Source organism: Streptomyces sp. BK239 (assembly GCF_004217285.1).
Lineage (GTDB): Bacteria > Actinomycetota > Actinomycetes > Streptomycetales > Streptomycetaceae > Streptomyces.
Map to the genome: position 1 here is coordinate 343,142 of NZ_SHKS01000002.1, position 55,649 is coordinate 398,790.

48 protein-coding genes and 6 pseudogenes (1 of these 54 cut by a window edge) are annotated in these 55,649 nt (G+C 72.1%); 17 read left to right on the forward strand and 37 right to left on the reverse strand.

Annotated features, from left to right (window positions below):
• From pflB to EV567_RS07395, 5 genes and pseudogenes are all read right to left on the reverse strand, one after another.
• Positions 1 to 762 carry the start of a formate C-acetyltransferase gene (pflB, locus tag EV567_RS07375; protein ID WP_130437842.1) on the reverse strand. The gene continues 1,500 nt to the left of window position 1, outside the view, so only the first 762 of its 2,262 coding nucleotides appear in the window; the start codon lies at positions 760 to 762; the stop codon falls past the left edge of the window.
• A 230-nt stretch (positions 763 to 992) separates the two neighbouring features.
• On the reverse strand, positions 993 to 1,616 hold the full coding sequence (locus tag EV567_RS07380) for a DoxX family membrane protein (protein WP_130437843.1): 624 nt from the start codon (positions 1,614 to 1,616) through the stop codon (positions 993 to 995).
• Positions 1,617 to 1,768: 152 nt separating this feature from the next.
• Positions 1,769 to 2,413: pseudogene (locus EV567_RS07385) on the reverse strand (phosphoketolase); the annotation flags it as partial.
• Positions 2,414 to 2,528: 115 nt separating this feature from the next.
• Complete coding sequence (locus EV567_RS07390; RefSeq protein ID WP_207228703.1) at positions 2,529 to 3,362, reverse strand: universal stress protein; 834 nt, start codon at positions 3,360 to 3,362, stop codon at positions 2,529 to 2,531.
• Between the two features lie 256 nt (positions 3,363 to 3,618).
• Entirely contained in the window at positions 3,619 to 4,059 is a 441-nt protein-coding gene (locus EV567_RS07395; protein WP_130437844.1) for a pyridoxamine 5'-phosphate oxidase family protein, read from the reverse strand.
• A gap of 284 nt (positions 4,060 to 4,343) precedes the next feature.
• Here EV567_RS07395 and EV567_RS07400 point away from each other — a divergent pair, with 284 nt between their 5' ends.
• A complete protein-coding gene (locus EV567_RS07400) occupies positions 4,344 to 4,724 on the forward strand; it encodes an STAS domain-containing protein (protein ID WP_207228704.1) in 381 nt (126 codons plus the stop codon).
• Positions 4,725 to 4,739: 15 nt separating this feature from the next.
• Here the strand turns inward: EV567_RS07400 and EV567_RS07405 are convergent, their stop codons facing one another.
• The 3 genes from EV567_RS07405 to EV567_RS07415 form a co-directional block, all read right to left on the reverse strand.
• Positions 4,740 to 5,738: an Acg family FMN-binding oxidoreductase gene (locus EV567_RS07405; RefSeq protein ID WP_130437845.1), complete on the reverse strand. Its 999-nt coding sequence runs from the start codon at positions 5,736 to 5,738 to the stop codon at positions 4,740 to 4,742.
• 322 nt (positions 5,739 to 6,060) lie between these two features.
• Positions 6,061 to 6,984, reverse strand: a complete 924-nt coding sequence (locus tag EV567_RS07410) for a carbamate kinase (RefSeq protein WP_130437846.1) — start codon at positions 6,982 to 6,984, stop codon at positions 6,061 to 6,063.
• A gap of 88 nt (positions 6,985 to 7,072) precedes the next feature.
• Positions 7,073 to 7,273, reverse strand: coding sequence for a hypothetical protein (locus EV567_RS07415; protein ID WP_130437847.1), 201 nt, complete (start codon positions 7,271 to 7,273; stop codon positions 7,073 to 7,075).
• 193 nt (positions 7,274 to 7,466) lie between these two features.
• Here EV567_RS07415 and EV567_RS07420 point away from each other — a divergent pair.
• Together EV567_RS07420 and EV567_RS07425 are read left to right on the forward strand one after the other, a co-directional pair.
• Positions 7,467 to 7,927: pseudogene (locus tag EV567_RS07420) on the forward strand (cyclic nucleotide-binding domain-containing protein).
• A gap of 41 nt (positions 7,928 to 7,968) precedes the next feature.
• Positions 7,969 to 8,673 carry a CBS domain-containing protein gene (locus EV567_RS07425; RefSeq protein ID WP_130438308.1) on the forward strand — a complete coding sequence of 235 codons (705 nt, stop codon included), beginning with the start codon at positions 7,969 to 7,971 and terminating at the stop codon, positions 8,671 to 8,673.
• Between the two features lie 756 nt (positions 8,674 to 9,429).
• Here EV567_RS07425 and EV567_RS07430 read toward each other — a convergent pair.
• Genes EV567_RS07430 through EV567_RS07440 form a run of 3 tightly spaced genes read right to left on the reverse strand, consistent with a single transcriptional unit; the run spans position 9,430 to position 13,397 of the window.
• Positions 9,430 to 9,933 carry a flavodoxin domain-containing protein gene (locus tag EV567_RS07430; protein WP_130437848.1) on the reverse strand — a complete coding sequence of 168 codons (504 nt, stop codon included), beginning with the start codon at positions 9,931 to 9,933 and terminating at the stop codon, positions 9,430 to 9,432.
• Between the two features lie 16 nt (positions 9,934 to 9,949).
• Entirely contained in the window at positions 9,950 to 10,681 is a 732-nt protein-coding gene (locus tag EV567_RS07435) for a CBS domain-containing protein (RefSeq protein ID WP_130437849.1), read from the reverse strand.
• Positions 10,682 to 10,703: 22 nt separating this feature from the next.
• Positions 10,704 to 13,397: a bifunctional GNAT family N-acetyltransferase/acetate--CoA ligase family protein gene (locus EV567_RS07440; RefSeq protein ID WP_130437850.1), complete on the reverse strand. Its 2,694-nt coding sequence runs from the start codon at positions 13,395 to 13,397 to the stop codon at positions 10,704 to 10,706.
• Between the two features lie 220 nt (positions 13,398 to 13,617).
• On the opposite strand from EV567_RS07440, the pseudogene EV567_RS07445 reads away from it, so the two are divergent.
• A pseudogene (locus tag EV567_RS07445) lies at positions 13,618 to 14,239 on the forward strand (polyphosphate kinase 2); the annotation flags it as partial.
• 11 nt (positions 14,240 to 14,250) lie between these two features.
• Here the strand turns inward: EV567_RS07445 and EV567_RS07450 are convergent.
• On the reverse strand, positions 14,251 to 15,156 hold the full coding sequence (locus EV567_RS07450; protein WP_130437851.1) for a universal stress protein: 906 nt from the start codon (positions 15,154 to 15,156) through the stop codon (positions 14,251 to 14,253).
• Positions 15,157 to 15,181: 25 nt separating this feature from the next.
• Complete coding sequence (locus tag EV567_RS07455) at positions 15,182 to 16,087, reverse strand: universal stress protein (RefSeq protein WP_130437852.1); 906 nt, start codon at positions 16,085 to 16,087, stop codon at positions 15,182 to 15,184.
• 365 nt (positions 16,088 to 16,452) lie between these two features.
• Here EV567_RS07455 and EV567_RS07460 point away from each other — a divergent pair, with 365 nt between their 5' ends.
• The 4 genes from EV567_RS07460 (at position 16,453) to EV567_RS07475 (ending at position 21,973) form a co-directional block, all read left to right on the forward strand.
• On the forward strand, positions 16,453 to 18,165 hold the full coding sequence (locus EV567_RS07460; protein ID WP_130437853.1) for a SulP family inorganic anion transporter: 1,713 nt from the start codon (positions 16,453 to 16,455) through the stop codon (positions 18,163 to 18,165).
• Between the two features lie 299 nt (positions 18,166 to 18,464).
• Positions 18,465 to 19,676 (forward strand): globin domain-containing protein, encoded by a 1,212-nt coding sequence (locus tag EV567_RS07465; protein WP_130437854.1) that lies wholly within the window; start codon positions 18,465 to 18,467, stop codon positions 19,674 to 19,676.
• Positions 19,677 to 19,716: 40 nt separating this feature from the next.
• Positions 19,717 to 20,139 (forward strand): hypothetical protein, encoded by a 423-nt coding sequence (locus EV567_RS07470; RefSeq protein ID WP_130437855.1) that lies wholly within the window; start codon positions 19,717 to 19,719, stop codon positions 20,137 to 20,139.
• A 265-nt stretch (positions 20,140 to 20,404) separates the two neighbouring features.
• Entirely contained in the window at positions 20,405 to 21,973 is a 1,569-nt protein-coding gene (locus tag EV567_RS07475) for an oleate hydratase (RefSeq protein WP_130437856.1), read from the forward strand.
• A 570-nt stretch (positions 21,974 to 22,543) separates the two neighbouring features.
• Here EV567_RS07475 and EV567_RS07480 read toward each other — a convergent pair.
• Positions 22,544 to 23,452 (reverse strand): universal stress protein, encoded by a 909-nt coding sequence (locus EV567_RS07480; protein ID WP_130437857.1) that lies wholly within the window; start codon positions 23,450 to 23,452, stop codon positions 22,544 to 22,546.
• Positions 23,453 to 23,984: 532 nt separating this feature from the next.
• On the opposite strand from EV567_RS07480, the gene EV567_RS07485 reads away from it, so the two are divergent.
• Complete coding sequence (locus tag EV567_RS07485) at positions 23,985 to 24,710, forward strand: CBS domain-containing protein (protein WP_130437858.1); 726 nt, start codon at positions 23,985 to 23,987, stop codon at positions 24,708 to 24,710.
• Between the two features lie 224 nt (positions 24,711 to 24,934).
• On the opposite strand, the pseudogene EV567_RS28575 reads toward EV567_RS07485, so the two are convergent.
• The 4 genes and pseudogenes from EV567_RS28575 to EV567_RS07505 form a co-directional block, all read right to left on the reverse strand.
• Positions 24,935 to 25,039: pseudogene (locus tag EV567_RS28575) on the reverse strand (glycosyltransferase family 2 protein); the annotation flags it as partial.
• 87 nt (positions 25,040 to 25,126) lie between these two features.
• Positions 25,127 to 26,080, reverse strand: a complete 954-nt coding sequence (locus tag EV567_RS07495; RefSeq protein ID WP_130437859.1) for a glycosyltransferase family 9 protein — start codon at positions 26,078 to 26,080, stop codon at positions 25,127 to 25,129.
• A gap of 26 nt (positions 26,081 to 26,106) precedes the next feature.
• Positions 26,107 to 26,220, reverse strand: a pseudogene (locus tag EV567_RS07500) (carbamoyltransferase N-terminal domain-containing protein); the annotation flags it as partial.
• Between the two features lie 240 nt (positions 26,221 to 26,460).
• Positions 26,461 to 26,652, reverse strand: a complete 192-nt coding sequence (locus EV567_RS07505; RefSeq protein WP_130437860.1) for a hypothetical protein — start codon at positions 26,650 to 26,652, stop codon at positions 26,461 to 26,463.
• A 301-nt stretch (positions 26,653 to 26,953) separates the two neighbouring features.
• Here EV567_RS07505 and EV567_RS07510 point away from each other — a divergent pair, with 301 nt between their 5' ends.
• The gene (locus EV567_RS07510) at positions 26,954 to 28,639 is read left to right on the forward strand and encodes a ribonuclease J (RefSeq protein ID WP_130437861.1); all 1,686 of its coding nucleotides are present in this window, start codon (positions 26,954 to 26,956) and stop codon (positions 28,637 to 28,639) included.
• A gap of 144 nt (positions 28,640 to 28,783) precedes the next feature.
• Here the strand turns inward: EV567_RS07510 and EV567_RS07515 are convergent, their stop codons facing one another.
• From EV567_RS07515 to EV567_RS07550, 9 genes are all read right to left on the reverse strand, one after another.
• Positions 28,784 to 28,987, reverse strand: coding sequence for a cold-shock protein (locus EV567_RS07515; RefSeq protein ID WP_030052720.1), 204 nt, complete (start codon positions 28,985 to 28,987; stop codon positions 28,784 to 28,786).
• A 244-nt stretch (positions 28,988 to 29,231) separates the two neighbouring features.
• Entirely contained in the window at positions 29,232 to 29,570 is a 339-nt protein-coding gene (locus tag EV567_RS07520; RefSeq protein ID WP_130437862.1) for a helix-turn-helix domain-containing protein, read from the reverse strand.
• A gap of 685 nt (positions 29,571 to 30,255) precedes the next feature.
• Positions 30,256 to 30,564 carry an SCO5918 family protein gene (locus EV567_RS07525; protein WP_130437863.1) on the reverse strand — a complete coding sequence of 103 codons (309 nt, stop codon included), beginning with the start codon at positions 30,562 to 30,564 and terminating at the stop codon, positions 30,256 to 30,258.
• A 47-nt stretch (positions 30,565 to 30,611) separates the two neighbouring features.
• Entirely contained in the window at positions 30,612 to 30,890 is a 279-nt protein-coding gene (locus EV567_RS07530; RefSeq protein ID WP_130437864.1) for a CBS domain-containing protein, read from the reverse strand.
• Positions 30,891 to 30,936: 46 nt separating this feature from the next.
• Complete coding sequence (locus EV567_RS07535) at positions 30,937 to 32,412, reverse strand: DEAD/DEAH box helicase (RefSeq protein WP_130437865.1); 1,476 nt, start codon at positions 32,410 to 32,412, stop codon at positions 30,937 to 30,939.
• Positions 32,413 to 32,575: 163 nt separating this feature from the next.
• Positions 32,576 to 32,779 (reverse strand): cold-shock protein, encoded by a 204-nt coding sequence (locus EV567_RS07540; protein WP_037861485.1) that lies wholly within the window; start codon positions 32,777 to 32,779, stop codon positions 32,576 to 32,578.
• Positions 32,780 to 33,122: 343 nt separating this feature from the next.
• Positions 33,123 to 33,608: a GNAT family N-acetyltransferase gene (locus EV567_RS07545; RefSeq protein ID WP_130437866.1), complete on the reverse strand. Its 486-nt coding sequence runs from the start codon at positions 33,606 to 33,608 to the stop codon at positions 33,123 to 33,125.
• 125 nt (positions 33,609 to 33,733) lie between these two features.
• On the reverse strand, positions 33,734 to 33,865 hold the full coding sequence (locus EV567_RS28380; protein WP_278044739.1) for a hypothetical protein: 132 nt from the start codon (positions 33,863 to 33,865) through the stop codon (positions 33,734 to 33,736).
• A 31-nt stretch (positions 33,866 to 33,896) separates the two neighbouring features.
• The gene (locus EV567_RS07550; RefSeq protein ID WP_242620713.1) at positions 33,897 to 34,493 is read right to left on the reverse strand and encodes a serine hydrolase; all 597 of its coding nucleotides are present in this window, start codon (positions 34,491 to 34,493) and stop codon (positions 33,897 to 33,899) included.
• A 279-nt stretch (positions 34,494 to 34,772) separates the two neighbouring features.
• Between EV567_RS07550 and EV567_RS07555 the strand changes: the two genes are divergently transcribed.
• Genes EV567_RS07555 through EV567_RS07565 form a run of 3 tightly spaced genes read left to right on the forward strand, consistent with a single transcriptional unit; the run spans position 34,773 to position 38,334 of the window.
• Positions 34,773 to 35,297, forward strand: coding sequence for a PadR family transcriptional regulator (locus tag EV567_RS07555; RefSeq protein ID WP_130437867.1), 525 nt, complete (start codon positions 34,773 to 34,775; stop codon positions 35,295 to 35,297).
• A complete protein-coding gene (locus EV567_RS07560; protein WP_130437868.1) occupies positions 35,294 to 35,986 on the forward strand; it encodes an ABC transporter ATP-binding protein in 693 nt (230 codons plus the stop codon). The genes EV567_RS07555 and EV567_RS07560 overlap by 4 nt, the downstream gene beginning before the upstream one ends.
• Complete coding sequence (locus EV567_RS07565; RefSeq protein WP_130437869.1) at positions 35,983 to 38,334, forward strand: ABC transporter permease; 2,352 nt, start codon at positions 35,983 to 35,985, stop codon at positions 38,332 to 38,334. Before EV567_RS07560 ends, EV567_RS07565 begins: the two co-directional genes overlap by 4 nt.
• A 74-nt stretch (positions 38,335 to 38,408) precedes the next feature.
• Here the strand turns inward: EV567_RS07565 and EV567_RS07570 are convergent, their stop codons facing one another.
• The 5 genes from EV567_RS07570 to EV567_RS07590 form a co-directional block, all read right to left on the reverse strand.
• Positions 38,409 to 40,682: an SWIM zinc finger family protein gene (locus tag EV567_RS07570; RefSeq protein WP_407071576.1), complete on the reverse strand. Its 2,274-nt coding sequence runs from the start codon at positions 40,680 to 40,682 to the stop codon at positions 38,409 to 38,411.
• A 299-nt stretch (positions 40,683 to 40,981) separates the two neighbouring features.
• A complete protein-coding gene (locus EV567_RS07575; RefSeq protein WP_242620714.1) occupies positions 40,982 to 43,810 on the reverse strand; it encodes a DEAD/DEAH box helicase in 2,829 nt (942 codons plus the stop codon).
• A gap of 271 nt (positions 43,811 to 44,081) precedes the next feature.
• The gene (locus EV567_RS07580; RefSeq protein ID WP_130437870.1) at positions 44,082 to 44,684 is read right to left on the reverse strand and encodes a sugar kinase; all 603 of its coding nucleotides are present in this window, start codon (positions 44,682 to 44,684) and stop codon (positions 44,082 to 44,084) included.
• Positions 44,681 to 45,832, reverse strand: coding sequence for an ROK family glucokinase (locus EV567_RS07585; protein WP_130437871.1), 1,152 nt, complete (start codon positions 45,830 to 45,832; stop codon positions 44,681 to 44,683). Before EV567_RS07585 ends, EV567_RS07580 begins: the two co-directional genes overlap by 4 nt.
• Before the next feature lie 254 nt (positions 45,833 to 46,086).
• Complete coding sequence (locus tag EV567_RS07590) at positions 46,087 to 46,824, reverse strand: GntR family transcriptional regulator (RefSeq protein ID WP_207228723.1); 738 nt, start codon at positions 46,822 to 46,824, stop codon at positions 46,087 to 46,089.
• 129 nt (positions 46,825 to 46,953) lie between these two features.
• Here EV567_RS07590 and EV567_RS07595 point away from each other — a divergent pair.
• Positions 46,954 to 47,952: pseudogene (locus EV567_RS07595) on the forward strand (Gfo/Idh/MocA family oxidoreductase); the annotation flags it as partial.
• A gap of 265 nt (positions 47,953 to 48,217) precedes the next feature.
• Here EV567_RS07595 and EV567_RS07600 read toward each other — a convergent pair.
• Entirely contained in the window at positions 48,218 to 48,880 is a 663-nt protein-coding gene (locus EV567_RS07600) for a response regulator transcription factor (RefSeq protein ID WP_130437872.1), read from the reverse strand.
• A 13-nt stretch (positions 48,881 to 48,893) separates the two neighbouring features.
• Positions 48,894 to 50,279 (reverse strand): sensor histidine kinase, encoded by a 1,386-nt coding sequence (locus tag EV567_RS07605; RefSeq protein ID WP_130437873.1) that lies wholly within the window; start codon positions 50,277 to 50,279, stop codon positions 48,894 to 48,896.
• Positions 50,280 to 50,502: 223 nt separating this feature from the next.
• On the opposite strand from EV567_RS07605, the gene EV567_RS07610 reads away from it, so the two are divergent.
• Entirely contained in the window at positions 50,503 to 50,703 is a 201-nt protein-coding gene (locus EV567_RS07610) for a hypothetical protein (protein ID WP_130437874.1), read from the forward strand.
• A 116-nt stretch (positions 50,704 to 50,819) separates the two neighbouring features.
• Here EV567_RS07610 and alc read toward each other — a convergent pair whose 3' ends face one another.
• Both alc and allB read right to left on the reverse strand, forming a co-directional pair.
• A complete protein-coding gene (gene alc, locus EV567_RS07615; RefSeq protein ID WP_130437875.1) occupies positions 50,820 to 51,935 on the reverse strand; it encodes an allantoicase in 1,116 nt (371 codons plus the stop codon).
• Between the two features lie 65 nt (positions 51,936 to 52,000).
• Entirely contained in the window at positions 52,001 to 53,383 is a 1,383-nt protein-coding gene (gene allB / locus EV567_RS07620; RefSeq protein ID WP_130438312.1) for an allantoinase AllB, read from the reverse strand.
• A 286-nt stretch (positions 53,384 to 53,669) separates the two neighbouring features.
• On the opposite strand from allB, the gene EV567_RS07625 reads away from it, so the two are divergent.
• Positions 53,670 to 54,464, forward strand: coding sequence for an IclR family transcriptional regulator (locus tag EV567_RS07625; RefSeq protein ID WP_130437876.1), 795 nt, complete (start codon positions 53,670 to 53,672; stop codon positions 54,462 to 54,464).
• A 92-nt stretch (positions 54,465 to 54,556) separates the two neighbouring features.
• Here EV567_RS07625 and EV567_RS07630 read toward each other — a convergent pair whose 3' ends face one another.
• Complete coding sequence (locus tag EV567_RS07630; RefSeq protein WP_130437877.1) at positions 54,557 to 54,877, reverse strand: DUF5955 family protein; 321 nt, start codon at positions 54,875 to 54,877, stop codon at positions 54,557 to 54,559.
• Positions 54,878 to 55,048: 171 nt separating this feature from the next.
• Here EV567_RS07630 and EV567_RS07635 point away from each other — a divergent pair, with 171 nt between their 5' ends.
• Positions 55,049 to 55,648: an NTP transferase domain-containing protein gene (locus EV567_RS07635; protein ID WP_130437878.1), complete on the forward strand. Its 600-nt coding sequence runs from the start codon at positions 55,049 to 55,051 to the stop codon at positions 55,646 to 55,648.
• The last annotated feature ends 1 nt before the right edge of the window (position 55,649 follow it).

Consider the following 55,649-nt stretch of genomic DNA (forward strand, 5'->3'; position numbering starts at 1 on the left):
GGCCTCGTGCGCGGTCGTGGCCGGCTGGGTGACGTCGCAGCCGTACGTGGCCGCCATCTCCGCCAGTTCGCCCAGTGCCTTGATCTGCTCGGCGAGCTCTTCCCGGTCGCGAATGACGTCCGGGCTGGAGGGCTGAGCGTCCAGCCCGGCCCGCTCGGCGCGCTTGGCCTCGATCAGCCGGGTCGTGCCGTACAGGGCGACCCGACGGTAGTCGCCGATGATCCGGCCGCGCCCGTAGGCGTCCGGCAGGCCGGTGATGATCCCGGCCTTGCGGGCGGCGCGCATCTCGGGGGTGTAGGCGTCGAAGACACCGTCGTTGTGGGTCTTGCGGTAGCTGCCGAAGACCGTTGAGACGAAGGGGTCAGTCTCATAGCCGTATGCCTTCAGGCCGTTCTCCACCATCCGCAGGCCGCCGTTGGGCATGATCGCGCGCTTCAGCGGGGCGTCGGTCTGGAGGCCGACGATCAGCTCTCGGTCCGGGTCGATGTAGCCGGGGGCGTGGGAGGTGATCGTCGATGGGGTGGCGGCGTCCACGTCGAGGATGCCGCGCCGTCGCTCCTCAGGGAACAATGCGCTGACCTTGCCCCAGACCAAGCGGGTGCGCTCGGTCGGCCCGGTCAGGAAGGCGGCGTCGCCTTCGTACGGCGTGTAGTTGGCCTGGATGAAGTCGCGCACATCGACCTGGTCCCGCCAGTGCGTACCGGAGAAGCCCCGCCATGCCTCGGTTGTCGCCCGGGGTCCAGCTGTCACCGTTGCCGTCATCGCCGGTCTCTCCCTCGTTGTGCACGTGAATGTCTGCACTGTCGATGCTCGTCGCCCGCGATGCCTGCGGGGAGGGCCTGTCGGCGTAGCCGGGGCACGCCATCCGTCCCTCGCGTGTCGGGCCGTTGGGCCCGGCCAGGGGACGAACTCGCCCCAGCAAGTCGGCGGTGACGAGCGACCGGGGCACCCCGCGATGAGCGGGGTGCCCCGGTCTGATGAGCATGCGTCCCTCAGAGCAGCCAGCGGTTGCGGCTTACGAAGGGCAGCCGTGCCCAGGCCCTGCCCAGACCCCAGGTGGCACCGGCGCCCGCAGCCGCGAGGGCGATCAGGACGACAGCGTAGACGAGGTGGTAGTCGGCGAACGGGTTGGTCGACATGCTCGGTGAGCCGTCGGACAGGTGCTTGGCCGGCGGCCACTCCGCGATCCACATCAGTGCCATCATGGCGGTGCCGGCGACCGCGGCGAGCCGCAGGCCGATGCCCGCGATCAGCGCGAGGCCGACGCCGAGCAGCCCGAGCATGAACAGCCAGTTGGCCCAGGTGGCCCCGGCCCAGTCGTGGAAGGTGGACTCCATCGGGCCGACCGCCACGCCGCTGAGGAAGCCCTTGGTCGGTGACCCGCCGTCGATCCAGCCCTTGCCGGACGGCGTGGCGTAGCCGAAGCCGAAGGTCTTGTCGAGGAACGCCCACAGGAAGACGAAGCCGGTCAGCAGGCGGAGCCCGGCGAACACGTACGCACGGGTCGCCGTCGCGGCGGCGGTCGTCTCGGCGGCGGAGGCGGGAGCCGTCCCCGCACTGCGCAGGGACGGGAAGCGGAGTCCTGGTTGCCGGTGCGGGTGGTCGTGCACTGCCATGATGCTCATCCCTTTCGAGGGGTGCGACGCGCAGAATGTGGACGACTCTCGTTGCGTCTTCAATGTCCCGCGTCGTCAACGCCCCGGCGGAGGGGCTGCAGGGCCCGGCAGGCGGGCCGAACGGCCCTCTCTCCGGGCCCTGTTGGCATCGGTCAGCCGTCCCAGGCCCAGTCGGCGATCTCTGGCAGGTCGGTGCCGTGGGCGCGGATCCAGTCGTGGTGGCGCAGCCGGGCGTCCTCCATCCGCCGGCGTACGGCGGCGGCGCGCACCGCGAGGCCGGGGACGCGGTCGATGACGTCCATGACCAGGCGGTAGCGGTCCACGTCATTGCGGACCACCATGTCGAACGGGGTGGTCGTGGTGCCGATCTCCTTGTAGCCGCGCACGTGCAGGTTCTTGTGGCCGGTGCGGCGGTAGGCGAGTCGGTGGATCAGCCATGGGTAGCCGTGGTAGGCGAAGATCCCCGGCTTCTCCGGCGTGAAGAGCCCGTCGTACTCGAAGTCGGTCATGCCGTGCGGGTGTTCTTCGCTCGGCATGGGCCGGGCGATGTCGACGACGTTGACGACGCGTACGGCGAGCTCGGGCAGGTGCCGGCGCGGCAACTGGGCGGCGGCCAGTACCTCCTGGGTGGGCACGTCGCCGGCGCAGGCCAGCACCACGTCAGGCTCACGGCCGTTCTCGGCGCCCGCCCAGTCCCAGATCCCGGCGCCGCGCGCAGTGGGCGCGGGCTGTTCCAGCGTCAGTCAGTCGAGGCAGGGCTACTTGCCGGCCACGATCACGTTGACGCAGCCGCGCGTCCCTTCCGGATCGGGGTCGGTCGAAGGTGCATGCGGGTCCGTACCTCCCCACCCTCCCCCGGTCCGCCGGGTACCCGACAGGGCCGACCGGGCCATCCCGGGACGGCTATGTCCGTCATCCGGTCGCCGGCACGAGCACGACAGGGCAGTGGGAGTGCTGCAACAGGACATGCGCGACCGGGCCGACCGGCGGACCGACCCGCCCCGCACGCCGACGCGCGCCGATGACCACGACGCCGGCCTCACGAGTACCCGCCAGCAGGGCGTGGGCCGGGCCGGTACGGACCGTGCGGCTGTCGACCTCGACCTGGGGATACGCCTCTCGCAGCCGGGCGATGCTGAACCTCGGGACGGCTTCTTCCGCCCGGTCGTTCCGGGCCTGGCGGGCCTGGCCGGGGCTCGTCGCGGCTACCAGCAAGGGCAGTTCGGGCGTGGTGTGCCGGTGCGTGGCAGAGTGCACAACACGCAGCCGGACCCCGCGCCGCGCCGCTTCCTGGAAGGCATAGGCGGCCGCGGCCTCGTCGGCGTCACTCTCCAGACCGAGCAGCACCTCACGCCCCTCGTCGCAGGGATGGTCCCCGCGGGCAACCAGCAGCGGACTGTGCACGTGGGCGGCCAGGCGCCAGCTCACCGATCCGGCCAGCAGGCCCGAAACACTACCGAACCCCCGTGTACCCACGACGGTGAGGGCCGCATGCTCGCTCTCCAGTGCCAGCGCCCGCACGGCGCCTTCCTCCACGGCCCTGGTCTCCACCCACAGACCCGGGTGGCGCTCGTGGACCCGTGCGGCGGCCGACGCCAGAACCGGCCCGGCCTCCTCGCGGTCGGCCACGGCGTAGACGATGTGCAACGCGGTGCCGCGGCGTACCGCTTCCTCGGCGGCCCAATCCAGGGCCCGTACGGCGACCAGTGAACCGTCCACTCCGACGGCCACATGACGATCAGTCATTGTCCTGTTCCCTTCTCTGCCGTGCGCGGGGCGTTCACCCTCGGGGGCGGGACGCCGAGGGAGGTGGCGAACTCGCGCCGTCGACTGGGCGTCGATCCCACGGAGGGTCTACGAAGGATGCTCATCGTCCGTGGGCGCCAGGGGCAGGGGCCGATGGAACCCCTCGGCACGCCTTACGGCCCGTCCCCTCCGGCCGTACGGCCCGGGCAGGCCCCGGCCGGCGGGGCGAGAACCCCGGGGAGGAGGAATGAGACGTTCAAGCGGTGAGGGCCACGCCATACAAGGTGCGTCCGCCGATGAGCTCACGCCCAGTGACCAGTTCCGGCTCGATGCGAACGAAGACCTGCTGCGGCGCGGGCACCCAGGAGACCGGGCCGGTGCGGGCCAGTCGTTCGTGCTCGGCGGGGTCGATCACCACTGCGGCCGATCCTGTGACGACAACGCTCCAGCCGGAGTGCCGGGATGCGTCGACGTCGTCGGCTTCGAAGGCAACCACTGCGCCGTCGATCGCGCGGACCAGCTCCGAAGCCGCGGAGGTGCGCAGCAGGACCGCGCCGTCGTCGTCGAGGCTGAAGTTGACCGGCAGCACGGCGGGCAGGGCCCGGCGCGTATAGACGATGCGACCGACGGGCACCTTGGCCATCAGCCGCAGGCATTCCTGCCGCCCGAGTTCGCGGAAACCGTCGTTGGGATACATCTGCCAACCTGTCTTTCGCCTGGTACAGGGGTACTGCGTCTTGTCCAGCCTGAACCGTGTGAGGCTCGCAATGAGGGGGCCATCGGTCCCGGCCATGGCGGAGAACGACCCGTGTCACGCTGCGATCGATCCCCCAGTGGGCCCGGCCTTGCGGGGGGTGCTGGTCCTGCTTGGGCCGGTGGGCTGCTTCACGCCCGCGCGGCGGGCACGGCAGCTCCACCCGAACCGGGCAGTAGGGCCGACCGGCCCTACCGTCACTTCGCTTTGCCCTGTTGTCTCAGGCCATGTCCGGAATTGACCCCAGGTCCACGCCTCACCACAGGGAACACACCGTCGGTGAAACCACCGTCGTGGAGCTGCGTGGCGAGATCGACATCTTTACTGCGCCGCCCCTCGCGGCCCGCCTGGACGCCCTGACCGCCGACCCGCGCCCCGATCTGGTGCTGGACCTGCGCTCCACGGCCTTCATCGACTGCACCGGCCTGGGAGTCCTGTGTCGGGCACGGAACCGAGCCGAGGCACGGTACGGCCGGTTGCGGCTGGTCACCGACAGCGCCGGCTTGCGGCGGATCCTTCGCGCCGTGGGCCTGGCGGGTGTCTTCGAGCTGCACTCCAGCATGAACGAAGCCCTGGCCCGTACGTCCGCGGTCGTCGCCACGGGCTGATGACCGGCCCGGGGCCTACCGGCTCGGCAGCGCCTCATCGAGCACCTCGCCCGGGGCGCACCGCGGGCTCGCAGCGCCTTCGGGGCCGTATCCGAGGCGGATGAGCATCTGCGCATGCCCGGTCCGCCCGGGCGTCGGGCTCAGGGAACGGCGCAGGTCCGGCCACTCCAGTGCCTGGTGCAGCAGGGAGGCGCGCAGACCGTGAGCGGTGGCGAGGAGCCACACGTGCTGGAGTGCCTGTCCGGCTCGCAGCCAGTCGGCGCGGCGGTCGTGCTCGGTGATCAGCGCGGCAAGGACGGGTGCCGCCTCAAAGGGTCGGGCGAGCAGCCGCTCGGTGTGCCGCTGCGCGGTGAAGTCCCGCAGGGGAAGGTGTTCGCGGGCGTCCTGGGGACCGAGCACCGCCTGCGGCAGTCCCACATCGGCAGTCGGCTGCAGGTCGCGGTGCACCCAGCGGTTGCTCTCCGCGGCGCGGTCGGAGTCGATGCGGTTGCGGCGCTCGGCCTCCGCGGTCAGGCGGAGCAGGCGCGCCGTCTCGACGAGGTCGGGGAACCATAGCCGTGCGCCCTCCACACGGGCGGCTTCACCGAGTTCGCTGCGCAGATACGGTGCCAGCGGCCGGCCCGAGAACGGCAGACGGCTGCTGTGCCTGCGCCAGATCGCCTCATAAAGGTCGGCGCGGTGCCCTGTGGGGCGGGCAGCGGGCCCGGCCAAGCGCACGATGGCGAGCAGGCTGGGGTCCTCTGGAGAGGGCAACAGGCGGCTGACCGGCGACCATCCGGCGTGCGCGATCGCGACCCGGAGGTTCAACAGGCATGCCCCCACCGAAAGATGCAGGGCGCGGCCTGCCGGGTCCGTGTGCCGCAGGCAGCGTTCAGGGGCGGCGCGCACCTGGAACGTGGCCGACCCGGCGTCCAGGCGGAAGCGCCAGGGCTGGGTGTTGTGGATCGAGGGCGCGGCGACCGCGGCCGTCACGCAGGTCTCCGGAATCACGGCGTCCAGGGTTGTGCTGTGCATGATGCCCTCCTCACGCGTCGGCGTGGGACAGGGGGGGCTGGTCCTACGAGCGTGGGTGCCCGGCCACGGCCCTGTGAGAGGCCGATGGTCCCGCCGCCAGGCCCGGTCGGGCCACACCTCACCGAGTGAGCGGCATACGGGAACACCCTCGCGATTTCCCGCCTTCGGCTCCCGTCCGGGCCTGGGCTGAACGTCCCTCTACCGGCTGCGAGTTGGCCACTGCCGGCGCGCAGCCGCCACCAGGCGGAGGTGGCGGACCACGGGTCGAGCACGCCCGCCCGTGCTGCCTGGTCAGCCCATGTCCATGCCCGTTGGCGGCACCTCAGCCGACGATCAGGTCAGGACGCACAAGCGTCCCCGACCTCCCGTGAACGATCTCGTACGCCGCGTCGAGGGCGCCGATGGCCGCCAGTCCTCCGGTACGTTCGACGAACTGGGCGGCGGCCTCCGTCTTGGGGCCCATGGAGCCGGCGGGGTAGCCTCCGCGGCGCAGGTCGTCGGGGGTTGCGTCGAGGACGGGCTGCGCGTCATGGGTGCCGTAGTCGGCGTAGACGCACGGGACGTCGGTGAGGATGAGAAGGAAGTCGGCCTTGAGGTCCTCGGCGAGCAGAGCCGCCGTGAGATCCTTGTCGACGACCGCCTCCACTCCGTGCAGCGCGCCGGTGTCGTTGTCTGCGGTGACGGGGACGCCTCCCCCGCCGGCGCACAGGACCAGTGCGCGGCTGCCCAGTAGTTCGTGGATCGTCTCGATCTCCAGGATCCGTTCGGGCGACGGTGAGGGGACCACGCGGCGCCAGCCCCTGCCGTCCTTGGCGATGTGCCAGCCGTGCCTGCGGGCGAGGGACTCGGCGATCTTGCGGGAGTACACCTGGCCCACGAACTTCGTGGGCCGGCCGAAGGCGGGATCGTCGGCCCGTACCAGGGTGTGCGTGACCAGCGCGGCGATCCGGTGCCCCGGCAGCGCGTCGTGCAGTGCGCGGACCAGCAGCGAGCCGATCATCCCCTGTGTCTGGGCGCCGAGCAGGTCCAGCGGATAGGGAGCCTTCAGCGCCGGATCGGCGGCGCTCTCCTCGGCGAGCAGACCGATCTGTGGACCGTTGCCATGGGTGACGACGATCTCGTGTTCCAGGGCGAGGGCGGCGATCGCCGTGGTCACCCGGTCGATGTTCGCCTCTTGAATATCGGCGTCGGGGCGTTCGCCACGGTGCAACAGTGCGTTGCCGCCGAGGGCGATGACGATACGCATGGCTTTGGTCCTCCAGGGTGGCCACGAATACAGCGCCGATGGTGTGCAGGCGGTTCTCCGCCTGGTCGAAGGGCGATAGCTTCCCGGCTCACTGAAGGACCGGGATCCGATCAGGTCGGCGGGGCGCCTCGGCCGCCTCCACGCCGGCCGGTCGATAGCCGGCACGACGCCGCTGCGTCCGCAGTGCCAGTGCGTCGAGTACCGCACTGAGCACGAAGGTGACTGCCGTGGAGACCGCCAGAAGATCCGCGAACAGCTTCCAGAACTCGGAGGTCAGTGACGTAGCCACTCTGCACACCCCCTTCCACCGAGTCGTCTCTCGTCTTCATCGAACATCCAGAGCTGTTCCGGCGCAGGGTGCCGATGGACCCGGACGCGGGGCCGGGCGGCCCGGCCATGGGGCCGGGTGGCCCATCGCCGGGCGCAGGGCACGGGCGCACGCTGCAACTGGCAGGCTCGTACGCCCTGGTTGGAGGCCCGTCATGAACGCTCCCGCCACGGCCGCATGTTGCAGGCGCTCCCCGCCGAACACCGGCAGCGGCTGATGCGCTTTGCACGGGAGGTGTCGTTCCCCCAGGGCACCCGTCTCTTCGAGGAGGGCGGCCGCGCCGACCGGTTCTGGATAATCCGTACCGGCAGCGTCGACCTCGACATGCGTGTACCCGGTCGCCGGGCCGCCGTCATCGAGACCCTCAGGCACGACGAACTCATCGGCTGGTCCTGGCTGTTCGCCCCGCACACCTGGCACGTGCGCCGAGGCGACCAGCCCGGTTCGCGCCTACGAGTTCGACGCCACCGCGATCCGCTCGATGTGCAAGGACGACTCCGCTCTCGGCGCGAGCGTCACCCAGTGGGTGGCAGCGTTCTCGCCCACCGCCTGCGCTCGACCCGCATCCGGCTGCTCGACCTGTACGCCCCGTACGGCAGCGGCAGCCTCCTGTGACCACACCGACGACTCGAAGCGACAGCGCCCCCGGAGGCATGATGCACGGCAGCCCGCACATCGTCAGCGACGTGATGACGCACACCGTTGCCGCCATCTGCCGTGGCGCCTCCTTTAAGGAGATCGTGCGGATCATGCACGACTGGAAGGTCAGTGCCCTCCCCGTCCTGGAGGGCGAGGGCCGCGTCGTCGGGATCGTGTCCGAGGCGGACCTGCTGCCCAAGGAGGAGTTCCGCGACAGCGACCCTGACCGGCACACCCAGCTGAGGCGCCTGTCCGACCTGGCCAAGGCCGGCGCGGTGACCGCCGGGGAGCTGATGACCTCGCCGGCCCTCACCGTCCACGCGGACGCGACCCTCGCGCAGGCCGCGCGGACCATGGCGCACGCGAAGGTGAAACGGCTCCCCGTAGTCGACGAGTTGGGCATGCTGCAGGGCATCGTGAGCCGCGCCGACCTGCTGAAGGTGTTCCTGCGCGATGACGAGGGCATCGCGCAGGAGGTCCGCCGGGAGGTGGTCTCGTACCTCTTCCCCGCGCCGACGTCCGCCGCACGTGTGGCCGTGCTGGACGGGGTCGTGACGCTGAGCGGCCGCATCCGGGACACGTCGCTGGTCCCCGTGGCCGCACGTCTGATCCGGGCCGTTGAAGGAGTCGTGGACGTGGAGTTCGACGTCTCCGGGCACGGCCGTTCCCCGGAGCCGGCCCCTGCTCCGTCGAGCCACACCGAGGACGCCTCAACCTCGTGAGTTACCCGAGCGAACAATGAAGGTTCGCAGCCACAAAGCCGGCCGCCTGCGCAGCCGCGGCGGCCATCGCTCGGCCGAAGCGCTGCTGCCACAGCAGAAAGTGCAACTCCTTCCAGAGCAGAGCGAGTTCGATCTACGTCGGGATCAGGCCAGACCACGCCGCACTCCTCCCGCACGCGGTGACTCTGCCGAGGCCGCCGCCGTCGCCGCTCTCGCCGCCGCGTTCCGGACGCCTCCGGCTCGCCGTGCTCCCCCGGCGCCGAGTCATCGCGGTGCGGCGGCGAGGCCCGATCGCACCGGCCGAGCCGACGGCCGCCCGACAATCGTCGCCGCCACGTCGCCCACCCCTTGCGGTCGTCAGGTCACGGCAGTGGAGGACGGCACAGCGGCGCTGCGGGCGGCGCGCGCAGACAAAAACCCGCGGGCCACGTCTCTGGCCTGCCCCGCCATCCGGAGACTGCCGTCGTCGTCGAGGGGCCCGCGGATCCGTTTGGGGGATGCGCCGTCACGGTCTCCGCGGCTCGGTCCTTGAGATTCCTTCCGTCTTCCCCGACAGACGGATCATCCATGAAGCACGAAGCCGTCACTCATTCGGGGGCGTTCGCGGAACGGTCACACAGCAGGTGCCGAGGCGGCCGCAGCATCGCGGGGCCGCCTCCGCAGCCGCTGAGCAGGGAGAGCTTCGAATTGCTGTACATCAGCGAACCCAAAGTCAGCGTCTTCTCCACCTCGTGGCTGTCACGATCCCCGACAGCGTCACGCATTCATGTGCGTCAGCTCGTCGGCGACGTGTGCCGCCCATGTCTCGATCGCGGTGAAGTCGCGGAAGTCCCCACCCTTGCCGTTGCGGAGGATCATCCGTGCGACCCATCCCTTCGCGCCCTCCTCCAGGCAACCGCCGAAGGTGACGTGTTCCCTGGCGTCGAGCTCGGCCATGGCCTTCTTCACGCCGGGCACGGGTGGGATGTCCCGTTCCGAGGCCGAGGCGTCGAGCGGGCCGCTGCTGAACAGCCACAGGGGGCGTTCGGCCAGGGCGCTGCGGTGCCGCCGGAGGAAGCGGCGGGCGTGCTTGTGCCAGCGTCCGGCGTACAGTCCGCCACCGGCCACCACGGCGTCGTACGACGCCACACTCGCGACGGACTGGGCTGGAAGGGCCTCCACCGTCAGCCCTTCCTTGCGCAGGACGTCGGCAATGGTTTCGGCGATCTGCGCCGTCGATCCGTTCGTGGTTCCGTAGGTGACCAACACGGTGCCGGTCATGGGGATACGCCTCCTCTCACAATCGGCGCAGCCAGTCGTCGGCCACGCCGTGCAGCGCCTGTTCCGGCGTGGGCAGGTGCGCGTCGTCCAGTCGGTAGGTGAGCTTGTCGACCACGCCGACCACGCCATCGATCCGGCGGGTCATCGACAGGGCGATCTCCGTCTCGCTCTTGCGTTCCATGTGACCGGTGAGCGTGACAACGCCCTGCACCACGGACACGTCGATGCCGCGGGGCGCCAGCCACAGGGTGCTCACCAGCACGTCCTCGATCACCTCCTCGCGGATCTCCTGGTCGGGGCGCAGGAAGACCTGGAGCAGGTCGCGGCGGGTGACGATGCCGACCAGCCGGTCCTCCTCGTCGAGCACCGGCAGCCGCTCCACCTGGTGCTGGGCCATGGTGCGGGCGGCCTCGACGACGGTGTCGTCGGCGTGGGCGGTGACCGGCGGCTCGGTCATGAGCCGGCCGGCGGTGCGGGCGTTCGCCTTCGCCGCCTGCCGTCGGGCCCCGCGCGTCAGACCGGGGAACGTGAAGCGGCGCCGCGGTTCGTACGGTTCTGGGGTGGCCGCCTGGCGTGCGATCAGGTCCGTTTCGGAGATGACGCCGATGACCTTGTCGTCCTCGTCGACCACCGGCAGTCCGCTGATCCGGTGGGCCGCGAGCAGCCTCGCGACCTCCTTGAACGGGGTGCCGTACTCGGCGCGGACGACATCCGTGGTCATCACGGAGCCGACCTTGTTGTGCTTCATGTCTGTTTTCTCCTCTGTGGACTCAGCGGAGCCGGCGCAGATAGGGGTCCTGGGGCCTGCACGGCACGAGGCGGATCCGCGCATCGAGCACGGTGACGCCGGCCGGTGTCGCGAGGACCGGGTTGAAGTCGGCTTCGGCGAGCTGTGGCAGGTCCGCCGCCATGCGGGACAGCCGCAGCAGCAGTTGCTCCAGCCCCTCGAGGTCGACGGGTCCGTTGCCGTGCGCGCCGAACAGGAGCGGGGCACATCTCGGGGCGGTGATCAGGTCGTGCACGTCGTGGTCGGTGAGTGGGGCGAGCCGGGCCGCGTGGTCGGCGAGGACCTCCGTGGCCGTACCGCCGAGGCCGAACAGGACGAGCGGGCCGAAGACCTGGTCCTGGACGACGCCGGCGAACAGCTCGGTGCCTCGGGCGGCGAGCGGCTGCAGCACGACGCCGGTCATCAGCCCGGCGAAGCGGGTCTCCAGGTCACGGAAGGCGGCCCGGATCTCGGAATCGCCGCGCAGGTCGAGATGGACGGCGTGCTGCTGACTCTTGTGCACCAGCCCGGGCCAGTGGGCCTTCATGACCACGCGGCCGTCGACGCCGCGCAGCCGGTCGGCGGCCAGGACGGCCTCGTCCTCGGTCTCGGCCCACGCCCACGGGATCTGCGGGATGCCGTAGCAGGCCAGCAGGTCGGCGCAGGTGCCTGGTTCGAGCCAGCCGCCGTCAGGGTGTGCGGCGAGGTAGTCCGCGACGACCGCGCGGGCACGCTCCCTCTCGACGCCGTCGAGGTCGGGTACGGTCCCGGCGGGCCGCGCGAGCCAGGCCGCGCGGTGGGCGGCGTGGGCCAACGCCCGTGCCGCCGCCTGGGGTTCGGCGTACGCCGGGACGGTGCCGCTGTCAGCGGCGGGCAGCAGCTCGACGGGCAGGCCCTGTTCGAGCCGTACCGCGACGAGCGGCTTCGGCCGTCGGCCAGAGGCTCGGGTGAGGGCCCGGACGAGGTCGTCGCCGGTCGCCGCGGCGACTGCGGTGGGCACGAGGGCCACGAGGACGGCATCGACGCCGCCGTAGCGCATGAACCGCTCCACACACTGCGTGAGCTGTTCCTCCGTGACGGCGGCGGTGGCGTCGACCGGGTTGCCCACCGCGGCCCCGTCCGGCAGGACGGCGAGCAGGTCGTCGATCAGCTCGGGGGTGGGCGCAGGCAGCGACAGCCCGGCCTCGGCGCAGGCGTCGGCCGCGAGGACGCCGGCCCCGCCCGCATTGGTGACGATCACCACCCGGCTGCCCGCGGGCAGCGGCTGCGAGTGCAACAGCGCGGCGGTCTCGAGAAGTTCGCCGACCGAGCGGGTGGCAGTGATGCCGGCCTGAGTGAACAGCGCGCCGCGCGTCATGGTGCGGGTGGCGGCGGCCGCGGTGTGCGAGGCGGCGGCGCGGCGGCCCGCGTCGGTACGTCCGGCGTCGACGGTCAGCACCGGCATGCGGCGGGTGACGCGCCGGGCGGTGCGGGAGAACGCGCGCGGGCTGCCGAACGATTCCAGGTGCATCAGGGCGAGGTCGGTGCGGCCGTCGCTCTCCCACCACTGGAGCATGTCGTTGCCGCTGACGTCGTACTTGTCGCCGAGGGAGGCGAAGGAGGACACCCCGATGTTGAGCCGGGACAGCCCGTCGAGCAGCGCGATGCCGATACCGCCGGACTGAACAGCGACTCCGGCGGTGCCGGGGCGCGGGTGGCCGGCGGCGAAGGTGGCGTCGAGGCAGAGTTCGGGGGCGGGGTTGGAGATGCCGAGGCAGTTGGGTCCGACGAGGCGCATGCCGTACGAGCGGCAGGCCGCGAGCAGGGCGTGCGCCTGGTCGGCGTCCAGTCCCGCGGTGACGACGAGGAGGGCACGTACGCCTGCTTTGCCGCACTCCTCGGCGGTCACCGGGACCGCGGCGGCGGGTACGGCGACGACGGCGAGGTCGGGTGTTTTGGGCAGGGCGCTGACGGACGGGTAGGTCGGCACGCCGAGGATCGAGTGCGCGGCGGGGTTCACCGCGAACAGCCGCCCTGTGAAGCCGCCCGCGTGCAGCTGGTGCAGGACCGCCCGGCCCACCGAGCCCGGCTTGCGGCCGGCGCCGACGACGGCCACCACGTCCGGCTGCAGCAGCGGCCGAAGGCTTGCGACGTCGGCGGCCCGGCCGCGTTCCTCGACGGCCGTCAGGTAGGTGTCGCTCTGGTCGAGGGCGATGGCGCAGCGCACCTCCGGGCCCTCGAAGCGGCGGGCGGTACGCAGGCCGAGGTCGGCGAAGAGCCTCAGCACCTCGTGGTTCTCGCTGAGCGCGTCGGCGGTGAGGGTTGTGATGCCCTCCGCGCGGGCGGCCGAGACGAGGTGCTCCACGAGGAGAGTGCCGACGCCCCGGTGGTGCAGTCCGTCGGCGACGGCGATGGAGATCTCCGCCGTGTCCTTCTCGTCCCCGGTGTCGTACTCGGCGAGGCCGATCACCCGGCCCTGCGTCTCGGCCAGCAGCGCCCGGTAGCCGGGGTGCGCCCGGGCGCAGGCCCGGTCGGCGGCCAGACGGGCCGACCGGTGGCTCGCGGCGAAGAACCGCAGGCGCAGGTTCTCCGGGGACATCTCCTCGTAGAACCCCTCCAGCTGATCGTGGTCGCCGGGCATCGCGGGACGGATGCACACAGTGGTGCCGTCCGCGAGCAAGGCGTGGACGGGTGGTCGGTCGGTCACGTCGTGCGTCATGGCGGGACTCCTCCAAACCTCTTGACACTTCGAGCATCCGGCGGATCGGGCGGGTGGCCCATGGGCTGTCCGGGGGCGATGTGAGGACCGGTCGGCCCCAACATTTCGCCGGTCGGCTCGGCAGGCTCGACCCGAGACCCACCAAACCGCCGCTCGGCTGCCGTACACGGATAGGGGTGCGCCACTTCCTGCCGGTCGCTACGGTGCTGTCCCGGTCTTCGACGACCTCAACCCTCGCGTCGCCCGGATCGCGGCACAGCCCAAGCCGACCTTGCGCGAGCGCACCCAGTGGTACTTCCACCGCTACGTCGAACATCTGCCGGCCGCCGGAGAGATCGTGCTGTTCGGCCGCTCCTGGTACAACCAGACCGGCGTGGAGCACGAGATGGGCTTCTGCACGAAGGAGGAGAACCAGCTGTTCCTGCGCCAGTGCCCGATCTTCGAGCGGATGCTGGTGGAGGACGGGATCCTGCTGCGCAAGTACTGGTTCTCGGTGAGCGACATCGAGCAGCAGGAGCGGTTCCGGCGGCGGCTGCAGGATCCGGTGCGGCGCTGGAAGCTGTCGACGATGGACCTGGAGTCGATCGCCCGCTGGGAGGCGTACTCCCGGGCGAAGGACGAGATGATGGTGCACACCGACTTGCCGAGGCACCGTGGTACGTGGTCGAGAGCGATGACAAGCGGCGGGCCCGGCCGAGCATGATCGCACATCTGCTCGATTCTGTGCCGTATCGCGAGGCGCAGCCGCCGGTGTTGGAGCTGCCGGAACGGCCGCCGTCGACGGGCTATGAGCGCCCGCCGCGTGATCGCAGACCTCTGTCCCCGATCACGCGGCGAGCCTCTGGGGCGCCCGTCAGGCGTCGTGCGCCTGGTGCGGAACGACGGCGACCGGGCAGGCGGAGTGGTGCAGCACGGCGTGGGCGATCCGCCCGAGCTGGAGCCCCAAGTGCCCTTCGTGGCGCGTGGCGCCGACGACCAGGAGGTCGGCACGGTGCGAGGCGTCCACCAGCACCCGGCGGGCGTGGCCTTCGACGGTGCGCCGGTGCACCTCGACGTTCTCCGGGACGTCCTGCAGCGCCGCTTCCAGCTCCTCCGCGGCCCCCTCCTCGTGCAGCCGGGCGGGGTCCCCTGCGAGCAGGGGATGGCCGGTGGTCTCATGCGCGGGACACCGCCAGGCCCGGACGGCCTCCAGCGGCACCCCGCGTCGCCGGGCCTCCTCGGCGGCGAAGCGCACCGCCGCCGACTCCTTCGCGTCCTCGCCGACGCCCACGACGACCCGTCCGTGGACGGGCGGCGTCGCCTGGTTGTCGTGGCTGCCGCGCAGCACGATCACCGGGCAGTCTGCGTGGGCGGCGACGGCCAGACTGACGGAGCCGAGCAGCATCTCGGCGATGCCGCTGCGACCGCGGGTGCCCACGACCAGCGCGGAGGCGTGCCGGGCCTCGCGGACCAGGGCGTACTCCGGCTCCTCGAACACCACGTCGGCGCTCACCTGCAGGTCGGGGTGCCGGTCGCGGGCCCGCTGAGCGGCGGCGCCAACGACGTCCTGGGCCAAGGGCAGCGCGGTCGGTTTGCCGATGTCCCGGGCGAGGGCGGCCCCCTCGTACCGCTCCCACAGGCAGGCGTACACCACCCGCAGCGGCACTGCGCGCAGCGCGGCCTCGTCGGCCGCCCAGTCGACGGCGCGCAGGCTCGGCTCGGAGCCGTCCACGCCCACGACCAGGGGCCCAGCAAGGGCTTGTTCGGCCGGTGCGTTCATGATCTGCACTCCCTCAGTTGGTAGTTCAGTCGTGCGCGACGACGGCGACAGGGGCGGTGGCGTGGTGCAGTACGGCGTGGGTGACGGGTCCGATGTGGGCGCCGATCGGGCTGCGGCGGATACGGCGGCCGACGACGACCAGCGATGCCTCGCGGGAGGCGTCGATGACGTGGTTGGCGGGGCTGCCGAGGCGGGACTCCTCAAGGACCTCGACGGCCGGGTACTTCTGCCGCCAGGGGCTCAGGACCTTGGTCAGGGCGGCGGCGTCCTGCCGGCCTAGTTCCGCGCCTATCTCGGGGGCGGCGGGCAGGCTGGAGACGTAGTAGGGCGGCAGGATCCAGCTGTGCACGACCCGCAGGGACGTCTGCCGTCGGGCGGCCTCATCGAACGCGAAGGCGATCACCGTGTCGTCGGGGTGGTCGGTGTCGAGGCCGAGCACCACGGGGCGGTACGCGGTGGCGGCGGACGGGATGCCCACAGGGTCCTTCTCATGCTCGTCGGCGGCCTGCTCGCCGGATCGCACGAGGACGACGGGAGTCTCGGTGCGAGCGATCACGGCCGCTCCAACAGACCCGACGAGGAATCCCCCGATCCCGCTCAGCCCGCGGGAGCCGAGGACCAGCAACTCAGCATCCTTCGCAGCCTCCGCCAGAGCGTCCGTCGGCCTGCCGGAAATCTGCTCCATGACCACGTCCACACCCGGGTGACGCAGGCGGAGTCCCTCAGCCGCCTCACGCGGAATCCGCTCGCTCCAGTGCTGCTGCGTCTCAGCACCCAGGAGCGGGGCCTGCGCGATGGGCTCCGGGACGGGCTCCCAGACGTGCACGAGCTTCACCGGCAGGCCGCGCAGCTTCGCTTCACGGGCCGCCCACTCGGCAGCAGCACGACTCTCGAGCGAGCCGTCGAGGCCCACGGTGACGGTGCGGGACATTGATGTCCACCTCCTGAATCGGGGTTCCGATCCCAGGGTGGTGGTGGGGGAACGGCACGGTGCAGAGACCGCAGGTCCCCTTTCGGGGGCCGATAGGCCCCATGAGCCGACCGCTGTTCTCAATATCGCAGCGTCCGGCGACGCCGACCGACGACACAGCGGTGCGTGCGAGCGGTGGCGTCCAGGCGCACCCAGCCTCGGTCAGAGTGCTCGTCGCGATCTGTTCCCCAAGGAAGTGTTGGCGGCCCCTGCCCGCCATGTCGACCAGCAGCGCTGTGCTGGCAGAAGATGCCTCGCGGCCGTTCGGCACCTCGCGGCCGGCCAGGAGTCCGGAGGATCCTGAGTCCTTCGCCCCAAGGAGGATCATGTTCCAGAGCTCGGTCGACCGTGCTTCACAATGGCGACGTCTGGTGCCCGGACTCGGCACGCTGCTCGGCTATCGGCGCTCGTGGCTGAGAGGCGACGTCCTGGCCGGAGTGACAGTGGCCGCGTATCTCGTGCCCCAGGTGATGGCGTACGCGGGCGTGGCCGGCCTGCCGCCGGTCGCCGGGCTGTGGGCGATCCTGCCCGCGCTCGCCCTGTACGCCCTGCTCGGCTCCTCCCGCCTGCTCTCGGTCGGCCCGGAGTCGACGACCGCGCTGATGACGGCGACGGTGGTCGGGCCGCTCGCCGCCGGAGATCCGGCCCGTTACGCGACGCTGGCGGCGACCCTCGCGATCGCGGTCGGTCTGCTGTGCGTGCTGGCATGGGCGGCGCGGCTCGGCTTCGTCGCGGATCTGCTGTCCCGGCCGGTGCTGATCGGGTATCTGGCGGGCGTCGCGCTGATCATGATCGTGGACCAGCTTCCCAAACTCATCGGTGTCCCGACGACGGGCTCGGCCTTCTTCGCAACCCTGTGGTCCTGCGTACGGAACCTGTCACACGTCCACGTGGCCACGGCCCTGTTCGCCATGGTGGCGCTCGGCGTCCTCTTCACGGTGGCCCGCTTCCACCGCGCCGTTCCCGGCCCCCTCCTCGTCGTGGTCCTCGCCACGGCGGCCGTATCCCTGTTCGACCTCGACGACCACTTCGGCATCAAGGTGATCGGCGACGTCCCGTCGGGCCTGCCCGCCGTGGCCCTGCCGGACCTGACCGAACTGCCGCACCTGATCCTGGCCGCCCTGGGCCTCCTCCTGGTGGGCTACACCGACTTCATCCTCACCGCACGGGCCTTCACCACGCGCGACGACAAGGGTTCCGGGCTCGACGCCAACCAGGAGTTCCTCGCTATGGGCGCGGCCAACCTCGGCGCGGGCACACTGCACGGATTCCCGGTCAGCAGCAGCGCCAGCCGAACCGCGCTCGCCTCATCAGCAGGCGGGCACAGCCAGGCGTACGCACTGGTCGCCGGCGCGGCCGTCCTCGCGGTCCTGCTCTTCCTGAGCCCGCTGCTCTCCCGCACCCCCACGGCGATCCTCGGGGCGCTCGTCGTCTACGCGGCCGTCCGCATGATCGACCTGACAGGGTTCCGGCGGCTGGCATCCTTTCGCCGTCGGGAACTCCTGCTGGCGCTCGGCTGCCTGGCCGGGGTTCTCGCCCTGGACATCCTGTACGGCGTGCTGGTCGCCGTCGGCCTGTCCGTGGCCGAACTGCTCACCCGGGTGGCCCGCCCGCACGACGCCGTCCAGGGCATCGTCCCCGGTGTGGCCGGCATGCACGACATCGACGACTACCCCCAGGCCCGCACCATCCCCGGCCTGCTCGTCTACCGCTACGACTCCCCGCTGTTCTTCGCCAACGCCGAGAACTTCCGCCGCCGGGCCCTGGCCGCTGTGGACGAACAGACCGAACCGGTCCGCTGGTTCGTTCTCAACACCGAGGCGAATGTGGAGGTCGACATCACCGCCCTGGACTCGGTCGACGCACTCCGCCGCGAACTTGCGCACCGCGGCATCGTCTTCGCCCTCGCCCGCGTCAAGCAGGACCTGCTGGACGACCTGACGGCGTACGGCTTGGCGGAGTCCGTCGGCCGCGAACGGATCTTTCCCACTCTGCCGACGGCGGTGGCCGCATACCGGCAGTGGCACCGCGAACAGTAGACCGCCCGGAGGTCCATCTCCCTCAACGTGCGGCTTGCGCAGCGCCTGGCGATCGCCGCCGGCGCTCACCCGGAACGGCTGCCACAGACAGAGCCGACAGTCGGTCATCCCGGTGCCGTGCGGCCCTGCGACGGTGCGGGTCGTGGGACCGATGTGCCTGAATCCATGGGGCCGTTCGGCCCCTGTTCGCCCAGCGCCGCTCGACAGCGCCGAAACCCGGTCACGTGCCTGCTACACAGGAGATGCCGCCGGATGCGATGCGGCGTCCTTCCACCCCACCCCCCTGTCTGGGAGGCTTCATGCTGTCCGCAGAATCCGCCGCCGTCATCCGTGCCACCTTGCCCGCCGTGGCCGGCGCGCTCGACGAGATCACCACCCGCTTCTACGGCGCGATGTTCCGCGACCGGCCGGAACTGCTCGACGGGATGTTCAACCGCGGCAACCAGGCCAGCGGAGCCCAGCGACGCGCGCTGGCAGGCTCGATCGCCGGGTTCGCGACCGCGCTGCTCGACGCCCCGGACACGCGCCCGGACGTCCTGCTGGACCGGATCGCGCACAAGCACGCCGCTGTCGGCGTCACCGAAGACCAGTACACGATCGTGCACAAGTACCTGTTCGGGGCGATAGCCGAGGTGCTCGGCGACGCGGTGACCCCGGAGGTGGCGGCCGCCTGGGACGAGGTCTACTGGCTGATGGCCGGTGCCCTGATCGGCCGGGAGGCCCGCCTGTACCAGGACGCGGGCGTGGAGCCCGGCCAGATCTGGCGGCGGTGGACGGTCGTCGAGCGCCGCACCGAGACCCCAGAAGTGGTCTCCTTCCTGCTCCAACCGGCCGACGGCCGGCCGGCCCCGCGTGCGCGGGCGGGCCAGTACGTCAGCGTGCGGGTCCTGATGGCCGACGGCGTCCACCAGCTGCGCCAGTACAGCCTCTCCTCCGACCCGGGCGGGGGCCTGCGGCGCATCACCGTCAAGCGAGTCGCCGGCACGGCCGACACGCCGGACGGCGAGGTCTCCAACCTGCTGCACGACCAGATCCACGAGGGCGACGAACTGACGCTGTCCCCGCCCTTCGGCGACGTCTTCCTCGACGCAGCCGACGCCAGCACGCCGGTCGTCCTGGTCTCCGCAGGCATCGGCGGCACCCCCATGACCAGCATCCTGGCCCAGCTCACCGCCCTCGGCTCGACCCGCCCGGTGCTGGTCCTGCACGCCGACCGCTCCCCCTCCGACCACGCCCTGCGCACCGAGACAACCGAGCTGGTCGGGCAACTGCCGGGCGCCCGCGCCATCTTCTGGTACGAGCACCCGAGCCCGGAGGAACCCGACGCCCGCGAGGGCCTGATGAACCTCGACGGCATCGAACTGTCCGAGAACGCCACCGTGTTCCTGTGCGGCCCGCTGCCGTTCATGCGCGACATCCGCGCACAGCTGCTGAGCGCCGGAGTTCCCCCGCAGCGCATCCGCTACGAGGTTTTCGGCCCCGACCTGTGGCTGCCCGGCCCGACGGCCTGAACGCCGGACGTCCCACCGAACTCCAGGAGAGGAAATTGGCATGACCAGCAATGACACCCAGGCCGCCGCCCCCACCGTGCTGCTGCGTTCGGAAGGCGAGGTGGACGAGGAGACCCTCTCGTACGCCCGCACGAAGATCGACGCTGTCGTGGGTCGGCCGGGACTGCCCGCCGCCTCCGGCAAGGTGCGGATCACGCGAGCAGCCGCTCACCACGCGGACCGTCCTTGGACGGCGACAGCCGCCCTGCACGTCGGAAGGCGAGAAGTCGTCGTGCTCGCCGAAGAGGCCACCGGCCGGGAAGTCGTCGACCAGCTCCAGGACCGTCTGCGCCGCCAGATCGACAAGGCGGCCCGCGCCGGACACGACGACCACCGGACGGCGGCCCCGCCATGGCGCGGCGGCCCCGGTATCCCGCGTCCTGCCGAAGGAAGCGGTCCGACGGCGGACTCTCACCCGGCGTGAGTACGCGATGAATGCGGGCCCGGTCGGCGGCGGTCCACCGACCGGGCCTCTGCGATTCCCGCTGGCCCGCGGCGTCGGTGAGCGTGAAGCGCCCCGCACGGGGAGCCCACGGTCGGTGAGCGTGAAGCGCCCTCGCACGGGGAGCCCACCTGCCGGGCCATGCGGCACCCTCGGGTGACCAACGGCCCACTGACGGCGCTCACTGCCACCGGAAACGCTGATGGTGTGCGGTTCCCGATCAACAGGCAGAACGAGGAGTTTTGTGATGGCGAAGGCTTATCTGGTGGGCAGCGGTATCGCGGCGCTCGCCGCCGCCACGTTCCTGATCCGCGACGGCGGATTCGACGGCGGCGACATCCACCTCTTCGAACAGCAGGAACGCACAGGCGGCAGCCTGGACGCCGGCGGAACGCCCGAGGCCGGCTACACCATGCGCGGCGGGCGGATGTTCGAAGCCGAATTCCGCTGCACCTACGACCTGCTGTCCACCATCCCCACCCTCGATGATCCGTCGGTGTCGGTGACCGAGGACCTCCTCGCCGCATACGAGGAGTTCGGCTGGGACGACGCCGCACGCCTCGTCGACGCGGACGGGAAGATCACCGACGTCCGGTCCATGGGGTTCTCCGAGCGCGACCGGCTGGAGCTGGTGAAGTGCCTGGCGACCCCGGAGGGAATGCTGGACGGCAAGAAGATCAACGACTGCTTCGGCGAACACTTCTTCACCACGAACTTCTGGTACATGTGGTGCACCACGTTCGCCTTCCAGCCCTGGCACAGCGCGATCGAGTTCCGCCGCTACCTCAAGCGGTTCATCCACCTCTTCCCGTCGTTCGCCTCGATGACGGGCATCCAACGCACCCGCTACAACCAGTACGACTCGATCGTCCGCCCATTGCAGGCGTGGCTGGCCGAGCAGGGCGTCACCATCCACACCGGCTGCTCGGTGACGGACCTGGACCTCGCACCGGGCCCCGGAACCCGGGTCGAAGTCATCCGGCTGGACCGCAGCGGCCGCCATGAGCGCATCCACGTGGCGCCCCAGGACCTCGTCCTGATCACCAACGGCTCCATGACCGACTCCTCCAGCCTCGGCTCGCACACCACCGCTCCCCCACCGCACCCGCGGCGATCGGACGCCTGGTTGCTGTGGCACCGGCTGGCAAGGGCGCACCACGGCTTCGGCAACCCGGACACCTTCGACAAGAACATCCCCGCCTCCCGATGGGAGTCGTTCACCGTCACCGCCACCGACCCCTCCTTCCTCGACGCCCTGGAGAAGTTCAGCGGCCGGGAGACGGGCAAGGGCGGCCTGATGACCTTCACCGCCTCCAACTGGCTGCTCACCATCGTCGCCAACCACCAGCCCGTCTACCGCGACCAGCCCGACGGCGTGACGGTCTGGTGGGGCTACGGCCTGTCCCCCGACCGGCCAGGCAATCGCACCGGCAAGGCGATGACCGCATGCACCGGCCGGGAGATCCTCCAGGAGGTCCTGCACCACCTGCACTTCGACCAGGACCTCACCGACCGCGTCCTTGCGACTTCCACCGTCGTGCCCTGCCTGATGCCGTACATCACCAGCCAGTTCCTGGCCCGCCGGCGCGACGACCGACCGCACGTGGTGCCCGAGGGCTCGGTGAACCTCGCCTTCATCGGCCAGTTCGCCGAAGTACCCGACGACGTCGTCTTCACCGTCGAGTACTCCGTGCGCACCGCCTGGACCGCCGTCGCCGAACTCCTCGGCCTCGACCGGCGCCCGCCCGAGGTCTACAAGGGACACCACGACCCGCACGTCCTGGTGGAGGCGCTGGAGACCATGCACCGGCGGTGACCGCCCGGCCGGGGTACGGCGTGCTCCGGCTCCTCAACGCACATAGTGCGGGCCCGCATTTCCCCCAGAGCGCCCAGCTGCGAAGAGCAGGCGCGCTCCGGGTCCCTGGACGCGGCTGCGGTGAACCACCCAGAGCGTGCCTCAGGCCGGAGCCGACCGCGAGGGCATCGCGCTAGGCGCCCGGCTCGGACCAAGGGGCCGGTCAAGGCCGCTCGACAGCCGAACCCCGCAACACAACCCCGAAGTTGACCATGGTGCGCCGGCGGGCCGTGGCCGTCTCTGCCGACGGCTGACGGTATCGCTGGTGGTCCTCAGTCGCGGAGACTGTCGCTCATGGACAGCGGGAGGAGGCGTTGCCGGAACATAACCGAACCGCACTTTCGGGCAGGCCCGGGAGTCGTTGGCGGCCGAGCAGGACGAGTGGGGGGCCATCGCGGAGGCCGAGGAGCGGGACCCGACCCCGGCGGCGAGCCCAGCGGGAAGGCAACGGATCGTAACCGTCCGAATCGGCGCCGACTACCGACCTCGATGAATGGGAGAAGCCGATGACCTCCCGGCGCTGATGCTGGTTCAGACGTGGGGCACAACGGCGACGGGGCAGCCGACGTGGTGCAGCACCGCGTGAGTGACCGGACCGGTGTGGGTACCGAGACGGCTGTCCCGTATCCGGCGCCCCACCACCACCAGGGCCGCCCCGGCAGCGGCACGGACCAGTTCGGTGGCCGCCCGGCCCTCGGCGACCGTCTCGGTGACGGCGACCTCGGGGAACTTCTCGCACCACGGGCGCAGCGCCGCGACCACGGCATGTTCGTGCTCCGCGAGCAACTCCGGGCCGGGCGGCGGGACGACCCGGTCGGCGGTGGCGTATCCCGGCGGGACGGTGAAGGTGTGGACCACGCGCAGCCCGGTGCTGCGGCGCAGGGCCGCCGCGAAGGCGAACTCGACGAGGTCGTCGCAGGGTTGGCCGGTGTCGAGGCCGAGGACGATGTCGCGGTACGGGAGCTCGGGGATCTCCTCCGGGGAGACACCGTCGGGGGCCGGGAGGTGTTCGGCGGCGGAGCTCTCACCTGCCCGGACCAGGACGACGGGGCGCGAAGACCTGGCGAGGACCCGCTGGGAGACCGAGCCGAGCAGGAAGCCCGTGACACCGCCGAGACCGCGGGAGCCGAGCACCAGGAGGTCGGCGCGTTCGGCCGCTTCGAGCAGGACGGCCACCGGTGCTTCCTTCACCTGCCGGTCGACGATGCTCAGCGCGGGGTGCGCGGCACGGACACTGTTCGACGCCTCTGCCAGGATCTGCTTGGCCCAGCCGCGCTCGGTCATGCCCATGGGCACATAGGCCGGAGGACGCGCGTGCACCTGCCAGGCGTGCACCATCTGCAGCTCCGCGCCGCGGCGCAGCGCCTCCCGGGCCGCCCAGTGCGCGGCGGCGAGGCTCTCGGCAGAACCGTCGATCCCTACGGCAACGTGTCGGTCCATGACCTGTGCCTCCTCGGCGTCCGCGTGTCCGCGTGTCCGCTCTGAAGCCTGCTACGAACACCGAGCCGTGCGCAGGGACCAGAGGTCCCTTTCCTCGGGCTTCACGGCCCCCGTGCTTCTCGCCGTGAGTGGCAGGGAGGTTATCCCGCAGTGCCGGACAGGACTGCCTCCGTCACCGCCCCTCGCGCGCCACGGTGGGGCGGCCTCCTGCTCTTCGATCCCTCGAAACGGCGTGACCCGTCGGTCCTTCCGCGGCCGGCTGAGAAGGGGACGGGTCGGCCCGGGCGGTCCGGGACGACCGGCCCTGCCCCTTCAAGTCGTTGCACGGGAGGCTGAAGTGGCATCACAGGGCCGGTCACCCGGGACAGTCCAACGGGACAACAATGGCCGGACCGGCCGCTCGAACCCGCGAGTTCCGGCCCTTGATGCACATCGCGGGGCCACGACCCGCGGTGTCCGTCAGGCCCGTACGCGCCGTACGCGCCACAGACCACGTCACGCTGCATGGCGCCGTGAAGGAGGGAGGACAGCCATGAAGACCTGCACGGTCGGCGAGGTCATGACCAGGGAGGTCGTCGGCGCCCGCCAGGAGACGCCGTTCAAGGAGGTGGCGCGCCTGCTGGGCCGGCACCGGATCAGTGGCCTGCCGGTGCTGGACGCCGACGACAAGGTCGTGGGCGTGATATCCGAGACCGACCTGATCCTCCGGCAGGCGGCGCAAGCCGAACGGGACCGGGGACGCGGCTTCCGGCTCCCGGCACTGCGCCGCAGGACGCGGCGCACGACCGCCAAGGCGCGTGCCACCACCGCCGGGCAGTTGATGTCGACGCCTGCGATCACAGTGCACCCGGAACAAGGTGTCGCGGACGCGGCCCGGGTTATGGAGCGTCATCACGTCGAACGGCTGCCCGTGGTCGACGAGGAGGACCGCCTCATCGGCATCGCCACCCGCCGTGACCTGCTACGGGTCTTCCTGCGGACCGACGAGGAGATCCGCCAGGAGATCATTGACGAGGTCCTGACCCGCACCATGTCCCTGCCGCCCCACACGGTCGTCGTCTCCGTCCACGACGGCGTGGCCATGCTGGAAGGTTGCCTGGAACAGCGCAGCGACATCCCGCTGGTGCTCCGGCTGACCTGGAAGGTGGACGGCGTCGTGGGCGTGATGAACAGCCTCACCTTCCGCTTCGACGACACCCACCCACCCGAGAAGCACCCCTCACGCAGGATCGACCACTACTGGCTTCCGCAGCGGTGACCCCGACGCCGCTTCGGCGGCGTGCCGCCGGGCCATCCACGGCCCTCCCCGCCCCCGCGCCCGGCGATGCCCGCACCACCGCCGACTCCCCGACCGCTCCGCACCACCCCGCTCGACTCACCGGGCACTGCGGACGTCCTCGTCGATCGCGTACCGGCTCCAGCCCTGGGACGTGGTCCGCGGCCGCCCCGGCTGGTTCCGTCACGCTGATTGTCCGTACGACGGCGGGAAAAGATCAGGCAGAGTCGCGGGTGGGCGTCGAGCAGGCCGGCCGCGCGGCTCAGGGCGCCCGGCGCCCACCAGGAGTCGTCGTCGCTGAACGCCACGTACGTCGGTGGAGGCGAGACGCCGGAGGGTGCGGGCGAGGGTGGGCGCGCGGTCGTGGGTGGCGATGACGACGCCGACGGAGGCTTGTCTCATGACGCCTCGGGGAGTCGGTCGAGGGCGTCCAGGAGGTCCTCGGGGCGGATGCGGAGGAGGACCGGGTCGGTGCGGCGCCCGTGCGGGTCGCCGGCCGGCCCCCGGCGCCACAGGACCTGGTGGCGCGGATGTGCGGGCGGGCCCCAGCGGCTGGGCGGCACGGGGCCGAACATGGTGACGGAAGGGGTGGCGTGGGCGACGGCGAGGTGGGCGATGCCGGTGTCGCCGCTGACGACGGCGCGGGCGTCGGCCACGAGGGCGGAGAGCCGCCCGAAGGGGAGGCCGCCGCCGAACACGTCGGTGTCGGGCAGACGGGCCTCCTTGGCCAGCCGCGCCACGAGGTCCTCCTCGTCCGGTCCTCCGGTGACCACGACCCGGTGGCCGCGCTCGCCGAGGGCGGTGGCCACGGTGGCGTACCGGTCGACGGGCCAGCAGCGTGAGGGCGCTCCGGCGCCTGGGTGCAGGACGATCGCGCCGGGGGCGGGGGACGGTTCCGTCGGGCGCGGCAGCCGCAGGTCGCTCGCGTCGGCGCGGATGCCGTACGCCTCCAGGAAACGGCACCAGCGGTCCCGTTCGTGTTCCTCGGCGTACCAGGGCGGTCCGTCGATCTCGGGTGTGCCGGGGTGCGCGAAGGCGAGGAGTCGGCGCGGGTGCAGGGACTGCAGGAGCCGGTGGCTGGGCGGGCCGTTGCCGTGCAGGTCGACGGCGACGTCGGGCGGCGGGCCGGTCCAGTCCAGGCGGCGCGGTACGGCCCGGCCGGGAGCGGAGGCGGTCAGCAGCCGGTCGACCGCTCCCGTGGCCGCGGCCACCGGGGCGAGCTCCTCCGGGGCGGCCAGCACCAGTTCGTGGTCCGGGAAACCCCGGCGCAGCGCGCGCAGGGCCGGTACACCGGCCAGGAAGTCGCCCAGGCCCAGGGCGCGCAGGACCAGCAGACGCGGACGTGTCGTCATCGGGCTCCTTCCCTCACCCGTGCCATGCCGTGCTCCCGGCGGCTCGAGCGCTCCTCTTCGGCCGCCGCGACCGTGCGGCCGTCGGCGACGAGGGCGGCGGCCGGGTCGTGGAACAGGGCATTGACGCCAAGGATGCGCATGGAAGGTAGCTCCGTCCCACAGGCTGCTGTCGTTCCTGCCCGGCTCTGCGAGTGCCTGTACCGCGGTTGTCTCAAACGCTTGGAGACAGCTCAGCCCATCCGTCGGCCCCTGTCATCCGGAGCACCAGCTCGGGCATGCGTACGCCGCCCCACGCCGGTGATGAGCCGGCGGATCGTTTGTCAGCCCCGGATACACCGAACGGCCCACCACGGGGCCGTTCGGCAGGTGTCGTATGGCACTCAGGGGTGATCGGGCTGCTGGGCCGGAGGCACTCCGCCGCCCTCTCCGCCGCCCTTGTCGCCCTTGTCCGTGCCATGCGCGTGACCGCTCGCCCCGCCGCCTGCCTGGTCTGCCTTCAGCCGGCGGCTGTCTTCGGGGGTGGCGGCACCCTTGTCGTCGCGCCGTATTTCAGGCTGCTGCGGGTTGGGCATGCGCCGTGCCTCCTCCTGCTGGTGGTTCTTGCTCCGGGCGTCCCCCGGGTTCCCAGGCGAACCCGGGTGATGCACGGCGGCCGCGGACGGGCAGCGGCGGGACGGGCGTCGGCGGGCCACCTCCAGAGCCGTTCGACTTTGCGGAAGCGAAGGCTGTGACCTTTGGGCGCCAGGAGCCCCGCGTCGCATCCTGTCTCGCTCACCCGTCAGACCCTCTTGTCTCTCGCGGGCGCCCCTCCGACGAGACAGAAGATCGCCCGGGCGGGATCGCCCTGTCCCGCTCTGCGGGTACCGTCAGGGCATGAGTCATCCGCACCCCGCGCTGAAAGCCGCCCCGCCGCTTCCCGAAGGAGGCCTGCGGGTCATCGCCCTGGGCGGCCTGGGCGAGATCGGCCGCAACATGACCGTCTTCGAGCACGCCGGCAAGCTGCTCATCGTCGACTGCGGAGTGCTGTTCCCCGAGGAGACCCAACCCGGCGTGGACGTGATCCTGCCGGACTTCACCTCGATCCGGGACCGGCTGGACGACATCGTGGCCGTGGTGCTCACCCACGGCCACGAGGACCACATCGGCGGTGTCCCCTACCTGCTGCGCGAGCGGTCCGACATTCCCGTCGTCGGCTCCAAGCTGACGCTGGCCTTCCTTGAGGCCAAGCTCAAGGAGCACGGCATTCGGCCTCGCACGGTGCGGGTGCGGGAGGGCGACCGGCGTGGCTTCGGGCCCTTCGACTGCGAGTTCGTGGCGGTGAACCACTCCATCCCCGACAGCCTCGCGGTCGCGATCCGCACCCGGGCCGGGATGGTGCTGCACACCGGCGACTTCAAGATGGACCAGTTCCCTCTCGACGACCGCATCACCGATCTGCGCGCCTTCGCCCGCCTCGGCGAGGAGGGCGTGGACCTGTTCCTCACCGACTCCACCAACGCCGAAGTACCCGGATTCACCACCTCCGAGCTGGAGCTGAACCCGGCCATCGAGCAGGTGATGCGCACCGCGCCGCGCCGGGTCATCGTCTCCAGCTTCGCCAGCCACGTGCACCGTATCCAGCAGGTCCTGGACGCCGCCCACCAGCACGGCCGCAAGGTCGCATTCGTCGGCCGGTCGATGGTGCGCAACATGGGCATCGCCCGTGACCTGGGCTACCTGAAGGTGCCCTCCGGTCTGGTGGTGAGCACCAAGGAGCTGGAGAAGCTCCCGGACCACAAGATCACTCTGGTGTGCACCGGCTCCCAGGGCGAACCGATGGCCGCGCTGTCCCGGATGGCCAACCGGGACCACGTGATCCGCATCGGCAAGGGGGACACCGTCCTGCTCGCCAGCTCCCTCATCCCCGGCAACGAGAACGCCATCTACCGGGTGATCAACGGACTCACGCGGTGGGGCGCGCACGTGGTCCACAAGGGCAACGCCAAGGTGCACGTCTCCGGGCATGCCAGCGCCGGCGAACTCGTCTACTGCTACAACATCGTCAAACCCCGCAACGTCATGCCCGTGCACGGGGAATGGCGCCATCTGCGGGCCAACGCCGACCTCGCCATCCGTACCGGTGTCGACCCCGAACGGGTCGTGATCGCCGAGGACGGCGTCGTCGTCGACCTCGTCGACGGGCGCGCGTCCATCACCGGCAAGGTCCCCGCCGGCAACGTCTATGTGGACGGCATGGAAGTCGGCGGCGCCACCGAAGCGTCCCTCAAGGACCGCCTCACCCTCGCGGCCGAAGGCGTGGTCACGGTGGTGGCGATCGTCGACGCGGACACCGGCGCGCTCGCCGAGGCCCCCGACTTCCTGGCTCGGGGCTTCGTCCACGACGACACCACCTTCGAGGCGGTCATCCCCGTCATCGAGAAGACCTTGGCGACCGCGGCCGAGGAAGGCGTCGGGGACGCGCACCAACTCGAACAACTCATCGCCCGCGCCGTGGCGAACTGGGCGTTCCGCACCCACCGCCGCAAGCCCCTCATCATCCCCGTCATCATCGACGCCTGAGCCGCGGTCGCGTCGGCCTCGGCGCCGCAACGGCAGGGCCGCGCAGCGATGGCTGCGCGGCCCTTGGTCCTTCGCCGGCCCGGCACGAGAGCGAGCGGCGGCCGCCGGACGCGGCGTGCGCGATCCCTCGTGCAGTCCGCGAGGTCAGGCCAGGTTGATGTTCTCGGCCTGCGGACCCTTCTGGCCCTGGGTGACGTCGAACGTCACGGCCTGGCCCTCCTGGAGCTCACGAAAACCGGTGGAGTTGATCGCGGAGTAGTGCGCGAAGACATCCGGACCGCCGCCGTCCTGGGCGATGAAGCCGAAGCCCTTCTCCGCGTTGAACCACTTCACTGTTCCCGTTGCCATGTCCTTGGCCTTCCAGTCGATGAACGCCTCCCCCTCCATGGAGGGAGACGGAGGTGATCGTCCTGGTCCCTGCGGCACAGCACAGCAAAACGCCCACACCGAAGGCGTGGGCAAGGGGAACTCCGAACCACGACAGCTGACGCAGACGCTACACGCCCGCACACCGCGTCACCACAGGAAAGGATCACACTGCACACCGAATCGTGCGCGCGATGCCCGCCGACGCTGACGGGCACTGCTCATCTCACCCTGCTGCCGTGGGGTTCGCTGCTTCGGCGGCGCGGCGGTATTCGGCGTTGATGCGCTGGGCTTCCTCGAGCTGGTCTTCGAGGATGACGATCCGGCAGGCGGCCTCGATGGGGGTGCCCCGATCGACGAGTTCCCGGGCGCGGGCGGCGATCCGCAGTTGGTAGCGGGAGTAGCGGCGGTGGCCGCCTTCGGAGCGCAGGGGGGTGATCAGGCGGGCTTCGCCGAGGGCGCGGAGGAAGGCAGGGGTGGTGCCGAGCATCTCGGCGGCCCGGCCCATGGTGTAGGCGGGGTAATCGTCGTCGTCGAGACGGCCGAACGTGTCGTCTGCTGTCATTGCACCTCTTTGTGGGACGCGTTGAGGGGCCCTGGCGCCGTCCCGGCACCAGGGCCCCGAAGGAACTACTACACCATCTGCCGGCCCTGACACTGCACCGGCCCTCTGTTTCCGCAGACCTTCCCGACACACTGTCGGGGGCGCGGGGATCGCGGTTGCTTGACCGGAGACCACCTCACTATCGATGTCCTACGGTACCCGGGCCCAATGCGTCCGCCCGGGCGATCCTGATGGCGTTCGGCTCCTCCGTTCTTCCCTCTTGGTCAACTACTCACCGGCGGAAACTGCGAACTGTCGGCGGCCCCTGATCACCGCGGGCCACCCGGTGCGGCCGTCAGTCCCGTCGCCGTCCTGCAACCGCCTTGGCTTCGGAACTCCACCGCCGCACCGTCCTGCGAACTTCGTTACTGCTGCCCGGCAGTTCACCTCTGCCGGGCTTGTCTCGATCTCGGCTACGAGAGAAACCATAACCACACCACGACCCAATGTCTACTCTTGCCGGGACAGATTTTCGCGTGCTCGAAGCCGAGGTAATCCGCCTCGACCGGTCCACAGGTGGTCTCGGCCGTCCCGACCACCGAGCGACGGCGACGTCGGGAACCCGCTGCACGCGTTGTGGGCCCGACCGGCGTACCGGTCGGGCCCACAACGCTTGTCAGATGTCGGTTCGTGCCTGTTCGCCCGGTCAGACCGTCACGGGGGTGCCGAGCATCGCGGAGGCGTACTGCACCGAGCCGGGGGCGCCCGAAGGCGCGGCTTCGGGGAGGGCGCGGCAGGTGAAGCCGAGCCGGGTCATGGCCCGGAGGACTTCGGTGGCGCTGAAGTCACGGCGGTCCTGGCGGGTGACGACTTGGCCGACTTGCTTGACGGGGTACTGGCGGCGGCCGATGATCACCGATTCTCCGGTGACCGGTTCGGGCTTGACGCCCTTCATCGATTCCAGCACTCCGTCCTTGGTGAGCTCGAAGGGGAAGCGGGCGATGACGCAGCGCATGTGGCCTCACAGGGAGAGGGAAGAACGGTCCGACCAGGGCAGGCGATTCAGCGGGTGGCGAGGATGTCGCACAGGCGGACGCGGTCCGTGCGAGCGCCGCTGTCGCGGACGGCGGTGAGCGCGGTTCGGGTCACCAGGCCGATCCGCTGCTCGTCCTGGTCGCAGACGACCAGCCGGCCCGTGCGTGCGGCGGCCATGAGGGCCAGCGCCACCTCAACGCTCATGTCGTCACAGACCTGCGGTCCGGCCGCGTCCATGACCTCCACCGCCGACCTGTGCACGGGGCAGGCGTCCGCCGAGCGGGGCTGCGTCTGAATCAACGTCAAAGAGTGCCTCCTGCTGGGATGGGTCGACTTCGCCGACCACGAAGGTTCAGGCCACCGTGTCGAGGACGGGCCGGCCTACGGGGGCGCGCCGGGTCGCCGAGGAAGGGCGGCGCCGGCCCCGGGCGGAGGCGCCGCGCTTGGGGCGTTCGGCCACCGGTGCGGTGATGACGACCGGGATGCCGGACGGGGCCTGGGCGCCCGTGATCCGGCTCAGGGCCTCGTCTCCCGAGCGGATCTGGGTGGTCTGCGGCCGGATTCCGGCGTCCGACATGAGGCGGACCATGCCGCGGCGCTGGTTCGGTGTGACGAGCGTGACGACACTGCCGGACTCGCCGGCGCGGGCGGTACGGCCGCTGCGGTGGAGGTAGTCCTTGTGGTCGGTCGGCGGATCGACGTTGACGACCAGGTCGAGGTTGTCGACGTGGATGCCGCGCGCCGCGACATTGGTCGCCACCAGCACGGTGACGTGCCCCGTCTTGAACTGCGCCAGCGTGCGGGTGCGTTGCGGCTGCGACTTGCCGCCGTGCAGCGCGGCGGCGCGTACCCCGCTGTCGAGCAGGTCCTGGGTCAGCCGGTCGACGGCGTGCTTGGTGTCCAGGAACATGATCACGCGGCCGTCGCGGGCGGCGATCTCGGTCGTGGCGGCGTGCTTGTCGGCGCCATGGACGTGCAGGACGTGGTGCTCCATCGTCGTGACCGTGCCGGCCGACGGGTCGACCGAGTGCACGACGGGGTCGGTCAGGTAGCGGCGAACCAGCAGGTCGACGTTGCGGTCCAAGGTGGCGGAGAACAGCATCCGCTGCCCCTCCGGACGCACCTGGTCGAGCAGCGCGGTGACCTGCGGCATGAAACCCATGTCGGCCATCTGGTCGGCCTCGTCCAGCACCGTGATGCCCACGTGGTTCAAGCTGCAGTCGCCACGGTCGATGAGGTCCTTGAGCCGTCCGGGCGTCGCGACGACGACCTCGGCCCCGCCGCGCAGCGCGCCGGCCTGCCGGCCGATCGACATCCCGCCCACCACGGTGGCCAGCCGCAGCCTGACGGAACGGGCGTACGGCGTGAGCGCGTCGGCCACCTGCTGCGCCAGCTCACGCGTCGGTACGAGGATCAGCCCGAGCGGTCGGCGGGGTTCAGCACGCTGTCCGGCGGTACGGGCGAGCAGGGCGAGGCCGAAGGCGAGGGTCTTGCCGGAACCGGTGCGCCCGCGGCCCAGTACGTCACGGCCCGCCAGGGAGTTCGGCAGCGTCGCTCCCTGGATGGGGAAAGGCACGGTCATACCTTGCCTGCCGAGTTCGGTGAGCAGGGGCTCGGGCATGTCGAGTTCGGCGAAGCCCTCGACGGGGGGCAGCGCGGGGGTGATCGTCCTGGGCGGCGCGAACTCACCTTGCACTGTGGCCGGCCGGCGGCGGTGACCGCCGGAACGGCGCGACGCCTGCGAGCCGTAGCCGCTGCCGCCCCTTCCGGCGTCGGCACGGCGGTCACGGGTGCGGGCGGGGCGGTCGTTCGTGTACGTGCGGTTCATGCGGAACCTTCCTCGATGTGGCGCATATCAAGGAATTCCCGCAGCAATGAACAGCAGGGAGAATCACGAGTATGGACCGTTGACAAAAACAGAAAGGGGATGTGCGCAGCTGGGGCCCGCACCCCGAAGGATGCGGGCCCCAGCTGCAGAATGTGGGTCAGCGTCAGGCCGGAACGATGTTCTCGGCCGTCGGGCCCTTCTGGCCCTGCGCGATGTCGAAGTTCACCTTCTGGCCTTCCAGGAGCTCACGGAAGCCCTGCGCGGCGATGTTCGAGTAGTGGGCGAACACGTCAGCGCCGCCGCCCTCCTGCTCGATGAAGCCGAAGCCCTTTTCCGCGTTGAACCACTTGACGGTACCAGTAGCCATGTCATATCTCCTTCGGGGCAGTACATAGGGCTCCACACTGCGCGGACACCCTGTCGCCGCAATGATCACCCCGCCCGGAAATGACCGGAAATACAAAAGCGCCCCCAACGGACAGAACCGGGTGGGGCACTCGAAGTTTCGGGAACCACGACTGCAACCGAGATCGACGGTAGCACGCTGGAACGGCCTGTGCGCAGTACACAATTCCACTCCGCCCGGCGCGGCAAAAACTCTCACCGCGCGATCCGCCAAAGCCTCACTTCGCAAGCACAGATTTTGATTCACCCGGAGTGCCACGTTCACGAGGAGTTGCCGGTGCCCTGCGAACCGGCACACCGCGTCATTACGGAGGAACGCGGAACTCGAATTCGGGACGGTCCCACGGCACGGCGGGCGGGTTCGCGAGCGCGGTCCCGATCCGCACCGCACCGGCGCGGTGGTAGAAGCCCGCGGCGGGAGGATGCGACACGACCCTGACACTGTCGAGCCCGGCGGCACGGGCCTCGGACCGCATGTGCGCGACGAGGAGCCGACCGACACCCCGTCCTTGCGCTTCGTCAGCGACGAACAGCAGGTCGAGCTCCGGCGGGGAGAGGACCAGCGAGTAGAACCCGAGGGCCCGGCCTCCCTGCTCGTCGGCGCCGACGGCCACGAAGGCGCGGTGGGCCTCGATGTAATCAGGACCGACCCGGTAGCCCGCGACCGCGGCCGCGTACTTGCCCTCGTAGGCGCTTGAACCACGCACGAGCCGCGTGAGCCGTTTGGCATCCCGCGCCACGGCCCTCCGTATCGTGATCGATGGGCCGATCGGGGAAGTGCGTGAACTCATCCGGGAGAGTATCCCGCACCGGGGGGTGCCCTCGTGCGGCAGGTCGGCTGCTCGGGCAGCCCCCTGCACCACTTCCGACAGCCGAGGCGCTCGCGGCGGCCGGCCCGGCAGTGCGCGCCTGACCGCTACCGCGAAGCCGCCGCCGGCTTCGTGATCGCATCCGCTATCCGCAGCGCCATCTGCACCTGGCCGGCGTCGCGGTGCGTCGGCGTCCACGAGTACACCGCGCTGCGCCGAAGGTCCCGCGTCGCCATCATGGCCGAGTTGTAGCCGTACCGTTCCCCTGTCTTACCCCACAGGGGCACGCCGTTGTCCGTTACCGTCTGAAGGCCCACGCTGTAGCGGGCCGTCGTAGCGGTGCTCGAGGATCTGCTCCGGGGTGTCGGTGCGCTGGGAGTCCGGGATGTGCTCGTCCGGCAACCCGCTGGTGTGGTCGAGGAGTTGGGAGACCTTGATCGGGGCGTAGCCTTCAGGAAGCAGGCCGGGCAGGTAGTCCTGAACCGGCTTGTCCAGGTCCAACCGGCCCTCCGCCGAAAGCTGAAGCACGGCCGTCGCCACGAAGACCTTCGTGATGCTGCCCGCCCGGAACGTGTCGTCCCTTCGGACCGGTGCGTGCGTCCTTCTGTCCGCTACGCCTGCCGTGCCGTACCAATGTCCCGCCTTGCCGCTGACCAGCAGCCGAGCGGCCGTCGCCTGCGGGTGGTCCAGATCGGAGATCGCGGCGCGGAGTGCCGCCGTGTCGAGCGGCGGGAGCGTGGTGGACGCCGGCGAAGCCGCAGGCGACGGTGTGGCAGCCGTCGCGGCAGGGGTCGCGGCAGCCGTGAGGAGGGTGGCGGTCAGAGCCGCGCCCACGAGGGCTCGACGGGACAGGAAAGTCGAAGTCATGACGATCATGATTTCGTCACACCCTCGCCGTGCCATCCGGGAATACCCCCACACCTCCCCTCAAGCGTCCCTGACGACTGATCAGGGTGGGCATCTGCGCCTCCGCCCCGGCGCGGGCAGGTGCGGCGAACCGCCGTCGGCCCGGCCGTCAGCTCGGGCCGTTGCGCAATCGTGACAAGTGACGGGTCCGCGTCCCTCACCTGCGAGGGCGCACCCATCGCCATGAACTACACACCGTGTGTATACATGCCGCGTATACACGATGCGTATAGTGGACCCATGTCCATCGGTCACACCCTTCTGGGGCTCCTGGAGTCCGGTCCGCGGCACGGTTACGAGCTGAAACGGGCCTTCGACGAGACGTTCGGTCACGATCGGCCGCTGCACTACGGCCAGGTCTACTCGACGATGTCCCGGCTGCTGAGGAACGGTCTCGTCGAGGTCGACGGGATCGAGGCCGGCGGCGGCCCGGAGCGCAAACGTTACGCGATCACCCACGCCGGCGTCACCGATGTGGAGCAGTGGCTCGGGACCCCGCAGAAGCCGGAGGAGTACCTCCAGTCGGCTCTCTACACCAAGGTCGTCCTCGCGCTGCTCACCCACAGGAACGCCGCCGACGTCCTGGACACCCAGCGCTCCGAGCATCTGCGCAGCATGCGCATCCTGACCGACCGCAAGCGCAAGGGCGACCTCGCGGACCAGCTGATCTGCGACCACGCCCTGTACCACCTGGAGGCGGACCTGCGCTGGCTGGAGCTGACCGCCGCCCGACTCGACAAACTCCGTGAGGTCATAGCCCGATGACGACTCCTCCCCCCGGTTCCCTGCTCACCGCGCGGGACCTGCGCAAGACGTACGGGCAGACCCACGCCCTCGACGGCGCCGAGTTCTCCATCCACCCCGGCGAGGTCGTCGCCATCATGGGCCCCTCCGGGTCCGGCAAGTCGACGCTGCTGCACTGCCTCGCGGGCATCCTGCCGCCCGACTCCGGATCGATCACCTACAACGGGCGTGAGGTGACGACGATGAGCGACGGCCGACGCAGCGCCCTCAGACGCTCGGAGTTCGGGTTCGTGTTCCAGTTCGGGCAGCTGGTGCCGGAGCTGACCTGCGTGGAGAACGTCGCCCTGCCGCTCAGGCTCAACGGCTCCTCCCGCAAGGAAGCCGAGCGGGCGGCGCTCGGCTGGATGGAACGCCTGGAGGTCGACGACCTGAGCGGCAAACGGCCCGGCGAGGTGTCCGGCGGCCAGGGCCAGCGCGTCGCCGTGGCCCGCGCGCTGGTCACGAACCCCCGGGTGGTGTTCGCCGACGAACCGACCGGCGCGCTCGACTCCTACAACGGCGAGCGCGTGATGGAACTGCTCACCCAGGCGGCCCGCTCCACCAACGCCGCCGTCGTCCTCGTCACCCACGAGGCACGGGTGGCCGCGTTCTCCGACCGCGAGGTCGTCGTACGCGACGGCAAGTCCCGGGACATGGAGCGCGCCGTATGAGTGCGCGGCAGTGGGCCGTGGACCTGGCCATGGGAGCCCGGTTCGCCGTCACCGGCGGCCGGGAGGGCTGGGTCCGCACTTCGCTGACGGCGGTCGGCGTCGGTCTCGGTGTGGCCCTGCTCCTGCTGTGCAGCGCGGTGCCCAACGTCCTCGCCGCCCGCGGCGAGGTGAACGACGCCCGCTACGTCAACATCTTCGCCCCGAAGATCCCGCCCAAGGGCGACGACACCCTCCTGGTCGCGACCGCCGACACCACCTGGCGCGACGACGACATCCTGGGCCGGCTGATCGAACCCGAGGGCGGGCGGGCGCCGCTGCCCCCGGGCGTCGACCGCTTTCCGGGCAAGGCCGAGATGCTGGTCTCCCCCGCGCTCAAGGACCTGCTGGAGTCGGACGACGCGAAACTGCTGCGGGAGCGGCTGCCCTACAAGATCACCGGCACCATCGGCGAGAGCGGGCTGGTCGGCTCGCACGAGCTGGTCTACTACGCGGGCGGCTCGGGGCTGAAGCTCACGGATTCCACCCAGGTGACGCGGCTCAACCGGTTCGGCAAGCCGGAGGATCTGACAGCCCCCGAGAAGACCGACCCGGTGCTGCTGCTCATGGTCCTCGTCGTGTTCGTGGCGCTGCTGACGCCGGTCGCCGTGTTCATCGCCGCCGCCGTCCGCTTCGGCGGCGAACGCCGCGACCGCCGGCTCGCCGCGCTGCGCCTGGTCGGCTCCGACCGGGGGATGACCCGGCGGATCGCGGCGGGCGAAGCGCTCGCCGGGGCGCTGCTCGGCCTGGTCGTGGGCACCGGCTTCTTCCTGCTCAGCCGTCAGAAGCTCGGTACCGGCGAGCTGCTGGGCATGAGCGTCTGGCCCGGCTACCTCGACCCCGCTCCCGCGCTCGCCGCGCTGGTCGCGGTGGCGGTGCCGGTCGCCGCCGTACTCGTCACGCTGCTCGCGATGCGCGGCGTGGTCGTCGAACCCCTCGGTGTCGTGCGCGCGGCCAAACAGCGCCGTCGCCGGCTGTGGTGGCGGCTGCTGCCACCGCTGGCCGGCCTCGGGATGCTCTACCCGATGATCGGCCAGGGCCACGAGAACGGGGAGTTCAACCAGTACCTCGTCATCGGCGGCGTCCTGATGCTGCTCATCGGCATCACCGCCCTGCTGCCCTGGGTGGTGGAGGCGGTCGTCGTCCGGCTCGGGAAGGGCTCACTGTCCTGGCAACTGGCCGTACGCCGCCTCCAGTTGAGCAGCGGCAGCGCCGCCCGCATGGTCAACGGCATCGCCGTGGCGGTGGCCGGGGCGATCGCGCTGCAGATGCTCTTCACGGGGACGCAGAGCCAGTACACCAAGAGCACCGGCCAGGACCCGAGCCGGGTCCAGATGCAGGTCGAGTTCAGCGGCCCCATACAACTGTCCGGCGTCGACAGCGAGTTCGCCGGTGCCAAGGGCGTACGGGCCGCGGTGGCCCTGGCCCGCGCCGAGTACGGGGAAGCCCGTCGCGACCCCGAGTACGGCAACAGCATGACCGTGGCCACCTGTGCCGGACTGCGCGAGCTCGCCACCCTGCCCTCCTGCGAGGACGGCGACGTGTTCGTCACGCGAACGCGCAGCGGCTACGAGAACCCCGACAACTCCTCCGAACTCGCCCTGCTGAAGCCCGGCCGGCAGCTCTGGATCGACCCGTCGTACGACGGCGGCGACCACGGCGCCGAGGTGCCCTGGACCGTTCCGGCGAACCTTCGGGCGGTGGACGCTCGCAAGGACTCACTTCAGGACTACAACAGCGTGCTGGTCACCCCTGGCGCCCTGCCCCGCGCGGCCGCGCCCGCGGTGATCTCGGACGGCGTCTACCTGCGGCTGGACCCCTCGGTGCCGGACGCACGCGAGTACGTGCGTAACGTCGCCGCCCGCCTCGACCCGCTGGCGCAGACCTACGGCTGGTCGGCGTCCCAGCAGGACGCCAAGTACACCTCCATCCGCACCGGCCTGTTCGTGGGCTCCGCCTTCGTGCTGGCGCTGATCGGGGCGAGCCTGCTGGTCTCCCAGCTGGAACAGCTGCGTGAACGCAAGAAGCTGCTCTCCGCGCTGGTCGCCTTCGGCACCCGGCGCCGCACGCTGAGCCTGTCGGTGCTGTGGCAGACGGCCCTGCCGGTCGGACTCGGCCTCGCCCTGGCCACCTCCGTGGGCGTCACCCTCGGCTCGTTGCTGCTGAAGATGACCGACACGCCGGTGACCATGGACTGGGCGAGCGTGCTCACCATGACCGGCGTGGGCGCGGCCGTGGTCGGCGTGGTCACGCTGCTCAGCCTGCCGCCGTTGCTCCGCATGATGCGCCCGACGGGCCTGCGCACGGAGTAGCTCCGCGCGCTTCCCGAAGTGGGCTCCTCCGGCCAGGGGGAGCCCACTTCTCTGCCCGGACGTGCCGTTTCTTCTCAGAAGTCGTCGGCGCCGTCCAGGCCGGTCAGGGCGCCGACCGGGTCGGGGTCGGGGGTGCCGCGCGGCCACCAGTCGTCGTGGCCCGGCTCGGATTCGTAGGCGTACCACAGGCCTTCGCGGCCGAAGCGGAGCTGGACATGACCGCGGGGGTGGGTGAGGTGGTTGCGCCAGGGACGGAAGGCGGGGAGGTCCGCGGCGAGGAGGAGGGGGCGGGCCCGGTCGAAGCGGCCGGCCGGCGGGTCCCAGGGCTCCTCCAGGACGGCGAGTCCGTCGATGCCGCCCTGGCGCCAGGCGGCGACCGCGCGGGCCAGTTCGGCCGGGGTGCGGCCGGCGGCGGTGGCCAGGGCGGAGTACAGGGAGCGGGTGGCGGCGGTGAGGCCGGAGCCGGGGCGGGCGGCGGCGAGCCGTACGGCGTCCTGCCAGAGCGTCAGTTCACCGACCTCGTCGCGGCCGGTGGCGAGCAGGGCGTGCGCGCGGGTGGCGGCGTCGGTGGCGAGCTGGTCCAGCGCGAAGGAGTCGGGGCCGCCGTCGGGGAGGGAAGGGTAGGCCGGGGGCTGCCCGGGGTGCGGCGGGACGGGCAACGGGGGCGGGATCGGCGTTAGTTGGCGTGCGGCCAGGGCGTCCGTGGCCCGGATGCCGGGCAGGGATTCCGGTTCGCGCTCCTGGGCGGCGCGGGCCGCGCGGGTGGCGTTGCGGCGGGACAGCGCGTCGAGCAGCTCGCGTTCTCCCCGGCCGCGCAGGAGGAGCAGGACGAAGGGGTCGGCGTCCAGCAGGCGTGCCGTCTGGTAGCAGAGGGCGGCGGCGTGCTTGCAGGGGTGGCCGTGGTCGGGGCAACTGCACTGCGGGGCGAGGTCGCCGGGCTCGGGCAGCAACGGCACGCCGCAGTCGGCGAGGGACTCGGGCATCTCCTTGTCCAGCAGCGCCGCGATGTGCGCGGGGCTCTCCACGGCGGCGTCCAGGAACCGCTCCCAGTCCTCGTCGCCGAGGGTGCGCAGTCTGACCTGCACGCGGTAGGGGCGGGGGCGGCTGCCCTGCACGTAGGCGAGGACGAGGCCGGGGGTGACCGTGATGGCGTCCACATGCCCCTGCTCGGCGTAACCCCGCCCGCGCGCCAGCCGGTTGACGTCCAGCGCACCTTCTTCGAGCGCGCTCACCCAGGCGTTCCCCCACCAGCTCGCGGCGAACTCGTCGGCTGCGGCGGCGGGTTCGCCGCGATCGAGCCTCGGCGGGAAGGCGGGAAAGGTACGGCGGTGCTCACTGTCCCGGTTCGGGGCGGCCATGGAGCGGGGCGGGGAGGGGGGCGCTGACGGGGTCCGGGGATGGCCGGGGGTCGTGTGCGGGGCGGGGGCAGCCCGGTCGGCGCGGAGTTCCCGCACGGCGGGACGGGCGGCTCGGGGATCGGGCGCGTCACCGGCAGCGGCCTCGCCGTCGGGATTCCGCGCGGCGGGGTCACCGACTCCGGGAGCGGTCCCGGTGCCGGCTCCCCCCGTGCCGGGACGACCGGCTCCGGAAGCGGGCGCGTCACCGGCAGCGGCCTCGCCGCCGGGATTCCGCGCGGCGGGGTCACCGACTCCGGGAGCGGTCCCGGTGCCGGCTCCCCCCGTGCCGGGACGACCGGCTCCGGAAGCGGGCGCGTCGCCGGGTTCCCACACGTCGAGGTGGCTTCCGGCTGCGGCCCCCGGCTCACCGGCGGCTTCCCCGCCGTCTGCGCGAGCGGTCCGGCGGAGGGAGGCATCGGCGAAGGGGGCGATGTCCTCGTGAACACCCCGGGGAGCGGGCTCGTCGCCCGGCGTCCCGGCGGCGGTACGGAGCCTGCCGACGGGGTCGTCACCCGGTCCCCCGGCGTCCGGACGCACGCCCCTGGGACCCGGCTCACCAGCCGTTTCCTCGACGTCGGCTCGGGCGCCCCGGCGCGGAGAGGCACCGGCGAAGGGTTCGGCACCCTCGCGAGGACCCCGTGGAGCGGCCTCGCGGCTCGGTGACCCGGTGGCGGAAGGCGGGAGCCGTCGGGCGGGCGCGCCGGTTTCATCAGCCGCGTCGGCCGCCTCCTGCCGCGACTTCGCCCGTGCCGCCCGGAGGGCCTCACGCGCGATGTCCCCGGGCCGTGCGCCGACCGCGCCGTGCGCCTCACGGCGTGCCTCGGCTGTAGGTGCCGCCGGAGAGGGTGCCGTCGGGGCACCCGCCTCCGTCGGGGCCTGCCCTGCACGGGGCGAGTCGGCCGGGGCGGCGCCGGCCGAACCCGGTGGCTGAGCGGCCCCGGGGCGGCGCAGCGCCGCGCGGGCGGCGTCGGCTGGACGCTCGCCGGACGACGTGCCCTGAGTCCTTCGCGGCCCCTCGGCCGTCGCGGGCCGTGCCGCGTCGCCCTCGACCGGCGTCGTCCGTGCCCGGGCGGCGCGCAGGGCGCGGCGGGCCTCGTCGGCGGGACGGGGCTCGGTCTGATCACGCGGGGGCGTCGGCTCCACCGCTGTCCGGGCGGCGGTGTCCGGCGGCTCGGGAGCCTCGCTCTCCGCCGCCCCGGGCGGGGCGTCGTCCGGCGAAGGGGCGGGCTCAGGGAGCGGGTGGTGTCGCATCACGCCTCCCTTCGGAGGCTGACCAGGTCGGCGAGTTCGGTATTGGTCAGTTCGGTGAGGGACGATTCGCCGGAGCCCAGGATGGCTTCGGCGAGGGCTCGTTTGCTCTGGAGCATCTCGGCGATGCGGTCCTCGACCGTGCCCTCCGTGATGAGGCGGTGGACCTGCACCGGCTGGGTCTGGCCGATGCGGTAGGCGCGGTCGGTGGCCTGCTCCTCGACGGCCGGGTTCCACCAGCGGTCGAAGTGGACGACGTGGCCCGCGCGCGTGAGGTTCAGGCCGGTGCCGGCGGCCTTGAGGGAGAGGACGAGGACAGGCGTCGCCCCGCTCTGGAAGCGGTCGACCATGCGCTCGCGCTCGGGCACCGGGGTCCCGCCGTGCAGGAGGTCGACGGGGACCGCGCGGTCGGCGAGGTGGGCGGTGATCAGGCGGGCCATGCCGACGTACTGGGTGAAGACGAGGGCGGAGCCGTCCTCGGCGAGCAGGGTGTCGAGCAGTTCGTCCAGGAGGGCGAGTTTGCCGGAGCGGGAGGCGAGGCCGTCACCGGCGCCGGGGGCCGCCTCCTTGAGGTAGAGCGCCGGGTGGTCGCAGATCTGCTTGAGCGCGCCCAGGAGCTTGAGGACCAGCCCGCGCCGTGCGATGCCCTGCGAGGTCTCGATGGCGAGCATCGACTCGCGCACCACCGCCTCGTACAGGGCGGCCTGTTCACGGGTGAGGGGCACTGGGTGGTCGGTCTCGGTCTTGGGCGGCAGTTCGGGCACGATGCCGGGGTCGGACTTCTTGCGGCGCAGGAGGAACGGGCGGACCAGGCGGGCCAGCCGCTCCACCGCCTCCTCGTCCTCGCCGTTCTCCACCGCGCGCGCGTGCCGGGCGCGGAAGGCCTTCAGCGGGCCGAGGAGGCCGGGGGTGGTCCAGTCGAGCAGGGCCCACAGCTCGGAGAGGTTGTTCTCGACGGGTGTGCCGGTGAGGGCCACGCGCGCGGGGGTGGGGATGGTGCGCAAGGCCTTCGCGGTGGCCGAGAAGGGATTCTTGACGTGCTGGGCCTCGTCCGCGACGACCATGCCCCAGGTCTGCCGGGCCAGGTCGGCGGCGGCCGAGCGCATCGTGCCGTACGTGGTGAGGACGAAGCCGTCGGCCAGGTCGTCCAGGGTGCGGTCGGGGCCGTGGAAGCGGCGGACGGGGACGCCGGGGGCGAAGCGGGTGATCTCGCGCTGCCAGTTGCCCAGGAGGGAGGCCGGGCAGACCACCAGGGTGGGTTTGCCGCAGGCCCGCTTCAGGTGCAGGGCGATGAGGGTGATCGTCTTGCCGAGGCCCATGTCGTCGGCGAGGCAGCCGCCGAGGCCGAGCGAGGTCATGAGGTCGAGCCAGGCCAGGCCGCGCAGCTGGTAGTCCCGGAGGGTGGCGCGCAGGCCGGGGGGCGGATCGGCGGGCCGTACGCCCGCGGTGAGACGGTCGCGCAGGGCGGCCAGGGCGCCGACGGGGACGGCTTCGACGGTCTCGCCGTCGACGTCCGCGGTGCCGGTGAGGGCGACGGACAGGGCGTCCACCGGGTCCAGGAGACCCAGTTCGCGTTTGCGGGCCTTGCGGACGAGGGCGGGGTCGACGAGCACCCACTGGTCGCGCAGGCGGACGACGGGCCGGTGCGCCTCGGCCAGCGTGTCCATCTCGGCCTCACTGAGCGGGTCGCCGCCGAGTGCCAACTGCCAGCGGAAGCTGAGCAGTTGCTCGCTCTCGAAGAAGCCGGTGCCGTCGGTCGCGGAGCCCGGCGCGGGCCGGACGACGGCGGTGGCGCTGAGGTCCAGGGCGAGGTCGCGGGGCCAGTGGACGGCGACGCCGGCCGCGGCGAGGCGGGTCGCGGCCACGCCGAGCAGGTCGTTCACCTCGTCCTCGGACAGGGCCAGGACGTCGGGCGTCTCCTGCTCGGCGAGCCGGGCGAGCGGCGGCCAGACACGGGCCGCGCGGCGTACGGCGAGGGCCGCGTCCACGCGGGCGCGTGCGCCGAAGGCGGTGTCCGCCTCGCCCGCCCACAGGACCGCCGCGTCCGTCACCAGGGTCGGGTCGGCGAGGCTGTGCACCTGCACGACGGCGGCGCCCGCGCGGCGCGCGTCCCCGCCGTCGTCGAACAGGTCGGACGCCGACAGGTCGAGCCGGAGCGAGATCCGCACGCCCGCGTCCATGCCGGCGGCGACCTCGGCGGCCCAGTCGTGGGCGTCGGGAAGCCGCTGCGGCCGGCGGTCGGCGAAGGGCTTCCCGGAGGCGTGGGGCGCGGCGGGCGTGCGGGGCAGGGTGTCCGCGACGGCGTCCAGGAAGGACCGCATCAGGGCCTCGGGGCGGGGCAACCGGATCGGGCCGGAGCCGGGGAGCGGGACCGCGTGGCCCTCGTACGGCAGCGCGGCGGCGACGGCGCGCAGGTGGGCGATGTCCTCCGGGTCGAGCGGCCCGGCACGCCAGGCGTCGTGGCCGTCGGGGGTGAGGCCGGGCAGCAGGCGGCCGCGGGCGGTGAGCCGCAGCGCGTGCAGCGCGGCCGCGCCCCAGCAGGCCGTGGCGAGGTGGGCGGCGGGGTCGCGGCGGGCGCGCACCAGGAGCGGGAGCGCGGTGTCCAGGGGCAGCGTCAGCGCGGGGACCTGCCGTCGGCGGACGGAGGACCCGTGCCGGCGTACGACGGTCAGGTCGGTGAGGTCGGCTTGCGGCGGGGCGGGCAGCGGGCCGTCGTCCGGGTCCCAGAAGGCGACGCGGCCATCGCGCGGGAGGGGCGCGGGCAGGAAGACGGCGGCGAGGTTCGGGCCGAGCGGCTCCGGGGACCGCCCGGCGGGCACCGCCGAGGTCACGTGTCCCGCTCGCCCCGCGGCAGCCCCGGCCGACGGCTCCCCCGCCGTCCGCCTCGCGAAAGCCCCCGTCGAGGTCGCCCGCGCCGCGGCCCTTGTCACTGAGGTCGCCCCCGTCGTGGCCATGTCGTTCATCCCGCTTGTTCACCTCCCGCCCGTGTGCGGACCCGGTCGTCGATCAGTCGCCTTCGACTCTACGGGCGGGGTCTGACAATCGGCTCCGGCAGCCGTCGGGACGGCCCGGGAGCAGGGCGGGACAGTGCGGGCGCGGTCGCTAGGGGACCGTGCGGGAGACGACGTACACCAGAGGGTAGCCGGGGTTCCCGGTGTTGACCACGACGTCCAGGGTGGGCCGCGGGTTCTTCTGCTCGTGGACGAAGCCGAAGTAGTTCCCGGGGCGGGAGCCCGGGCCGGAGAACTTCCAGCCGCTGACGCCCTGGTCCCGCTCGCTGATCGTGATGTCGCCCTTCGCCAGGACGGACCGGTTCACGCCCAGGTCCTTCAGGAAGGTGTCCAGACCTGCCTGAGTGGTCTGGAACTGCACGTAGAGGCGGCTGGTCTTCCAGTTGTTCGTCTCGTAGTACGCGACGTTGTTCGAGGGGTCCGGCACCGGCACCTGGTAGAGGCGGAGCTGGATGCCGGACGGCCAGCCCTTGGTCAGACCGGTGGCCGAGTACTTGGCCTCCTTGTCCTTGCCGCTGTCGCGGCTCTGGTTCGCGGAGATCACCAGGTAGCCGGCCGGGACGCCGATGAGGAGCACGATGATCAGCAGGGTGAGCGCCCTGCGCCGGATCATGCGCCCCCTGGGCTCCGGCGGGCGGGAGGGCGGGGCGGGCTCGTCGGCCGGCGGGGCCTGGTGGGGCAGGGAGGCCGTCATGCGGTGTCCCGGGCCGCCCTGCGGGCCGCCTCAGCGAACCGCTCGATGCGCTCGTACCGCTCCACCCGGCGGCGCTTGGCGCGCCGGAAGCGGCGGGCGACCAGCCGGGCGAGGTCGGCCGCGCCGACCATGCCGGCCTCGGGGCCGAGCTGGGCGCGCACGATCCGGGCCTCGGGGCGGTAGCCGCGGCCGGTGAGGTGCCGTTTGAAGGCGTCGCGCGCGGGGCCGATCAGGAGGTCGTCGGCGGCCGAGACGCCGCCGCCGATCACGAAGCAGGACGGGTCGAGGGCGGCGGCGAGGTTGGCGATGCCGACGCCGAGCCACTGGCCGATGTCCTGGAGCAGCTCGATGCACATCGCGTCACCCTCGCGGGCCAGCTCGGTGATCATCGGGCCGGTGATGTCGCCGATGCTGCCCTTGACGTGCTCGATGATCCCGTACGCCACCGGGGAGTCCGCCGCGGCCAGCTCGCGGGCCTCCCTGACCAGCGCGTTGCCCGAGCTGTACTGCTCCCAGCAGCCGCGGTTGCCGCACGGGCAGCGGTGGCCGCCGGGGACGACCTGCATATGGCCGAACTCGCCGGCGACGCCGTACTTGCCGCGCTTGACCTGGCCGTCCTCCAGGATCGCGCCGCCGATGCCGGTGCCCAGCGTGATCATGACGAGGTGGTCCTCGCCGCGCCCCGCGCCGAAGCGCCACTCGGCCCAGGCGGCGGTGTTGGCGTCGTTGTCGACGAGGACGGGGACCGACAGCCGGCCGGAGAGGCGGTCGCGCAGCGGCTCGTTGCGCCAGGACAGGTGGGGGGCGAACAGGACGCGGTTGCGGTCGGCGTCGACCCAGCCGGCCGCGCCGATGCCGACGGCGTGCACGTCGTGCCGGTCGGACAGGTCCAGGACCAACTCGGCGATCGTGTCCTCGACGACCTTCGGGCTCTTGGACTTGTCCGGGGTCTCCGTGCGGACCTTCTCCAGGATGTTGCCGTCGGCGTCCACGACGCCCGCCATGACCTTGGTGCCGCCGATGTCGATGCCCACGGTGGGCACACGGGGCGCGGTCAGGTGTGAGCGGCGCTCGCGGGTGCCCACGGTGCGCAGGGCGGGGGCGCGACGGGAGCCGATGGGGGCGGTGAAGGTGCCGTAGGTGCTCATCGTCGCCGATTCTGCCTCACCCACGGGGCGGGTGCCGTGCTGGGGACCGAAGGGGCGCGCGGAGTGCGCCGGGCGCACGGGCGTCGTGCCTCGTCGCGCCCCCTCACGCGGCCGAGGGCCGGCTTTCGCACCGTGACGCGAATCGCACCCGAATTTGTCCGGACAATATCACCGGGCGGCATCGGTGAACGGGTGCCCGCACCGGGCGTCGGCAGCCCGGCGGCATCGCCGCGCGGCCCACGGCGCCCGGGCGCTCAGGGCCGTACGAGCAGCTGGAACTCGAAGGCGTAGCGGCTCGGCCGGTAGATGTGGTCGCCGAACTCGACCGCGCGGCCGGTGTCGTCGAAGGTCGTGCGCTGCATGGTGAGCAGCGGGGCGCCCTCCGCCTCGGCGAGCCGTTCGGCCTCGGCGCAGGTGGCGGCGCGGGCGCCGATGGACTGGCGGGCGCTGTGCAGGGTGATCCCGGCGGCCCGCATCAGCCGGTACAGGCCCGTGGCCTCCAGTTGCCGCGTGTCCGGGTCGAGCAGGCCGGCGGGCAGGTGGTTGCACAGGTACGCCATCGGCTCCCCGTGCGCCAGCCGCAGCCGCTCCACCCGCTGGACGTCGCCGCCCTCCGGGACGCCGAGCGCGGCCGCGACCTCGGCGGACGCGGGGACGACGGTGTTGACGAGGACCGTGGTCGCGGGGCGCTGCCCGGCCGCCTCCAGGTCGTCGTAGAGGCTGCTCAGCTCCAGCGGGCGTTTGACCTGGCTGTGCACGACCTGGGTGCCGACGCCCCGCCGGCGCACCAGCAGGCCCTTGTCCACGAGGGACTGGATGGCCTGCCGCACGGTGGGCCGGGACAGACCGAGCCGGGCGGCGAGCTCGATCTCGTTGCCGAGCAGGCTGCCGGGGGTGAGCAATCCGTGCTCGATGGCGGCTTCGAGCTGCTGCGACAGCTGGAAGTACAGGGGCACCGGAGAGCTGCGGTCCACTCGGAGTTCGAGCTGCACGGTCGGGTCCACTTCTGGTTTCGGCACGGGCCGAGCGTAGCTCCGCGGCCGGTTGACGGGAAGTAGTGTAGTTCGGTTGTCCGGACATACGCATTGACAGGGCGCCGACTCCGACGTCACCTTGAACACATGCGCATCGGGGTCATCGGGACGGGCCGCATCGGCACCATTCATGCGAGGACGCTCAGCCGTCACCGGGAGGTCGGATCCCTCATCCTGACGGACGCGGAGCCCGCGCGGGCCCAGGAGCTGGCGTACCGGCTGGGCGAGACGGCCGCGCCGGGCGTGGACGAGATCTTCCGGTGGGGCGTGGACGCCGTGGTCATCACGACGGCGACCTCCGCGCACGCCGAGCTGATCGGCCGGGCCGCCCGTTCGGGGCTGCCGGTCTTCTGCGAGAAGCCCATCGCCCTGGACGTGGCGGGCACCGCGGCGGCGATCGCCGAGGTGGAGGCCGCCGGGACCGTCCTGCAGATGGGCTTCCAGCGCCGCTTCGACGCGGGGTACACGGGAGCGCGTGACGCCGTGCGCTCGGGACGGCTCGGGCGGCTGCACACCGTGCGCGCGGTGACGTCGGACCAGTCCCCGCCCGCGCCCGCCTGGCTGCCGCTGTCCGGCGGGCTGTTCCGGGACGCGCTGATCCACGACTTCGACGTGCTGCGCTGGGTGACCGGGCGGGAGGTGACCGAGGTGTACGCCACCGGGTCCGACGCCGGCCCCGCGATGTTCCGCGCCGCCGGTGACGTGGACACGGCCGCCGTGATCCTCACCCTGGACGACGGCACCCTCGCCACGGCGACGGCGACCCGCATGAACGGGGCGGGCTACGACGTGCGCATGGAGCTGGCCGGCGAGCTCGACCAGATCGTCGTGGGTCTGGACGACCGCACCCCGATCGCCTCCACCGAGCCGACCGGCCCTCCGGCGGCGGACAAGCCGTGGACCGGCTTCCTGGAGCGCTTCGGCCCCGCCTACGAGGCCGAGCTGACGGCGTTCGTGGACGTCCTGCGGGGTGCGCGCCCCAACCCCTGCGACGGCCGGGAGGCGCTCCAGGCACTCCGTGTCGCCGAGGCGTGCGAGGTGTCCCGCCGCGAGCGAAGAGCGGTGTCGCTCACCGAGATCCCGGGGGCCGGCCCGGCACAGGGCGGTCCCGCCGCCTCCGGGGAGCCGGAGGCGTACCCCCCGCACGCCCCCGGCGAAGGCACGGGATTACGGGCGCAGGCCGCTCCCGGAGCGGATGAGGTTCCTGGCCTGCACGACGCCTACGCGGCCCCCTGGGCGTCCGAGACGCCCGGCGTGACCGGGGCCTGGCACGGCGGCCCGGAGGCGTACGGCGGCCCGCCGGCTCACACCTACGGATGACCCCCGCGGGGAGACCCCGGGGAATGCGGCCTCAGTCGTCCAGCAGTCCCGCGTCGTGCGCGAGCAGGGCGATCTGCACCCGGTTGTTGAGGTCGAGTTTGGCGAGGATGCGGGAGACGTGCGTCTTGACGGTGGCGACGCTCATGAACAGGCCGGCGGCGATCTCGGCGTTCGACTGACCGCGGCCGACGGCTACGGCCACCTCGCGTTCACGTTCCCCCAGGGTCGCGACGCGCTCACGCGCGCGGGAGCGCCGGGCGTCGGCGGCGGCGTCGGCCGCGTGGTCCATCAACTGGCGGGTGACCGTGGGCGACAGCACGGGGTCGCCGGACGCGACCCGGCGTACGGCGTCGAGGATCTCGGCGGGCGGGGTGTCCTTGAGGACGAACCCGGCGGCGCCCGCGCGCAGGGCGCGCAGGACCTGCTCGTCGGCGTGGAAGGTGGTCAGGACGACGACCTGAGGGGCGTCTTCGCGGGAGCGCAGCCGTTCGGTGGCTGTCAGACCGTCCACGGACGGCATGCGGATGTCCATGAGGACCACGTGCGGACGGGTGCGGTCGACGAGCGCCTCGACCTCGCCCCCGTCGCCGGCCTCCCCGACGATCTCTATGTCGTCGGCCCCGCCCATCATGAAGGACAGCCCGGCGCGCACCAGGGGGTCGTCGTCTACGAGGAGGACTTTGATCGCAGTCATGGTGCGTACGTAATCATGCCTGCGGCAGGCGAGTTGACCCTCCGGAGGGCGCACCCACGCGCGCGTGGGCGGGCTGCTGCGCCGTCGCCGGCCAGGGCAGCCACGCGCGCACCTCGAAGCCGCCGTCGCCACGCCGTCCGTGTTCCAGGCGGCCGCCGGTGAGGGTGGCTCGTTCGGCGAGACCGATCAGCCCCTGGCCGGAGCCGGGGACGGGGGGCACCTCGCCGTCGGGGGCGGGGTTGCGGACGGTGACGGCGAGGCCCTCGCCGGGGGCGCCCGCGACGGTGACCTCGGCCTCCGTGCCGGGGGCGTGCTTGCGGGCGTTGGTGAGGCACTCCTGGGCGATCCGGTACGCGGTGCGGCCGACGGAGGCGGGGACCGCGCCGGGGTCGGTGACGCGTTGTTCCAGGGTGACCTTCATGCCCGCCTCGCGGGACTCCGTGACCAGCGCGTCCAGGGCCGCCAGCGTCGGCTGGGGGCGGCCGCTGTCGTCGGGCGCGCCGGCCCGCAGCACGCCGATGATCTCCCGCAGGTCCTGGAGGGCTTCGTGCGCGCTCTCACGGATCACGCCGGCGGCTCTGACGATCTCCTCGCGGGGCGCGTCCGGCCGGAACTCCAACGCGCCCGCGTGCACGCTGAGCAGGGTCAGCCGGTGGGCGAGCACGTCGTGCATCTCGCGGGCGATGGCCTCGCGGGCCAGCCGCTGCGCCTGCTCGGCGCGGAGCCGCGCCTCCGTCTCGGCGCGCCGGGCCCGGTCGCGCAGGCTCAGCATGAGCTGTCGCTTGGAGCGCACGAACATGCCCCAGACGATGATCGTGACGCTGAACAGCAGTGTCCACACCACGGCCGGGCCGTAGGACAGATCCGGGTCCGGGCGGGCCCACAACACCACCGGGATCAGGGCGAGATGGCCGCCGCCGATCCAGGCCACGTACCGGAAGGGCCGGTGGACGGCGAGGGTGAAGAGGGCGATCGCGCCGGCGCCGCCCGAGGTGGTCGACAGGAAGCCGACCGGGATCGCCCCGAGCGCGAGAGCGACGGGCCAGCGGCGGCGCAGCCAGGTCGCGGCACAGGCGAGTGCTCCCAGGAGCTGGTCGGCGACGAGGACGGAGCGCGGAAGGCCCGTTTCGCCGGGGAGCGTGTCCGCCACGAGCAGGCCGACGCCGACCGCGACGAGGAAGCAGGTGAAGTCGACCACCCAGTCGCGCACGGTACGGCGCGGCCGGGCCCCGGACCGGCCGTCTCGACCGGACCACCCGGTTTGCTCAGCCGGCTCGCCGCCCGCGCCCCTCTTGTCCCAGTTCTCCGTCTCCAGCTCGGCGGCCACCGCGGACGGCAGCAGCCATCGGCGGCCCGGGAAGGCGGGCGCGGTCGGCGCGGACTGGTCGTCACCCCTCATGGTCGTCGAATCTACGCAGCCGGCGGCACCACCACCGCCCGTCCGGCGGGATCGGCGACCGAAGCGAGCCGATGCGCGACGGAGGGCGGCGGACACTCCGACCGAAGGATGACAGGGCGCATGCTTTCGGCGTGGGGGCCTGCCGGCCCGCGGCGACTTCCGTCGGAGGCGCACCGCCCACCGGCCGACGCGCCCGCGGGATGGGCGGGGCCAGGCTGGGGGTATGAGACAGCTCCTGGAGGTAATCGGATTCGTCGCCCTGGTGCAGGGCATAGCCGGCCTGGTGCACGAGTTCACCGACCTGCACTGGGGGCTGGTGCAGCGGCTGGGCTTCCTCGACGGCTACGAGGTCTACGCGAGCGTCGCGCTGCTGGTGTTCTCCTTCGCGCTGTTCGCCATGGCGGAGGCGCAGAAGCCGCGGTGACACCCGTCGACGGGCGTGCACCGCGAGCGCCGGGCCGCGACCACGGCGGCCGCGCTCACGGCCGGGCCCCGCGCGTCGCCCGCCCCGGCGCCCTGGGGAGCGGGCGCCGCCGCGGTTCAGCCGCCCAGCTCCTGGCAGCGGGCCGCCAGCCTCGCCGCGCCCTCGGTGGTCAGGGAGCCGAACAGGCGCAGTCGGGAGATGCCGCCGTCGGGATAGACGTCCACGCGCGCGTGCGTTCCGACCGCCGGGGCCGGCAGGACGAAGCGGTGGTTGGTGTCGGGCTGGAGGCGGGTGCGCGGGAGGATCTCCCGCCAGTCGCCGTCCTCACCGTCCCTGACGGAGACCGCCGCCCAGCCGGCGCTGTTGCCCTTCAGGTACGCCGTGTCGATCTCCAGGGCGCGGATGTGGGCCTGGGCGGCCAGCCGGTAGCGGATCCAGTCGTGGCCGTGGTCACGGCGGCGGCGGGTCTCCCAGCCGTCGTCCATCTTGCGGGAGCGGCCCGGCCTGATGGTGTTGCCGGCCGGTGAGTAGAAGCGGTCGGAGGCGTCCTCGACCTGGCCGCCGTTCTCCAGCGCGACCACGTCGAACGCGCCGAGGGCGGTGAGCCAGGCGGCGTCGGGGACGACCTCTCCGTACACGCGCAGGCGGGCGATGCCGCCGTCGGGATGCTGGTTGACCCGGAGATGGGTGAAGCACTGCTCCGCGGCCACCTCGAACCCGTTCGCCGCGTGGCCGCCCACGGGGGTGCGGGGGACGAGCGTCGTCCACTTCACGTCGTCCGCGAGCAGTTCCCGCGGGGACGGGGAACCGGGCATCGACGTGCCCTCCACCGACACCGCCTGCGGATGGTTGCCACGGAAGTGGGCCGTGTCGACGACGACGCCCCGGACGACGCCGGGCGCACCGAGCCGGACCAGCGCCCAGTCGTGGTCGTCCGCCGTGGGCCACGGATGCTCGGCCGAGGCCCCGCGCCGGCGGCGGGTCTCCCAGCCGTCCATGATCTTGCCCTTGTGGCCGAAGCGTTCCGGTTCGAACACGGCGGGCCCGGGCAGCAGCAGGTTCTCCCGGTCGGCGAAGAACTCGTCGTTGGCGGCGATGACCGAGCCGCCGAGCTCCCGGGCGGCGAGGTCGGCGTACCGGGTGAAGGGGAAGTCGGCGGTGCGGTAGTCCGCGTACGGGTCGCCGCCGCCGTAGGGGTTCGCGTCGCCGGTGAAGCTCGGTATCGCCGTCACGGGGTGCCTTTCGACTGTCGGCCGTGGGATGCGGGAGGCCGTGCGGGTGCGGGGACGGGCCCGGGTCAGTGGGCCCGCGTGAGGAGCCGGCCCTTCGGCGCGGTGAACTCGCCGTCGGCGAGGATGCGTTCGCCGCGCAGCCAGGTGGACTTCACGACGCCGTGCAGGGTCCTGCCGGCGTACGCCGTGACGCGGTTGCGGTGCTGGAGGGCCGCCGGGTCGACGGTGAAGGTCTCGTCGGGGGTGAAGACGGCGAAGTCGGCGTCGCGGCCCGCCTCGATGGCGCCCTTGCGGTCCAGGCCGACGAGCGCCGCGGTGCGCGTGGACATCCAGCGGACGACGTCTTCCAGGCCGTGGCCGCGCCGTCGCGCCTCGGTCCACACCGCCGGCAGGCTCAGCTGGAGTCCGGAGATGCCGCCCCACGCGGTGGCGAAGTCGCCGGTCTTCAGGTCGGCAGTGGACGGGGAGTGGTCGGTGACCACGCAGTCGACGGTGCCGTCCGCCAGCGCCTGCCACAGCAGATCCTGGTTGGCGGCCTCGCGGATGGGCGGGCAGCACTTGAACTCGCTCGCGCCGTCGGGGATTTCCTCGGCGGTGAGCGTCAGGTAGTGCGGGCAGGTCTCCACGGTGAGGCGGACGCCGTCGGCCTTCGCGGCGGCGATCAGGGGCAGGGCGTCGCTCGACGAAAGGTGCAGGACGTGCACGCGCGCGCGAAGGCGTTCCGCCTCGGCGACGAGCCCGGCGATCGCACTGTCCTCGGCCTGGCGTGGCCGGGAGGCGAGGAAGTCGGCGTACCGGGGGCCGCCGCGCTGCGGGGCGGCGTCGAGGCGGTGCGGGTCCTCGGCGTGCACGATGAGCAGGCCGCCGAAGCCGGCGATCTCCGCCATCGACCGGGCCAGCGCGTCCCGGCCGAGGTGGGGGAACTCCTCGACGCCCGAGGGCGAGAGGAAGGCCTTGAAGCCGAAGACGCCGGCGTCGTACAGCGGGCGCAGGTCCTCGACGTTGCCGGGCAGGGCGCCGCCCCAGAAGCCGACGTCGACGTGCGTCTTGTCCGCGGCGGTCCGCTGTTTCGTGCGGAGGTGGTCGACCGTCGTGGTGGGCGGGAGGGAGTTGAGGGGCATGTCGACGAGGGTGGTGATGCCGCCGGCCGCCGCCGCGCGCGTGGCGGTCCAGAAGCCCTCCCATTCGGTGCGGCCCGGGTCGTTGACGTGCACGTGGGTGTCGACGAGGCCGGGCAGCAGGACGTCGTCGCCGAGGTCCTCCAGGCGGGCGCCAGCGGGCGGCCTCGCGTCGTGAGGCAGGACGGCCGTGATGACGCCGGCGGCCACCGCGACGGAGGCGGCGCGCATGCCCTGCGGGAGGACGACCCGCGTCGAGCGCAGCACCAGATCCACGCCGGCGAGCGCCGGTCCGGCGTCGGAGGGCGCCGGTTCGGCATCGGACGGCATCAGCTCGGCGTCGGACACTCGGGCCCCTCTCTGCCGCTGTCGCACCACCGGTTTCAACGTTCTGTTGAAGGAGGAGTGTTCACTTCCGGCCGGGCACCGTCAAGGGCACACCCCTGGGCTCTCCTCTCCCTCGCTCTCCACCATGCCCCACCGTCGCCACCCTGGACGTTTCCGTGAAGTGAAATCAGAATTCCGGGTGACAGTCGGCGACCGCGAGCGAGCCAGGGCGCGACCGGCCGCCGGGTACGCTTCAGATCTTCCCGCCAGCCCCGAAAGGAACGCGCCCGTGCCGACGTCCAGCGCCAGCGCCACCGACTCCACCAAGTCCGCCGGCGGAGGAGTCCAGTCCCTCGAGCGCGCCTTCGACCTGCTGGAGCGGATGGCGGACGCGGGCGGCGAGGTCGGGCTCAGCGAGCTGTCGGCGAGCAGCGGGCTGCCGCTGCCCACCATCCACCGTCTGATGCGCACCCTGGTGGCCTGCGGATACGTCCGCCAGCAGGCCAACCGCCGGTACGCCCTCGGACCGCGCCTGATCCGCCTCGGGGAGTCCGCGTCCCGGCTGCTCGGCACCTGGGCCCGCCCCTACCTCGCCCGTCTTGTCGACGAGACCGGGGAGACGGCGAACATGGCGCTGCTCGACGGGGACGAGGTCGTGTACGTGGCCCAGGTGCCGTCGAAGCACTCGATGCGGATGTTCACCGAGGTCGGCCGCCGGGTCCTGCCGCACTCCACGGGCGTCGGCAAGGCGCTCCTCGCGGACTTCGGGGACGACCAGGTGCGCGCCCTGTTGGCCCGCACGGGCATGCCCGCCGCGACGGAGAAGACCATCACCACCCCGGACGGCTTCCTGGCGGCGCTGGCGGAGGTCCGGCGGTCCGGTTACGCGATCGACGACAACGAGCAGGAGATCGGCGTCCGCTGCCTCGCCGTGCCGGTGCCGGACTCCCCCACCCCGGCGGCCATCTCCATCTCGGGCCCGGCGGGCCGGGTCACGGAGACGGCCACGGAGCGGATCGTGCCGGTGCTGCAGCAGGTCGCCGGAGCGCTGTCAGAGGCGCTCGCCACGCGGAACGACGCGTAGCCGGCCCGCCGCGTCCCACCGGGCGCGCTGTCGCCGCCCCCACGGCGTCCCCGGCTGCGCTGTCCCCGCCCCCACGGCGTCCCCCGGCTGCGCTAACCCCGCCCCCGCGGCGGCTCGCCGAACAGGTCCACCGCCCGGCGCACCTCCGACAGCGCGCCGGACAGCGCGCTCATCGAGCCGAGCGCTCCGGCGATCAGCAGCAACGACCGGCGCATGCGCGGCACTTCGGGCACGCCGTGGACGGTCATCGCGGCGAGGGCGGCGAGTTCGTCCTCGGCGATGGCACGGTCCGGGAACTCGGCCGGATGGGCGGCGAGTTGGCGGCGCAGCCGGGACACGGCGGTCCGCAGTCCCGCCACCCTGGGATCCTCGTCACTGCCGGTCACCGGCCTCTGCCCCAAGCTCCGCAACACAGCGTTCCCCCTCGTGCGCGCCTCCGTCTTGCCCCGCGAGCGTCCCTTGGCGGTGGCCGGACGCCGGGGGACGTCAGTAAACGCCACCCGGCACCGGCCGCGCCACCGTGAGGACCGAAATTCAGCCCGCCGAAACCGTGTGGACGCCTGCGCGTCAGGTATGCAGAAGGCATGCCGCACACCCACGACCAGGTCGCCGGACTGCTGCTCGCCGCGGGCGGGGGGCGTCGCCTCGGCGGGCGGCCCAAGGCGCTGCTGACGCACCGGGGGCGCCCGCTCGTCGAGCACGCGGTCCGGGCGCTGCGCACGGCGGGCTGCGAGCGCGTCCACGTGGTCCTCGGGGCCGCCGCCGGCGCCGTACGGGAGAAGGCGCTGCTCGACGGGTGCGTGCTGGTCGACAACCCGGGGTGGGAGCAGGGAATGGGCGGCTCGTTGCGCCTCGGCCTGGAGTCGCTGGCGGGGACCGGCGCCCGGGCCGCCCTGGTGTGCCTGGTCGACCAGCCCGGGATCGGCGCGAAGGCGATGGCCCGGATGCTCGCCGCGCACCCGTCGGGGGACTCGCTCGCGGCCGCCTCCTACGACGGCCGGCGCGGCCACCCGGTGCTGCTCGGGGCCCGGCACTGGGCGGGCGTCGCCGCCTGCGCGACCGGCGACCGGGGCGCCCGCGCCTACCTGAACGCGCACGGCGACGAGCTGACGCTGGTGGAGTGCGGGGACGTGGCGCAGCCGTACGACATCGACACCGAGACCGACCTGTGGCGGCTGGAGTGAC

What these genes read in the sequence shown, in the direction of transcription:
- EV567_RS07380 (WP_130437843.1), bottom strand. Translation starts at nt 1,616, where the DNA reads ATGGCAGTGCACGACCACCCGCACCGGCAACCAGGACTCCGCTTCCCG.
- EV567_RS07390 (WP_207228703.1), bottom strand. Translation starts at nt 3,362, where the DNA reads ATGACTGATCGTCATGTGGCCGTCGGAGTGGACGGTTCACTGGTCGCC.
- EV567_RS07395 (WP_130437844.1), bottom strand. Translation starts at nt 4,059, where the DNA reads ATGTATCCCAACGACGGTTTCCGCGAACTCGGGCGGCAGGAATGCCTG.
- EV567_RS07400 (WP_207228704.1), top strand. Translation starts at nt 4,344, where the DNA reads ATGTCCGGAATTGACCCCAGGTCCACGCCTCACCACAGGGAACACACC.
- EV567_RS07405 (WP_130437845.1), bottom strand. Translation starts at nt 5,738, where the DNA reads ATGCACAGCACAACCCTGGACGCCGTGATTCCGGAGACCTGCGTGACG.
- EV567_RS07410 (WP_130437846.1), bottom strand. Translation starts at nt 6,984, where the DNA reads ATGCGTATCGTCATCGCCCTCGGCGGCAACGCACTGTTGCACCGTGGC.
- EV567_RS07425 (WP_130438308.1), top strand. Translation starts at nt 7,969, where the DNA reads ATGCACGGCAGCCCGCACATCGTCAGCGACGTGATGACGCACACCGTT.
- EV567_RS07430 (WP_130437848.1), bottom strand. Translation starts at nt 9,933, where the DNA reads ATGACCGGCACCGTGTTGGTCACCTACGGAACCACGAACGGATCGACG.
- EV567_RS07435 (WP_130437849.1), bottom strand. Translation starts at nt 10,681, where the DNA reads ATGAAGCACAACAAGGTCGGCTCCGTGATGACCACGGATGTCGTCCGC.
- EV567_RS07440 (WP_130437850.1), bottom strand. Translation starts at nt 13,397, where the DNA reads ATGACGCACGACGTGACCGACCGACCACCCGTCCACGCCTTGCTCGCG.
- EV567_RS07450 (WP_130437851.1), bottom strand. Translation starts at nt 15,156, where the DNA reads ATGAACGCACCGGCCGAACAAGCCCTTGCTGGGCCCCTGGTCGTGGGC.
- EV567_RS07455 (WP_130437852.1), bottom strand. Translation starts at nt 16,087, where the DNA reads ATGTCCCGCACCGTCACCGTGGGCCTCGACGGCTCGCTCGAGAGTCGT.
- EV567_RS07460 (WP_130437853.1), top strand. Translation starts at nt 16,453, where the DNA reads ATGTTCCAGAGCTCGGTCGACCGTGCTTCACAATGGCGACGTCTGGTG.
- EV567_RS07465 (WP_130437854.1), top strand. Translation starts at nt 18,465, where the DNA reads ATGCTGTCCGCAGAATCCGCCGCCGTCATCCGTGCCACCTTGCCCGCC.
- EV567_RS07470 (WP_130437855.1), top strand. Translation starts at nt 19,717, where the DNA reads ATGACCAGCAATGACACCCAGGCCGCCGCCCCCACCGTGCTGCTGCGT.
- EV567_RS07475 (WP_130437856.1), top strand. Translation starts at nt 20,405, where the DNA reads ATGGCGAAGGCTTATCTGGTGGGCAGCGGTATCGCGGCGCTCGCCGCC.
- EV567_RS07480 (WP_130437857.1), bottom strand. Translation starts at nt 23,452, where the DNA reads ATGGACCGACACGTTGCCGTAGGGATCGACGGTTCTGCCGAGAGCCTC.
- EV567_RS07485 (WP_130437858.1), top strand. Translation starts at nt 23,985, where the DNA reads ATGAAGACCTGCACGGTCGGCGAGGTCATGACCAGGGAGGTCGTCGGC.
- EV567_RS07495 (WP_130437859.1), bottom strand. Translation starts at nt 26,080, where the DNA reads ATGACGACACGTCCGCGTCTGCTGGTCCTGCGCGCCCTGGGCCTGGGC.
- EV567_RS07505 (WP_130437860.1), bottom strand. Translation starts at nt 26,652, where the DNA reads ATGCCCAACCCGCAGCAGCCTGAAATACGGCGCGACGACAAGGGTGCC.
- EV567_RS07510 (WP_130437861.1), top strand. Translation starts at nt 26,954, where the DNA reads ATGAGTCATCCGCACCCCGCGCTGAAAGCCGCCCCGCCGCTTCCCGAA.
- EV567_RS07515 (WP_030052720.1), bottom strand. Translation starts at nt 28,987, where the DNA reads ATGGCAACGGGAACAGTGAAGTGGTTCAACGCGGAGAAGGGCTTCGGC.
- EV567_RS07520 (WP_130437862.1), bottom strand. Translation starts at nt 29,570, where the DNA reads ATGACAGCAGACGACACGTTCGGCCGTCTCGACGACGACGATTACCCC.
- EV567_RS07525 (WP_130437863.1), bottom strand. Translation starts at nt 30,564, where the DNA reads ATGCGCTGCGTCATCGCCCGCTTCCCCTTCGAGCTCACCAAGGACGGA.
- EV567_RS07535 (WP_130437865.1), bottom strand. Translation starts at nt 32,412, where the DNA reads ATGAACCGCACGTACACGAACGACCGCCCCGCCCGCACCCGTGACCGC.
- EV567_RS07540 (WP_037861485.1), bottom strand. Translation starts at nt 32,779, where the DNA reads ATGGCTACTGGTACCGTCAAGTGGTTCAACGCGGAAAAGGGCTTCGGC.
- EV567_RS07545 (WP_130437866.1), bottom strand. Translation starts at nt 33,608, where the DNA reads ATGAGTTCACGCACTTCCCCGATCGGCCCATCGATCACGATACGGAGG.
- EV567_RS28380 (WP_278044739.1), bottom strand. Translation starts at nt 33,865, where the DNA reads ATGATGGCGACGCGGGACCTTCGGCGCAGCGCGGTGTACTCGTGGACG.
- EV567_RS07550 (WP_242620713.1), bottom strand. Translation starts at nt 34,493, where the DNA reads ATGACTTCGACTTTCCTGTCCCGTCGAGCCCTCGTGGGCGCGGCTCTG.
- EV567_RS07555 (WP_130437867.1), top strand. Translation starts at nt 34,773, where the DNA reads ATGTCCATCGGTCACACCCTTCTGGGGCTCCTGGAGTCCGGTCCGCGG.
- EV567_RS07560 (WP_130437868.1), top strand. Translation starts at nt 35,294, where the DNA reads ATGACGACTCCTCCCCCCGGTTCCCTGCTCACCGCGCGGGACCTGCGC.
- EV567_RS07565 (WP_130437869.1), top strand. Translation starts at nt 35,983, where the DNA reads ATGAGTGCGCGGCAGTGGGCCGTGGACCTGGCCATGGGAGCCCGGTTC.
- EV567_RS07580 (WP_130437870.1), bottom strand. Translation starts at nt 44,684, where the DNA reads ATGACGGCCTCCCTGCCCCACCAGGCCCCGCCGGCCGACGAGCCCGCC.
- EV567_RS07585 (WP_130437871.1), bottom strand. Translation starts at nt 45,832, where the DNA reads ATGAGCACCTACGGCACCTTCACCGCCCCCATCGGCTCCCGTCGCGCC.
- EV567_RS07600 (WP_130437872.1), bottom strand. Translation starts at nt 48,880, where the DNA reads ATGACTGCGATCAAAGTCCTCCTCGTAGACGACGACCCCCTGGTGCGC.
- EV567_RS07605 (WP_130437873.1), bottom strand. Translation starts at nt 50,279, where the DNA reads ATGAGGGGTGACGACCAGTCCGCGCCGACCGCGCCCGCCTTCCCGGGC.
- EV567_RS07610 (WP_130437874.1), top strand. Translation starts at nt 50,503, where the DNA reads ATGAGACAGCTCCTGGAGGTAATCGGATTCGTCGCCCTGGTGCAGGGC.
- allB (WP_130438312.1), bottom strand. Translation starts at nt 53,383, where the DNA reads ATGCCGTCCGATGCCGAACCGGCGCCCTCCGACGCCGGACCGGCGCTC.
- EV567_RS07635 (WP_130437878.1), top strand. Translation starts at nt 55,049, where the DNA reads ATGCCGCACACCCACGACCAGGTCGCCGGACTGCTGCTCGCCGCGGGC.